Source organism: Micromonospora globbae, assembly GCF_003610785.1.
GTDB classification, from domain to species: Bacteria; Actinomycetota; Actinomycetes; order Mycobacteriales; family Micromonosporaceae; genus Micromonospora; species Micromonospora globbae.
The window spans coordinates 1-56735 of record NZ_RAQQ01000018.1 but is presented as its reverse complement, the minus strand read 5'-3'; the positions used below and the strand labels follow the sequence as shown (position 1 = coordinate 56735).

At 74.2% G+C, this 56735-nt stretch carries 51 protein-coding genes and 2 pseudogenes (1 of these 53 running past the window's edge); 32 read left to right on the top strand and 21 right to left on the bottom strand.

Going from position 1 to position 56735, the window contains the following annotated elements; translation table 11 throughout:
* Positions 1–902 carry the 3' portion of a phosphomethylpyrimidine synthase ThiC gene (gene thiC, locus D7I43_RS22920; RefSeq protein WP_120330624.1) on the top strand. Its footprint begins 691 nt before the window's first position, so 902 of the gene's 1593 nt are visible here — the last part of the coding sequence; its start codon lies beyond the left edge, outside the window; it ends in the stop codon at positions 900–902.
* A 116-nt stretch (positions 903–1018) separates the two neighbouring features.
* On the opposite strand, the gene D7I43_RS22915 is transcribed toward thiC, so the two are convergent.
* The 4 genes from D7I43_RS22915 to D7I43_RS22900 all read right to left on the bottom strand — a co-directional run bounded on the left by D7I43_RS22915 (position 1019) and on the right by D7I43_RS22900 (position 5813).
* Entirely contained in the window at positions 1019–3688 is a 2670-nt protein-coding gene (locus D7I43_RS22915; protein ID WP_120330623.1) for a hypothetical protein, read from the bottom strand.
* A gap of 78 nt (positions 3689–3766) precedes the next feature.
* Positions 3767–4075: a cupin domain-containing protein gene (locus D7I43_RS22910; protein WP_120330622.1), complete on the bottom strand. Its 309-nt coding sequence runs from the start codon at positions 4073–4075 to the stop codon at positions 3767–3769.
* The gene (locus D7I43_RS22905; RefSeq protein WP_120330722.1) at positions 4072–5025 is read right to left on the bottom strand and encodes an LLM class F420-dependent oxidoreductase; all 954 of its coding nucleotides are present in this window, start codon (positions 5023–5025) and stop codon (positions 4072–4074) included. Before D7I43_RS22905 ends, D7I43_RS22910 begins: the two co-directional genes overlap by 4 nt.
* Positions 5026–5027: 2 nt before the next feature.
* Positions 5028–5813: an ABC transporter ATP-binding protein gene (locus D7I43_RS22900; protein ID WP_120330621.1), complete on the bottom strand. Its 786-nt coding sequence runs from the start codon at positions 5811–5813 to the stop codon at positions 5028–5030.
* A 268-nt stretch (positions 5814–6081) separates the two neighbouring features.
* Between D7I43_RS22900 and D7I43_RS22895 the strand changes: the two genes are divergently transcribed.
* Entirely contained in the window at positions 6082–7110 is a 1029-nt protein-coding gene (locus D7I43_RS22895; RefSeq protein ID WP_120330620.1) for an ABC transporter substrate-binding protein, read from the top strand.
* Positions 7111–7204: 94 nt separating this feature from the next.
* Positions 7205–8062 carry an ABC transporter permease gene (locus D7I43_RS22890; RefSeq protein ID WP_120330619.1) on the top strand — a complete coding sequence of 286 codons (858 nt, stop codon included), beginning with the start codon at positions 7205–7207 and terminating at the stop codon, positions 8060–8062.
* Between the two features lie 272 nt (positions 8063–8334).
* Here D7I43_RS22890 and D7I43_RS22885 read toward each other — a convergent pair whose 3' ends face one another.
* Positions 8335–9516: an ABC transporter substrate-binding protein gene (locus tag D7I43_RS22885; protein WP_120330721.1), complete on the bottom strand. Its 1182-nt coding sequence runs from the start codon at positions 9514–9516 to the stop codon at positions 8335–8337.
* A 449-nt stretch (positions 9517–9965) separates the two neighbouring features.
* On the opposite strand from D7I43_RS22885, the gene D7I43_RS22880 reads away from it, so the two are divergent.
* From D7I43_RS22880 to D7I43_RS22865, 4 genes are all read left to right on the top strand, one after another.
* Positions 9966–13115 (top strand): sensor histidine kinase, encoded by a 3150-nt coding sequence (locus D7I43_RS22880; RefSeq protein ID WP_120330618.1) that lies wholly within the window; start codon positions 9966–9968, stop codon positions 13113–13115.
* Entirely contained in the window at positions 13112–13519 is a 408-nt protein-coding gene (locus D7I43_RS22875) for a roadblock/LC7 domain-containing protein (RefSeq protein WP_088976088.1), read from the top strand. Before D7I43_RS22880 ends, D7I43_RS22875 begins: the two co-directional genes overlap by 4 nt.
* An 86-nt stretch (positions 13520–13605) precedes the next feature.
* On the top strand, positions 13606–13968 hold the full coding sequence (locus tag D7I43_RS22870; protein WP_120330617.1) for a DUF742 domain-containing protein: 363 nt from the start codon (positions 13606–13608) through the stop codon (positions 13966–13968).
* On the top strand, positions 13949–14572 hold the full coding sequence (locus D7I43_RS22865; protein WP_120330616.1) for a GTP-binding protein: 624 nt from the start codon (positions 13949–13951) through the stop codon (positions 14570–14572). Before D7I43_RS22870 ends, D7I43_RS22865 begins: the two co-directional genes overlap by 20 nt.
* Before the next feature lie 52 nt (positions 14573–14624).
* Here the strand turns inward: D7I43_RS22865 and D7I43_RS22860 are convergent, their stop codons facing one another.
* On the bottom strand, positions 14625–15707 hold the full coding sequence (locus D7I43_RS22860; RefSeq protein ID WP_120330720.1) for a uroporphyrinogen-III synthase: 1083 nt from the start codon (positions 15705–15707) through the stop codon (positions 14625–14627).
* Between the two features lie 396 nt (positions 15708–16103).
* Here D7I43_RS22860 and D7I43_RS22855 point away from each other — a divergent pair, with 396 nt between their 5' ends.
* From D7I43_RS22855 to glmM, 6 genes are all read left to right on the top strand, one after another.
* Positions 16104–16799 (top strand): class I SAM-dependent methyltransferase, encoded by a 696-nt coding sequence (locus D7I43_RS22855; RefSeq protein WP_120330615.1) that lies wholly within the window; start codon positions 16104–16106, stop codon positions 16797–16799.
* A gap of 129 nt (positions 16800–16928) precedes the next feature.
* Entirely contained in the window at positions 16929–17186 is a 258-nt protein-coding gene (locus D7I43_RS22850; RefSeq protein ID WP_120330614.1) for a DUF6364 family protein, read from the top strand.
* Positions 17176–17469, top strand: coding sequence for a type II toxin-antitoxin system PemK/MazF family toxin (locus D7I43_RS22845; RefSeq protein ID WP_120330613.1), 294 nt, complete (start codon positions 17176–17178; stop codon positions 17467–17469). Before D7I43_RS22850 ends, D7I43_RS22845 begins: the two co-directional genes overlap by 11 nt.
* A 257-nt stretch (positions 17470–17726) precedes the next feature.
* Positions 17727–18170: a 50S ribosomal protein L13 gene (gene rplM / locus D7I43_RS22840; protein ID WP_120330612.1), complete on the top strand. Its 444-nt coding sequence runs from the start codon at positions 17727–17729 to the stop codon at positions 18168–18170.
* A 20-nt stretch (positions 18171–18190) separates the two neighbouring features.
* On the top strand, positions 18191–18655 hold the full coding sequence (gene rpsI / locus D7I43_RS22835) for a 30S ribosomal protein S9 (protein WP_120330611.1): 465 nt from the start codon (positions 18191–18193) through the stop codon (positions 18653–18655).
* A gap of 123 nt (positions 18656–18778) precedes the next feature.
* Positions 18779–20137: a phosphoglucosamine mutase gene (gene glmM, locus D7I43_RS22830; protein ID WP_120330610.1), complete on the top strand. Its 1359-nt coding sequence runs from the start codon at positions 18779–18781 to the stop codon at positions 20135–20137.
* Positions 20138–20222: 85 nt separating this feature from the next.
* Here glmM and D7I43_RS22825 read toward each other — a convergent pair whose 3' ends face one another.
* Both D7I43_RS22825 and D7I43_RS22820 read right to left on the bottom strand, forming a co-directional pair.
* A complete protein-coding gene (locus D7I43_RS22825; protein ID WP_120330609.1) occupies positions 20223–20969 on the bottom strand; it encodes an ABC transporter ATP-binding protein in 747 nt (248 codons plus the stop codon).
* Positions 20970–20972: 3 nt separating this feature from the next.
* The gene (locus D7I43_RS22820; RefSeq protein ID WP_120330608.1) at positions 20973–23807 is read right to left on the bottom strand and encodes an FtsX-like permease family protein; all 2835 of its coding nucleotides are present in this window, start codon (positions 23805–23807) and stop codon (positions 20973–20975) included.
* Between the two features lie 77 nt (positions 23808–23884).
* Here D7I43_RS22820 and D7I43_RS22815 point away from each other — a divergent pair, with 77 nt between their 5' ends.
* Positions 23885–24481 (top strand): PadR family transcriptional regulator, encoded by a 597-nt coding sequence (locus tag D7I43_RS22815; protein WP_158610136.1) that lies wholly within the window; start codon positions 23885–23887, stop codon positions 24479–24481.
* A gap of 88 nt (positions 24482–24569) precedes the next feature.
* Here D7I43_RS22815 and D7I43_RS22810 read toward each other — a convergent pair whose 3' ends face one another.
* Positions 24570–25760, bottom strand: coding sequence for a pyridoxal phosphate-dependent aminotransferase (locus D7I43_RS22810; RefSeq protein WP_275670850.1), 1191 nt, complete (start codon positions 25758–25760; stop codon positions 24570–24572).
* Positions 25761–26073: 313 nt separating this feature from the next.
* Between D7I43_RS22810 and glmS the strand changes: the two genes are divergently transcribed.
* Positions 26074–27987, top strand: a complete 1914-nt coding sequence (gene glmS, locus D7I43_RS22805) for a glutamine--fructose-6-phosphate transaminase (isomerizing) (RefSeq protein ID WP_120330606.1) — start codon at positions 26074–26076, stop codon at positions 27985–27987.
* A 113-nt stretch (positions 27988–28100) separates the two neighbouring features.
* Here the strand turns inward: glmS and D7I43_RS22800 are convergent, their stop codons facing one another.
* On the bottom strand, positions 28101–29693 hold the full coding sequence (locus D7I43_RS22800) for an alpha/beta hydrolase (protein ID WP_120330605.1): 1593 nt from the start codon (positions 29691–29693) through the stop codon (positions 28101–28103).
* Positions 29690–29986: a hypothetical protein gene (locus tag D7I43_RS22795; protein ID WP_120330604.1), complete on the bottom strand. Its 297-nt coding sequence runs from the start codon at positions 29984–29986 to the stop codon at positions 29690–29692. Before D7I43_RS22795 ends, D7I43_RS22800 begins: the two co-directional genes overlap by 4 nt.
* Positions 29987–30280: 294 nt before the next feature.
* Here D7I43_RS22795 and D7I43_RS22790 point away from each other — a divergent pair, with 294 nt between their 5' ends.
* The 6 genes from D7I43_RS22790 to ung all read left to right on the top strand — a co-directional run bounded on the left by D7I43_RS22790 (position 30281) and on the right by ung (position 35844).
* Entirely contained in the window at positions 30281–30649 is a 369-nt protein-coding gene (locus D7I43_RS22790; protein ID WP_120330603.1) for a holo-ACP synthase, read from the top strand.
* Positions 30650–30704: 55 nt separating this feature from the next.
* A complete protein-coding gene (locus tag D7I43_RS22785; protein WP_120330602.1) occupies positions 30705–32174 on the top strand; it encodes an NAD(P)H-hydrate dehydratase in 1470 nt (489 codons plus the stop codon).
* Between the two features lie 105 nt (positions 32175–32279).
* A complete protein-coding gene (gene alr / locus D7I43_RS22780) occupies positions 32280–33398 on the top strand; it encodes an alanine racemase (RefSeq protein WP_120330601.1) in 1119 nt (372 codons plus the stop codon).
* On the top strand, positions 33395–34483 hold the full coding sequence (locus D7I43_RS22775) for an alpha/beta fold hydrolase (protein ID WP_120330600.1): 1089 nt from the start codon (positions 33395–33397) through the stop codon (positions 34481–34483). The genes alr and D7I43_RS22775 overlap by 4 nt, the downstream gene beginning before the upstream one ends.
* A complete protein-coding gene (tsaE, locus tag D7I43_RS22770) occupies positions 34477–34965 on the top strand; it encodes a tRNA (adenosine(37)-N6)-threonylcarbamoyltransferase complex ATPase subunit type 1 TsaE (protein WP_120330599.1) in 489 nt (162 codons plus the stop codon). The genes D7I43_RS22775 and tsaE overlap by 7 nt, the downstream gene beginning before the upstream one ends.
* Before the next feature lie 180 nt (positions 34966–35145).
* Positions 35146–35844 carry a uracil-DNA glycosylase gene (ung, locus tag D7I43_RS22765; RefSeq protein ID WP_120330598.1) on the top strand — a complete coding sequence of 233 codons (699 nt, stop codon included), beginning with the start codon at positions 35146–35148 and terminating at the stop codon, positions 35842–35844.
* A 36-nt stretch (positions 35845–35880) separates the two neighbouring features.
* Here ung and D7I43_RS22760 read toward each other — a convergent pair whose 3' ends face one another.
* A complete protein-coding gene (locus D7I43_RS22760; RefSeq protein WP_120330597.1) occupies positions 35881–36651 on the bottom strand; it encodes a helix-turn-helix domain-containing protein in 771 nt (256 codons plus the stop codon).
* Between the two features lie 178 nt (positions 36652–36829).
* Between D7I43_RS22760 and tsaB the strand changes: the two genes are divergently transcribed.
* The 6 genes from tsaB to D7I43_RS22730 all read left to right on the top strand — a co-directional run bounded on the left by tsaB (position 36830) and on the right by D7I43_RS22730 (position 42923).
* Positions 36830–37507, top strand: coding sequence for a tRNA (adenosine(37)-N6)-threonylcarbamoyltransferase complex dimerization subunit type 1 TsaB (gene tsaB / locus D7I43_RS22755; RefSeq protein ID WP_120330596.1), 678 nt, complete (start codon positions 36830–36832; stop codon positions 37505–37507).
* 2 nt (positions 37508–37509) lie between these two features.
* Entirely contained in the window at positions 37510–37956 is a 447-nt protein-coding gene (gene rimI, locus D7I43_RS22750; RefSeq protein WP_120330595.1) for a ribosomal protein S18-alanine N-acetyltransferase, read from the top strand.
* A 3-nt stretch (positions 37957–37959) separates the two neighbouring features.
* On the top strand, positions 37960–39021 hold the full coding sequence (gene tsaD / locus D7I43_RS22745) for a tRNA (adenosine(37)-N6)-threonylcarbamoyltransferase complex transferase subunit TsaD (RefSeq protein WP_120330594.1): 1062 nt from the start codon (positions 37960–37962) through the stop codon (positions 39019–39021).
* On the top strand, positions 39018–39272 hold the full coding sequence (locus D7I43_RS22740; protein ID WP_120330593.1) for a hypothetical protein: 255 nt from the start codon (positions 39018–39020) through the stop codon (positions 39270–39272). Before tsaD ends, D7I43_RS22740 begins: the two co-directional genes overlap by 4 nt.
* Before the next feature lie 73 nt (positions 39273–39345).
* Positions 39346–41046 carry an ABC transporter ATP-binding protein gene (locus D7I43_RS22735; protein WP_120330592.1) on the top strand — a complete coding sequence of 567 codons (1701 nt, stop codon included), beginning with the start codon at positions 39346–39348 and terminating at the stop codon, positions 41044–41046.
* Positions 41046–42923, top strand: a complete 1878-nt coding sequence (locus D7I43_RS22730; protein ID WP_120330591.1) for an ABC transporter ATP-binding protein — start codon at positions 41046–41048, stop codon at positions 42921–42923. Before D7I43_RS22735 ends, D7I43_RS22730 begins: the two co-directional genes overlap by 1 nt.
* A gap of 155 nt (positions 42924–43078) precedes the next feature.
* Here the strand turns inward: D7I43_RS22730 and D7I43_RS22725 are convergent, their stop codons facing one another.
* Positions 43079–43819, bottom strand: a complete 741-nt coding sequence (locus tag D7I43_RS22725) for a DUF4142 domain-containing protein (RefSeq protein WP_120330590.1) — start codon at positions 43817–43819, stop codon at positions 43079–43081.
* 188 nt (positions 43820–44007) lie between these two features.
* On the opposite strand from D7I43_RS22725, the gene D7I43_RS22720 reads away from it, so the two are divergent.
* Positions 44008–44673: a winged helix-turn-helix domain-containing protein gene (locus D7I43_RS22720; RefSeq protein WP_120330589.1), complete on the top strand. Its 666-nt coding sequence runs from the start codon at positions 44008–44010 to the stop codon at positions 44671–44673.
* 18 nt (positions 44674–44691) lie between these two features.
* On the opposite strand, the gene D7I43_RS22715 is transcribed toward D7I43_RS22720, so the two are convergent.
* The 8 genes from D7I43_RS22715 to D7I43_RS22680 all read right to left on the bottom strand — a co-directional run bounded on the left by D7I43_RS22715 (position 44692) and on the right by D7I43_RS22680 (position 52119).
* The gene (locus D7I43_RS22715; protein ID WP_120330588.1) at positions 44692–45873 is read right to left on the bottom strand and encodes an ROK family transcriptional regulator; all 1182 of its coding nucleotides are present in this window, start codon (positions 45871–45873) and stop codon (positions 44692–44694) included.
* A gap of 62 nt (positions 45874–45935) precedes the next feature.
* Positions 45936–47195, bottom strand: coding sequence for a sugar ABC transporter permease (locus D7I43_RS22710; protein WP_120330587.1), 1260 nt, complete (start codon positions 47193–47195; stop codon positions 45936–45938).
* Positions 47192–48022: an ATP-binding cassette domain-containing protein gene (locus D7I43_RS22705; RefSeq protein WP_120330586.1), complete on the bottom strand. Its 831-nt coding sequence runs from the start codon at positions 48020–48022 to the stop codon at positions 47192–47194. The genes D7I43_RS22710 and D7I43_RS22705 overlap by 4 nt, the downstream gene beginning before the upstream one ends.
* Before the next feature lie 116 nt (positions 48023–48138).
* Entirely contained in the window at positions 48139–49236 is a 1098-nt protein-coding gene (locus D7I43_RS22700) for a sugar ABC transporter substrate-binding protein (protein ID WP_120330585.1), read from the bottom strand.
* Between the two features lie 191 nt (positions 49237–49427).
* On the bottom strand, positions 49428–49907 hold the full coding sequence (gene ybaK, locus D7I43_RS22695; protein WP_120330584.1) for a Cys-tRNA(Pro) deacylase: 480 nt from the start codon (positions 49905–49907) through the stop codon (positions 49428–49430).
* Between the two features lie 10 nt (positions 49908–49917).
* Positions 49918–51105: a THUMP-like domain-containing protein gene (locus tag D7I43_RS22690; protein ID WP_120330583.1), complete on the bottom strand. Its 1188-nt coding sequence runs from the start codon at positions 51103–51105 to the stop codon at positions 49918–49920.
* Positions 51106–51136: 31 nt separating this feature from the next.
* Positions 51137–51328: a DUF397 domain-containing protein gene (locus tag D7I43_RS22685; RefSeq protein ID WP_120330582.1), complete on the bottom strand. Its 192-nt coding sequence runs from the start codon at positions 51326–51328 to the stop codon at positions 51137–51139.
* Entirely contained in the window at positions 51319–52119 is an 801-nt protein-coding gene (locus tag D7I43_RS22680) for a helix-turn-helix domain-containing protein (protein WP_240033103.1), read from the bottom strand. Before D7I43_RS22680 ends, D7I43_RS22685 begins: the two co-directional genes overlap by 10 nt.
* 331 nt (positions 52120–52450) lie before the next feature.
* On the opposite strand from D7I43_RS22680, the gene groES reads away from it, so the two are divergent.
* The 4 genes and pseudogenes from groES to D7I43_RS22660 all read left to right on the top strand — a co-directional run.
* Positions 52451–52765, top strand: a complete 315-nt coding sequence (gene groES, locus D7I43_RS22675) for a co-chaperone GroES (RefSeq protein ID WP_109802944.1) — start codon at positions 52451–52453, stop codon at positions 52763–52765.
* Between the two features lie 69 nt (positions 52766–52834).
* Positions 52835–54481 carry a chaperonin GroEL gene (groL, locus tag D7I43_RS22670; RefSeq protein ID WP_120330580.1) on the top strand — a complete coding sequence of 549 codons (1647 nt, stop codon included), beginning with the start codon at positions 52835–52837 and terminating at the stop codon, positions 54479–54481.
* Positions 54482–54630: 149 nt separating this feature from the next.
* Positions 54631–55108 (top strand): annotated as a pseudogene (locus D7I43_RS22665) (molybdopterin-binding oxidoreductase); the annotation flags it as partial.
* 333 nt (positions 55109–55441) lie between these two features.
* Positions 55442–56509 (top strand): annotated as a pseudogene (locus D7I43_RS22660) (molybdopterin-dependent oxidoreductase); the annotation flags it as partial.
* Between the last annotated feature and the right edge of the window lie 226 nt (positions 56510–56735).

The following is a 56735-nucleotide window of genomic DNA, read 5'->3' as shown; positions in this document are numbered from 1 at the left end:
AGGGCGTCGACTACATGACCGTGCACGCGGGGGTGCGGCTGCCGTACGTGCCGCTGGCCGTGGACCGGGTGACCGGGATCGTGTCGCGGGGTGGCTCGATCATGGCGGCGTGGTGCCTCGCGCACCACGAGGAGAACTTCCTCTACACGCACTTCGCCGAGCTGTGCGAGATCTTCGCGAGGTACGACGTCACCTTCTCCCTGGGCGACGGGCTGCGCCCCGGCTCGATCGCCGACGCCAACGACGAGGCGCAGTTCGCCGAGCTGAGGACGCTCGGCGAGTTGACGAGGGTCGCCTGGGAGCACGACGTCCAGGTGATGATCGAGGGTCCGGGGCACGTGCCCATGCACAAGATCAAGGAGAACGTGGACCGCCAGCAGGAGTGGTGCCACGAGGCGCCCTTCTACACCCTCGGGCCGCTGACCACCGACATCGCGCCGGCGTACGACCACATCACCTCGGCGATCGGCGCCGCGATGATCGGCATGTTCGGCACGGCGATGCTCTGCTACGTGACCCCGAAGGAGCACCTGGGGCTGCCCGACCGGGACGACGTGAAGGCCGGCGTGATCGCGTACAAGATCGCGGCGCACGCGGCCGACCTCGCGAAGGGGCATCCCGGGGCGCAGGCGTGGGACGACGCGCTCTCGAAGGCGCGGTTCGAGTTCCGCTGGGAGGACCAGTTCAACCTCGCGCTCGACCCGGAGACCGCACGGTCGTACCACGACGCCACGTTGCCGGCCGAGCCGGCGAAGACGGCACACTTCTGCTCGATGTGCGGCCCGAAGTTCTGCTCGATGAAGATCACCCAGGATCTCCAGGAGTACGCGGCCCGCGGCATGCGGGACAAGTCGGCGGAGTTCGTGAACGCGGGCGGGCGGGTCTACCTGCCGTTGGCCTGACCGGCGGTGGGCCGCCCACCCTGACCGGGTTGTCCGCCTGGTCGGCGGCGGGCTGTCCACACGGAACGACGCCCGGGGCGAGGGCCCCGGGCGTCGTCGTGGCGGTCAGTCCCGGTTCAGTCCCGGTGGTGGCGGCCGGTGGAGCGCAGCGAGCGCCGGCCGCTCTCCTGCTCGGGCTCGTTGTCGGCCAGTGGCCGGCCCAGCCCCGCCACCCAGTCGACGTACTCCTCGTCCTGCGCCGCCAACGGCTCCGCTTCCTCGGTCTCCGGATTCCGGGAGCGGTTGCGCCGGAACAGCCCGAGCCGGCTGCGTTCACGCCCGTTCGGCTGCGCCGCCTCCGTGGCCGGCGGTGGGGCGTCGTCCTCGCCGTCGTCCGTCGCGGCGCCGTTCACCGGGGTGGTGGGCGTACCGGTCGACACCGGTCCGGCGCGGCGGGCGGTGGCGAGGGCCTCCCAGTTCGCGGCCCGGTGGAGGTCGGGCAGCGGGGCGCGGTGCCGGGCCCGCGGCGTCGCCTCGGACGGCTTCTCCGGTGCGTCCGGGTGGGCCGGTTCGGCCGCCGCGGGCGGTGTGCGCCGGGGGACCGGCCAGGCCGGCGTCAGCCGCCAGGACGACGTGTCCGTGCCCGTCCCGGCCGTCGGGTCGTCGCCGAGCCGCGAGGTGGCCGCCGTCTTCTCGCCCGAGGCCGTGGCGGTGCCGCTCGGGAGCGGCTCGCTCGTCGTGTCGTCGTCACCGGTTGCGCGGTCGTCGGCTGCCGGTGCGGCGGTGACGCGTCCGCCGGTGGGCGGCGTGGTCGCCACCTGGTCGGCGGCGGGTGGGGCGGCGCGGTCGGGTGCCGGTGCCGACGGGCGGGCCGGGGCGTCCGCACCGGGGTGGCCTTCGGGCGCCGCGGCACGTCCGACGCCGTCCGCCGCTACGGCGCCCGCGCTGCCGGCCGTGGCGTCGACGCCGGCGTGCGTGGCCGTGACGTCGACGCTTGCGGCCGTGGCCGCGCTGCCGACGCTTCCAGCCGTGGCCGCGCTGCCGACGCTTCCGGCCGTGGCCGTGCCGGCGGCCGACGGTGCGGCGTCCGCCGTGCCGGTCGTGGGCGCGGTGGCTGCGGACGTGGCGCCGGTCGGGGGTGAGGTCTCCGCAGTGGCGGCCGTGGCGTCCGCGCCGCCGGCCGGCCCGGATGCGCCGGTGGCGGTGGCCGCGGCCGGCGCGTCCGCGCCGGTACGGCTGGTCGAGGACCGGCCCTTGCGGGTGCGGCGCGGTCGCGGCGTCGGTGCGTCCGCGCCGGTCCCCTCGGTCGGCGTCGCCTCGGTGGTGGACGCGGCGGCGCTCGCGGACGGCGACGACGGCGCTGCCGAGGACCCCTCGGCAGCCGACGGCACCTCGGCCGGCGTCGCCGTCCGGCCCGTCGCCTCGGTGACCGAGCCCGTCGGAGCCGGGTCGGCGGGGCCCGACGACGTCCGCTTCCGGGCCGCCGACCTGCGCCGCGCCCCGGCGCCCTCGGCGGCCGAGGGCTCGACGCCGGTGTCCTCGGCGGCGGCCGGAGGCGTGGCGCCCGTGGCGCCGGACGCGGCATCGGGCGCCTCCGAGGCGGTGCCGGCCGGACGGCCCAGCGTCGACTCGACGGTGAGCGGCGCCGAGGCCGGGTCGTCGACGAGCGGCCGCCGGCGGTCGTCCGTCGGCCACGACCGGGTGGCGCTCCCCGTCTCCGGCCAGTCCCAGTGCACGGGGGCGGTGCGGGCGGTCGTCGGTCCGGTGAGGCCCGTGACGGGAAGGGCGTCCGGTGACGTGACCGTGCCGGTCGGGCGTACGGCGAGGTCGGCGCCGGCCGGGTCCGCGTTCTCGTCCGGCTGACCGGGCCGCGTACCGGTCGGCGGCAGCGCCGGACCGGCGGGCAGCGGGGGAAGGACGGCGCTCGGCGTGATGGCGTGCGCGCCCGTGGTCCGGGTGCCGGCCGGCCAGCGCAGCAGGGCCGCGGCGGCCGCGCCGAGGGCTCCGGCGGCCACCGCGATGAGCGCGCCGTAGTACGGCGTCGTCTGGTACCGGTCCACCGCGTCGCCGGGCCCGGCGGTCAGGTAGGCGAAGGCCACCAGCACCGGGCCGGCCACCCCGGTCGCACCGCTGACGAGCGGTACCTGACCCCGCCAGCGGGCCAGCCCGGCGGTGGACGCCCCCGCGAGCAGCGCCACGATCGGCAGCAGGAACAGCGACAGCCGCTGGGCCGCGTCGGCGTCCAGCCAGGTGGGCTCCAGCACGCCGAGCCGGACCGTGCGCAGCGGGCCGCTCGCCCCGAGGGACGGCAGCGCGGAGAGCAGCGCCAGCAGCCAGACGGCGCCGGCCACCGCCGCCACGTTCCAGCCGAGCGGTGGGTTGAGCAGCACGGCGATGGCCGCGCCGGCGCCGACGACCGCGCCGAGGACGGCGCAGATGCCGACCGCGAACACCGGGTCGACGGAGATCAGCTCCGCGGCCCGGGCGGGCTGCATGCACAGCGGCGCGACAGCGGTGGCGCCCAGCGCGGCGGCCGCGCCGACGGCGAGGTGCCGGCCGGTGGTGGCCGGCACCGGACCGCGGCGCGCGAGGCGCCCGGCGAGCACCGCGCCGGCGACGGCGGCGTTCGCCGCGAACCAGGCGACCCACACGAGCTGGGCCGGCCACTGGTTGACGGTCGCCCCGGTGAAGGCGCCGGTGAGCCGTACGATGCCGAAGCCGTACGCGACGCCCAGCTGACCGGCCCCGGCCAGCACGCTCACCCCGAGCGCTGTGAGCAGCAGTTTGCCCCACGTCCGAATGGCCATGTCCGGCACGTTACGCACCTGGTACGCCGGATCGCCACCGGCACGCCGCGCAACGTGACGGCCGCCCGGACGGCCGCCCTAGAGGAGTTCGACCAGCCGGGCCAGATAGGTCGTGGTGCCGACGTTGGTCAGCATGTGCACGGCGCCCGGGTCCCGGTAGACGACGCCGCCGGTCGGCTCGTCGGCGTCGATCCGGGTGCCGTCGATCGTCTGCACGACGTTCTTGGCGCCCTGGACGGCCACCACGAGGTACGGGTGGTCGTGCCGGTGCAGCGGCTGGGACTCACCCGGTTCGAGGCGGATGTGCCAGACCCGCACCCGGTCGTTCTCGTACACGACCTCCTGGCCCACCGGCCCGAGTTCGATGCCGTCGGTCACGTTGCTCATCGGTCCACTCCGTCCAACTGCGGCAGCACGTCGCTGGCGATCAGTTCCAGATGGTCGAGGTCGTCGATCGCGGTGAAGCGCAGGTGCACCCGGGTGGCGCCGATCGCCGCGAACCGGCCGATCCGCTCGACCAGCAGGGCGGGGGAGCCGACCACCGCGTCCTCGGGCGGCAGCGCGCTCGCCACGTGCAGCGGCGCGGCCCGGCGGTGCGCCTCGGCGTCGGTCCGGCCGACGGCCACGACGATCCCGGCGGAGAGCACCAGCGGCGCCCGCCCGGACCCGGCCCGGTCCACCCGGTCGCAGGCCTCGCGCACCCGCTCGTACGCCTCGGCGGTCTTCTCCACCGAGGTGAACGGCATGTTGAACTCGTCGGCGTAACGGGCGGCGAGTTCCGGGGTGCGCTTCGGGCCGCGGCCGCCCAGGATGATCGGGGGCCCGGGCACCTGCACCGGCTTCGGCAGCGCGGGCGCGTCCACCAGCCGGTAGTGGTCGCCGGTGAAGCGGTAGGTCTCGCCCACCGGGGTCCGCCACAGCCCGGTGACCACCTCGAGCTGCTCGGCCAACCGGTCGAAGCGTTCGCCGACGGGCGGGAACGGGATGCCGTACGACGTGTGCTCGCGTTCGTACCAGCCGGCGCCGATGCCCAGCTCGACCCGGCCGCCGCTCATCCGGTCCACCTGGGCCACCATCACGGCGAGCGGCCCGGGCAGCCGGAAGGTGGCCGAGGTGACCAGCGTGCCGAGGCGGATCCGGTCGGTCTCCCGGGCCAGCGCGGCCAGGGTCAGCCAGGCGTCGGTCGGGCCGGGGAGACCGGGGTCGTCCCCCATCGACTGGTAGTGGTCGGCGCGGAAGAAGCCCTCGTACCCGCAGGCCTCGGACGCCCGCGCGAAGCGGAGCTGGTCGTCGTAGGTGGCGCCACGGTGCGGTTCGACGAAGACCGACACCCGCACGGTCATCGTCCCTCCGCGCCGGCGGCCACCGGCTGGTCGCGCTCCATGAGCAGCTCGTGCAGGTCGGCGCTGACCCGGGCGACGTCCGCGAGGTGCGCGTTGCGGCCGAGCGTGCGCGGCCGGGGGATGTCCACGTCCACGATCTTGCGGATCCGGCCGGGTCGGGGGCTGAGCACCACCACCCGGTCGGCGAGCAGCACCGCCTCGTCGATCGAGTGGGTGACGAAGACGATCGTGGCGGCGCTCTCCATGTGGACCCGCTGGAGCTCGCCGGAGAGTTCCTCGCGGGTGAGCGCGTCCAGCGCCGAGAACGGCTCGTCCATGAGCATCACCCGGGGCTCGCCGATCAACGACCGGCAGAGCGACACGCGCTGCTGCATGCCGCCGGAGAGCTCGTGCGGCAGCCGCTTCTCGAAGCCGGCGAGCCCGGCCATGTCGAGCAGCTGCCGGGCACGATCGCGGTACTTGGCCCGGCTCCAGCCGAAGATCTCGACCGGCAGCAGCACGTTGTCGAGGACCGTACGCCAGGGCAACAGGGCGGGCTTCTGGAACAGCATCGCGATGTCCCGCCGGGGCTTGGCGACCGGCGTGCCGGCGACGGTGATCTCGCCGGCCGTCACCGGCAGGAGCCCGGCGACCAGCCGCAGCAGGGTGGACTTCCCGCAGCCGGAACGGCCGAGGACGGCGACGAACTCACCCTCGGCGACGTCGAGGTCGATCCCCCGCAACGCCTCGACGCGGCCCGAACGGCCGTCGAACGTGCGGGACACTCCGGACAGTCGGATCATCTCCGGCGTGCCTTCCCCTGAGTGGGCGGTCAGGAATTCGACACAGGCTAGCCCGCCTGGATCCCGAGTGCACCGTCCGGGGTGGACGTCAGTTTGTTTCCGTTCCGCAACCCGAAACGCCTGGCGTCGCAAAGGTTGGGTTCTCGTACGCTGTGCCCGCGAAGAGTCCCCTCACGACGGTGGTGCCGGCCTGCCCCCTTTCGCCGGCGCCCCGCCACAACCCCTCCGGTGGCCTGCCGGCCCCGGTCGGAAAGGACATGGTGCACTGATGAGAAGGCTGACCCGTACGGTCGCCGCGGCCGCGCTGGCCACCGTCCTCGCCCTCGCCGCGGGTTGCAGCGGCGGCTCGGATTCCTCCGACGACAAGGGCGGCGGCTCGGGCGGACTGGAGAAGGTGACCTACCTCACCTCGTTCGGCAACTTCGGCCGTGACTCGTACGCCTGGGTGGCGAAGGACAAGGGCTTCTTCAAGGAGGCCGGCTTCGACGTCGACATCAAGCCCGGCCAGGGCACCGGCTCCGTCATCCAGACCATCGTGGGCGGCCAGGCCGACTTCGGCCCGATCGACCTGACCGGTGGCCTGCTCCAGCTCGGCAACGGGCAGGCCAAGGACTTCGTGGCGGTGGCCGCGATCCAGCAGCGCACCATGGCCGCCATCGCCACCCTCGAGGGCAAGAGCATCGCCACGCCGAAGGACCTGGAGGGCAAGAAGCTCGCCGACACCCCCGGCTCCGTGGTCCGCAACCTCTTCCCGACGTACGCCCGGATGGCCGGCGTGGACGCCAGCAAGGTGACGTGGGTGAACGGGGACGCGCAGACGCTGATCCAGACGCTGGCCACCGGCCAGGTGGACGGCATCGGCCAGTTCGTCGTCGGCCAGCCCACCATCGAGGGTGTGGCCAAGAAGAAGGCCGTCCTGCTGCCCTACAGCAACGTGATGCAGGACCTCTACGGCAACGTGCTGATCACCTCCTCGAAGATCGCCAAGGAGAAGCCGGAGATGGTGAAGAAGTTCACCGCGGCGCTCATGAAGGGCCTGGAGTACAGCCTGGCGAACCCGCAGGAGGCCGCGGAGATCCTGAAGAAGAACGTCGACGCGACCAACGTCGCCTCGGCCGCAGCCGAGCTTCAGCTGATGGCCGGGTACGTCCGGTCGAGCAACTCCGGCACGGCCCTGGGCACCCTGGACAGCGGCCGGGTGGCCAAGAGCATCGCCATCCTCCAGGGCGCCGGCACCCTGAAGCAGAACATCACCCCCGAGCAGATCATCGACTTCAGCCTCACGCCGAAGGCCTGATCACTCAGTTGACACGGGGTGCGCCCACCGGAGTCCGGTGGGACGCACCCCGTCCGGCGTCCCGGCCCGTGCCGGACGATCCGAAGGAGGAGACATGACGGAGGTCCGGTCGGCGGAGCCGGTGACCGAACCCACGACCGCGGGGACCGAACCGGTGGCACGCGGCGGCGGGGCCGCCCGGGCGCGCGTCGCCGGGGCGGGCGCGGCGCTGCTGCCCGCGGTCGGCCTGCTGATCGCGCTCGCGGTGTGGTGGCTCACCGCCCGGCTGGAGCTGGTCCACCCCGCGGCCCTGCCACCCCCGGCGGACGTGCTGACCGCGTTCGTCGACAAGCCCGCCCGGATGCTCGAACACACCTGGGACAGCACCCTGGAGATCCTCATCGGGTTCGCCCTCTCCGCGGTGGCCGGCGTCCTCATCGGGCTGGCGTTGGCGTCGTCCCGGACGGTGGAGCGGATGTTCACCCCGTTCCTCGTCGCGGTGAACGCGGTGCCCAAGATCACACTGGGGCCGCTGCTCGTGGTGGCGCTCGGCTGGGGCCAGAAGCCGATCCTCACGATGGTGTTCCTGCTGTCGTTCTTCCCGATCGTGCTCGCCACGGCGACCGGCCTGACCACCACGCCGGCCGACCTCGCCGAACTGGTGCTCTCCTGGAACGCGTCCCGCTGGCAGGCGTTCCGCAAGGTGCGCTTCCCGGCCGCGCTGCCGCAGATCTTCGTGGGCCTCAAGGTGGCCATGCCGCTGGCCGCCATCGGCGCGGTGATCGGTGAGTTCCAGGCCGGCGAGGGCGGTCTCGGTTACGTCATCCAGCAGTACGCGGGCATCGGCGACACGGCCACCGCGTGGGCGGCCATCATGCTGGTCGCGCTGGTCAGCATCCTGCTGTACAGCGCCGTCGTGCTGGTCGAGCGCCTCGCCCTGCCCTGGGTCCGCGAAACCACGAGCAGCCGCTGAAAACCACAGCGACCACCGGGCAGCCAGACGACACCGCCAGACGGCATCAGGGTCACCCCGGGAGATCCTCCACAACGGACGCCGGGCCGGCCTTCCCACCGGGAAGACCGGCCCGCGAACGTGCCCGACGCCGAAGCGCCAAGGGTGTGGCCCACCGCGCCCGGCGCAGGGATCAAGCCTGACCGCCCGGAGCCGGGCGTGGTGGGCCACACCCAAAACCCGGCCCGCGACGGAGGCTCACGGCCGGGACACCTACCACCGGCCGGCCCGGGTCAACCCGCCAACCGCCAGCGCCCGTTGCGCGCCACGAGCGTCGTCAGCGCCTGCGGCATCAGCCCCGAGTGGTTGTCCGGGGTCATCCGGATGGGGCCGGAGAGGCCGTCGAGCTGGGACGTCTCCAGCACGTCCCGGATGCCGTTCCGGTTGACCCGGTCGGCGGGGCCGCCGGCGCGCAGGTGCGCGTCGGCGATGAGCTGGAGCGCGTCCGCGGCGAATGAGGAGCCGCCGTTGTAGCCGCCGAACCGGGCGGTGTAGTCCTGGAACCACTGCCGGCGGGCCGCCTTGGCGGGCGTGGTGGCGATGACGTCGTCGATCACCATGGTCTGGGTGAAGATCAGGGTCGCCCGCTCGGTGGCCTTGGCGGACTCGCCGAGGAAGAGGTCACCGGCGGCCCCGGCGTCGAGGTAGAGCGAGCCGGTGAACCCGGCGTCGTGGGCCGCGGTGGCGGCGAGGGCGGCCTGCTCCGGCGAGGTCCAGAGGACCAGCGCCTGGGGCTTGCGCGCGGTGAGCGAGGCGATCTGCTGGTTGACGTCCGTGTCGGTGGGCTTCACCGTGGCCTCGCGGAGCAGCCTGATGCCGGCCTTGTCGAACTCGCCCTGCAGCGCGGTCGCCCCTTCGCGGCCGTAGTCGTCGTCGCTGCGCAGCAGCGCCACCTTGCGGACGTTCTTGCGGATCAGCTCGCTGGCGAGGGCGGAGGCGTTGTCGTCGGCGTTCGGGCCGAGCTTGAAGACGTACCGCCGCTCCGCCACCGGGTTGGCCACCGCGTCGGACGTGGCGAGCGCGATCGTCGGGATCCGCTTCTCGTTGATCGTCCGCACCGCGCCGATCACGCACTCGTTGCAACTGCCCATGATGATCGCGCTGACCTGTGGGTCGCTGCTGAAGTCGCCGATGTTGCGCAGCGACTCGCTGGCGTCGGACCGGTTGTCCTTCACCCGCAGTTCGATCCGCCGCCCGGCCAGCACACCGGAGGCGTTCAGCTGCTCGACCTTCAGCTCCAGGGCGCGTTGGTACGCCTTGCCCATCGGCGCGGCGGAGCCGGAGAGTTCGAGGTCCGCGGCGATCACGATCGGACTCGCCGCCACCTCGTCGTCGCCGAACTGGCAACCGGTGAGTGTGCCGGCGAGCACGACGGATGCGAGCGCGGCGAGGGTCGCGGAGCGGATGGGGCTCAAGTCGTCCTCCAGGTGCGGGGCGCGGGGGCGCTGCCCGGTCACCGCCACTATTCCGTCCTCAGTGGAGCGACGGGAAGGGTGTGCCGTACGGTGTGCGCGAAGCCTGCAAAACCTTGCCAACGGCGGGCGCTGCGGTCAAGCGCGTGCGCGGATGGTCGTTTCGGGACGGCCGTCCCACATGTTGGTGACGTACGGCGTTTGCAAGCGGTCACTTTCCACACACGACCGACCACTCTGTGGTCACATGACCAGTTCAGGGCCTTGCGGAATTGAAGGTAACAGTTGACCGGATCAGGGGTTGCGCGCCGTCCGACCGTTATCTGCCCGGCTGCGGCTTCCCAAACAGGAGCGTCTCTGATGAAATCGCGGCCGTGCCGCGCGTGCCGCCGCCCACCGCGCCCGGCACGGTTCGGCGGTTCAGGCGTGGATGAAACGACGGAGGCGATGTCGTGAGCACCGGACCGACGACTCTGCCCGAGAACCGTGCGAGTGCCCGGCCGGCGCGTCGTCGACTGCCCCGGCTGCGTGACGCCCGGATCCGGTCGAAGCTGGCGCTGATCCTGGTCGTGCCCGTCGCCGCGGTCATCGCGCTGGCCACCGTCCGGCTCATCTCGGTCGGGCAGGGCGCCCTCGACGCCACCCAGGCCCGGTCGCTGACGCAGTTGGCCGTCGACGTCTCCGCGCTGACCCAGGACCTGCACGCCGAGCGGATGGCCGCGGCGGAGTACCTGGCCGCGCCGCAGCAGCAGGCCGACGCCTACAACCTGCGCGTCCGCGAGACCCAGCAGCGCGTCGACGCGTACCGCGAGGAGCGCCGGCGCGTCGGTGACGACGTGCCGGCCGCCCTGCGCGAGCGGCTGGCCGCCATCGACGCCCACCTGGAGACGCTGGACAGCACCCGGCAGGAGGTGCTGGACCGCCGGCAGATGGCGATCGCCGAGGCCGTGCTCCGCTACGGCGTCATCCTCGACGACCTGGTCTCGTACGGCGACGGGCTGGCCCAGCTGCCCGGCAGCGAGCGCCTCGCGGACGCCCGCCGCGCCGTCGCGGCCTTCGCCCGCGCGAAGGCCGCGGTGGCCGAGGAGGAGGCGGTGGCCTTCACCGCGCTCAGCGCCGGCCAGCTCGACGAGGAGCAGTTCTCGTCGTTCGTGGCCACGCTGACCAGCCAGCAGGAGGCGCTGCTCGCCTTCTCGCTGACCGCCGACCCGGCGCAGCAGGCCCTCGTGAACAGCACCGTCTCCGGTGACGCGGTCGGCCTCGCCGACCGGGTCGCCGCGGACATCACCCGCTCGGTCGGCCAGCGCCCGTTCGTCACCGCGGCGGCCGCCACCGCCGCCATCGGCGCGGTCAACGACCTGATGCGCTGGGCCGAGATCCAGTTGCAGGACGCGCTCTTCGCCCAGACCGACCAGGCGCGCTCGGATGTCATCCAGCAGGCGCTCATCGAGTCGGTGCTCGTGCTGCTCACGCTGGTGATCGCCGTGACGCTCGCCGTCGTGCTGGCCCGGTCGCTCAACGACTCGCTGCGCCGGCTCCGCGAGGGCGCCCTCTCGGTGGCCAACCACGACCTGCCCGACGCCGTGCAGCGCCTGCAGAACATGGGCAGCGTCGGCGAGGGCGGCGTGGACGAGATCGTCCGGCAGGTCCGCGACCCGATCAACCTCACCAACCGCGACGAGGTCGGCCAGGTCGCCACCGCCTTCAACGTGGTGCACCGGGAGGCGGTGCGGATCGCCGCCGAGCAGGCCGCCCTGCGTACGAGCGTTTCGGCGATGTTCCTCAACCTGGCCCGGCGGAGCCAGACGCTGGTCGACCGGATGATCGGCGAGCTGGACGCCATCGAGCGCGGCGAGGAGGACCCGAAGCGCCTCGCCCAGCTCTTCGAGCTGGACCACCTGGCCACCCGGATGCGCCGCAACGACGAGAACCTGCTGGTGCTGGCCGGCGCCGACTCGGCCGTGCCGCGGCGCGACGACGCCCTGCTCGTGGACGTGCTGCGCGCCGCGCAGTCCGAGGTCGAGCTCTACAACCGCATCGAGTTCGGCACCGTCGACACCGACATCTCGGTGGCGGCGCACGCCGTCAACGACGTGGTCCGGCTCGTCGCCGAGCTGCTGGACAACGCGACCCGGTTCTCGCCGCCGAACACGATCGTCGTCGCCGACGGCCGGCGCATCCGGGACTACGTGCTCATCCAGATCGAGGACCGCGGGCTCGGCCTCACCGACGAGCAGCTCGACTCGCTGAACCGCCGGCTGGCGGCGCCGCCGACAGTGGACGTCGCGGCGTTCCGGCTGATGGGTCTCGCGGTGGTGAGCCGGCTGGCGGCACGCTACGGCATCCGCGTCGAGCTGCGGCGCAACGTCGAGGGCGGCACCGTCGCGCAGGTGACCCTGCCCAATTCCACGGTGGTGCTGCCGACGCACCGGGGTCGGGAGCAGACGCTCACGAGGCCGCGGCAGCCGATGGCGGTCGAGCAGGCGCCCCACACCCCGGTGGCGCTCGCCGAGCCGCGTACCGGCCTCACCTCGGCCGCCACCCTGACCAGCCAGTGGCGCACGAGCGCGCCGGCGCCGGCACCGTGGCAGTCCCCGATGGACGCCCAGGACGGCGCCCCGGCCGTGTCGGCGGGCGGCCTGACCGCCACGCCGCCGGCCGCGCCACCCGCTCCCGCGACGCCGCCGGCCCGGCCGGCGTACGCCGGTGGGCTCGCCGACAACCCGACGGCCGCCCACCCGACGCTCGCCCCGCTGCCCCGGCGCTCGCCGGCCACCAGCGCCACCGACCTGTCGTCCGCGGCGGGGCTGCCGCTCGGGCCCACCGCGGGGCCGGGCGCCGCCCCGCCCGCCCCGCCCGTGCCGGCGGCTCCGCCGCCCATGCCGGCCGTCCCGCCGGCACCGGTCGCGGCGCGTCCCGAGCCGGCGGCCGAGGCGCCGATCTTCCGGGAGATGGAGGCGGTCTGGTTCCGCTCCCACGGCAACGACGCCACGGCGATCTTCACCCGGCCGCAGTTCGACGAGCCGCCCGCCGGTACGCCGTCCGCCGCCCCGACCACCGCGCCGGTGGCCAGTGCCGCCCCGACCGTCGGCGCCAGCGCCGCCCCGGCGGCCACGGCTCCGGCCGCCCCGGCCCCGCCACTGCCCACCCGTACCCCCGGTGGCAGCGGCGCCGTCCCCCCGCCCCAGCCGCCGCCGTCGTACACTCCGCCGGCGAGCACGGCCGCGACCGCCGCGAGCACGGCCACGACCGCCGCGAGCACGGCCGCGCCCCCCGCGAGCGCGACGCCCGCCGCGAGCACGGCGTCCTCCGCGCCGGACAGTGACGCCGGGGCCTGGCGGACGGCGGCCGACGAGGGCTGGTCGCGCGCCAGCCGGGCGGCCGAGCCGGCCACCGGCGGGACCACCCGGTCCGGTCTGCCCAAGCGCGTGCCGCAGGCCCAGCTCGTCCCCGGCGGTGTCGAGCCGCGCGGCGGCCAGCAGCGCACCCGGCGCAGCCCGGACGACGTACGTGGTCTGTTGTCGGCCTACCACCGCGGCGTGCAACGCGGTCGGTCGGCCGGTACGGACCAGAACCGCACCTCTACCAAGGAGACCCGATGAACAGGCCAGCGGCCATGCAGGACATGGGTTGGCTGCTCACCAACTTCGCCGACAGCGTGGCGGGGATCGCCCACGTCGTGGCGGTGTCCGCCGACGGGCTGCTGCTCGCCTCGTCCCGGGACCTGCCCCCGGACCGGGCGGACCAGCTCGCCGCCATCACGTCCGGCGTGGTGAGCCTGACGGAGGGTGCCGCCCGGATGTTCAGCGCCGGCGGCGTGCTGCAGACCGTCATCGAGATGGACAGCGGCTACCTGTTCCTCATGTCGATCAGCGACGGGTCCTCCATGGCGGTGCTGGCCGCCCGCAGTTGCGACGTGGGTCAGGTCGGTTACGAGATGGCGTTGCTGGTCGAGCGGGTCGGCGCCGCGCTGGTGCCGCTGCCGCGGGACGCGGTGCGCTCGTAGCACACGGGGCGCGCCCGCGCGCCCGCACAGGAACGGGAAGGGGCCGGGGCCGCACGGGCGCCGGCACGGAGAGGAGGTGATCGCGGATGGAACCCCGGCGTGACCCGCGCGGCGCGCTGGTGCGCCCGTACGCGGTCACCCGCGGCCGTACGGAGCCCCGGCAGGACATCGCTCTGGAAGCGGTCCTCATGGCGACGCCCACCCAGGTCGCCGAGTCCCGCTTCGCCGGCCACGACAAGCACCGCATCGCCACCGTCTGCGAGGGACGCGCGCAGTCGCTGGCGGAGATCGCCGCGTACACCCGGATGCCGCTCGGCGTCGCCCGGGTGCTGGTCGCCGACATGGTGGCCGAGGGCCTGCTGACGCTACACGCTGCTGCTCCCGCCGAGGGGTTCGAGGAGCGGATGGAACTGCTGGGAAGGGTGCTAAGTGGACTTCGCAGGCTATGACCCCGCCAGGGGGCAGCAGAGCCGCGGGATCGTCTCCGCCAAGATCGTCATCGCGGGCGGGTTCGGCGTCGGCAAGACCACACTGGTCGGTTCGATCTCCGAGATCACCCCGCTGCGGACCGAGGCGGTGATGACCGCGGCGGGTGTCGGGATCGACGACCCGTCCAAGGTGCCGGGCAAGGAGACCACCACCGTCGCCATGGACTTCGGCCGTATCACGATGGCCGACGACCTGATCCTCTACCTGTTCGGTACGCCGGGTCAGACCCGCTTCTGGTTCATGTGGGACGAGATCATCCGGGGTGCGGTGGGGGCCGCCGTGCTGGTGGACACCCGCCGGATCACCGACGCCTTCGCGCCGCTGGACTACTTCGAGAACCGCAAGCTGCCGTACGTGGTCGCGCTGAACTGCTTCGACGGTGCGCCGCGCTACGAGCTGGAGGAGGTTCGCGAGGCGCTGGCTATCTCGCCCGACGTGCCGCTGATCATGACCGACGCCCGCCGCCGGGACTCGGTGAAGCAGGTGCTGGTCACCGTCGTCGAGCACGCCATGATCCGGCTCCAGGCCGAGCACGGCCGGGGGTACCCGGCGCCCGTCGGCTGACCCGCCGCCGGCGGGGGCCACGCCGCGCCCGAGTGCCCACGGCGCGCGGCGGTCAGTCCACGCGCAGGCGGTAGCCGCGCTTGACGACGGTCTGCACGACGCGGGGAGCGCGCAGGCCGGCACGGAGGCGGGCCACCGCCATCTCCACCGCGTGCTCGTCCGCTCCGCGCGGCAGCGTCCGCAGCAGGGCGGCCCGGGACAGCACCCGCCCGGGCCGCTGCGCGAGCGCCCGGAGGACCGCCATCGGGGCCGGCGCGAGCGGGCGCAGTTCCCCGTCGACCACCGCCGCGTGCCCGCGCAGGGTGAGGACGTGCCCGGCCGCACGGCAACTCACCGTGCGCCGGGGCAGCTCGTCGGCGATGGTGCGGACCAGCGCGTCGATCCGGGCGCGGTCCGGTGTGCGTACCGGCACCCCGCGCCGTCGCAGCGGCTCCGCGGTGACCGGTCCGACGCAGCCGGCCAGCACCTCCGTCCGGAACGCGGCGAGCACCGCCTCGCTGCGGTCCCCGGCGGCCCGCAGCAGGGCCTCCGCCGCCGGTGCGGAGGTGAACGTGACCGCGTCGACCAGCCGGTTGGCGATCAGGTCGACGAGCCGGTGCAGCGGCGCCGGGTCGGTCGGCGGCGCCCACCGGTGGACCGGCACCTCGACGACCGTCGCGCCGGCCGCCTCCAGCGCGAGGGTGCACTCCGGCTGCCAGTCGCCGTGCAGCTGCGTGGCGACCACCCGCCCGGCGATCCCCCTCCGGCGCAGGTGGTCGACCACCTCGTCGCAGTCCTCGGTACGCGGGGACCACCGGTCGCGCAGGCCGGCGGCACGGACGGCGGCGCGCGCCGCGGGGCCGCGGGCCACCACGTACGCCCGGGCCAGCGCCGCGCGCAGCGGCTCGCCCAGACCCCACCCCTCGGCCGCCTCCAGCCAGCCCCGCATGCCGGCGTTCGCCACCAGGACGTCCGGAGGCCGGTCGAGGCAGGCACGGGTCGCCTCGCGGAGCCCGGTGTCGTCGGTCAGCGGCACGATCCGCACCGCCGGGGCGAGCACGACCCGGGCGCCTCGCCGCTCCAGCAGCGCGGCCAGTTCGTCGTGCCGCCGGTGCGCGGTCACTCCGACGGTGAAGCCGGCGAGTTCCTCCCGCATCACCCCTCCTGTCGCGTCCGCACCCGTCCGGCGGCGCGCCCCGTCCGCGGCCACGGCGTCCGCGCCCGGGGCGGCGTCCGGCGGTGCCGCCACGCGGTCCGCCCGCCGCCGGCGAGAGGTCGGGCGGCCTCGGCGGGTGCCGCCCGGGGTCCGTTCGCCGCCGGCGGTCGACGACGGGCCGCCGGCCGTCGTGGTGGTGCGGGCACGGCTCGCCGGGGGCCGCGTGGCCGTCCGCGCACCGTGCGTCATGCGGGCACAGCGTGCCGCCGGGCGGTTTCCGGCCCGGGTCCCTCCTGTTTCGGTCCTGTCACGGCCGGCTCACACCGCCAGACGGTGACCGGCCGCTCTCGGACGTTTAGGATGTGGGACAGGTTTCCTGGATTCTGGGAGGGCGCCATGACCGTCGCCGAGGCGTTCGACGCCGTCGCCGGCACCTACGACGAGGCCCGCCGCCGGCTGGTGCCCTGCTTCGACGCGTTCTACGGCACGGCCGTCGAGGTGGCGGCGCCGCCGCTGCGCGCCGCGCTGGCCGCCGGGCGTACCCCCGAGGTGCTCGACCTGGGCGCCGGCACCGGCCTGCTGTCCCTGCTGGTCGCCGCCGCCGTGCCCGGGGTACGGCTCACCCTGGTCGACGCGGCGCCGGCCATGCTGGCGGTGGCCCGCGACCACCTGCGCGACCGGGACGTGCCGCACCGGACCGTGATCGCCGACCTGGCCGACCCGCTCCCGGCCGGCCGGTACGACGCGGTGGTCAGCGCGCTGGCGATCCACCACCTGGACGACGACGGCAAGCGGGCGCTCTACCGGCGGGCGGCCGACGCGCTGGTGCCGGGCGGGGTGTTCGTCAACGCCGAGCAGGTGGCCGGGCCGACGCCCGCCCTGGACCGCCGGTACGACGAGGTGTGGACGGCGCGGATCACCGAACTCGGCTCGGACGCCGACGAGATCGCGGCGGCACGGGAGCGGATGCGGCACGACCGGCCGGCGCCGGTGGCCGACCAGTGCCGGTGGCTCGCCGATGCCGGCCTCGCCGACGTCGACTGCTTCTTCAAGGAGTGGCGCTTCGCGGTCTTCGGTGGCCGCCGCCCCTGAGCGTCGGCCCGATGCGGCCCGGCCCGGCCTGAGCGCCGCCCGGCCCGGCCGGAAGGCCGTGATGTCCGGTTTGCCGCCCGCCGGTTGCCGGGATGACTGAGAGTCATACCGAGGGGTAGTCTCTCCGGCATGACTGCCAAGGTGACACTGTCGTTCTCCGACGAGACGATCGAGGAGGCCCGGCGGTTCGCCAAGCGCGAGGGGCTGTCGCTCTCGGCGTGGATGGACCAGGCGGCCCGGGAGAAGGCGCTGCGCGAGGTCTTCGCCGCCCACGCCGACGCGGTCGAGCGCGCCGGCATGGATCTCGAGTCGGCCGCGCTCGCCGACGCCCGCGAGGTGGACATGGTCGACGACCTGCTCTTCGGCGGGCGTCCGCGTGCTGCGTAGGGGAGAGGTCTGGCGCATCGAGGGCGCCCGGGAACGGCTCGGGCTGGTGATCAGCTCGGACGTCTACAACTCCACCGCCGTACCCATCGTGATCGTGGCCGAGGTGGTCGAGCAGGAGCTGCTGCGGGACTCACCGCTCGCCGTGCCGATGGGCCGGTACGTGATCATGCCGGACCGCCTCTCCTCACCGATGAAGAAGTGGTTCACCGAGTGCGTGGACGTGGCGGACAGCGGGACCATGCAACGGGTGGGGCGCGCGCTGCGCATCCTCCAGCAGCTCTGAGCCGGGGCGCGGCACCGGGTTGAGCCGGGGCGCGGCACCGGGCCCGGAGCCCGCCGGTCGGGTGTGACATCGACCATGGCGGCCGGGCGGGCGCGCCGGGTGGGGACCCCGTTTTGACCAGCCGACCGGGCGCCGGGTATCGTTGCCTGCTGTTGTACGACATCCAGAGGCGTGCCCCATCAGGTACGCTTGGTCGTTCGTGCGCGCCTGGTGACCCGGCGCGCGACCCCAGACCGACGACGAGACAAGGTAGACCTGTGCGTACGTACAGCCCGAAGCCGGGTGAGATCGAGCGTCAGTGGCACGTCATCGACGCTTCTGATGTCGTGCTGGGCCGCCTGGCCACCCACGCCGCCACGTTGCTGCGTGGCAAGCACAAGCCGACCTTCGCGCCGCACGTCGACACGGGCGACTTTGTCGTCATCGTGAACGCGAGCAAGGTGGCGCTGACCGGCAACAAGCGGCAGCAGAAGATCGCCTACCGCCACTCCGGCTACCCCGGTGGTCTGAAGCAGGTCGGCTACGACGAGCTTCTGACCAAGCGTCCCGAGCGGGCCGTCGAGCTGGCTGTCAAGGGGATGCTCCCGCACAACAAGCTCGGCCGTAAGCTCATCAAGAAGCTGAAGGTCTACGCCGGTGCCGAGCACCCGCACGGCGCCCAGCAGCCGGTGCCGTTCGAGATCAAGCAGATCGCGCAGTGAGCGCGGGCGAAGGAAGCAGCATGACCGACATCACCGTCACCGAGGTCGCCCCCGAGGCCACCGAGGCGCCGGCGCCCGTCGCCCGCGCGCCCCGTGGTGACCGTCCGATCCAGACCGTGGGCCGCCGCAAGGAGGCCATCGTCCGGGTGCGCATCGTGCCGGGCACCGGCAAGATCACCTGCAACGGCCGCGACCTCGAGGCGTACTTCCCGAGCAAGGTCCACCAGCAGCTCATCAAGGACCCGCTGGTGACCGCCGAGAAGGCGGAGTCGTTCGACGTCATCGCCAACCTGCGTGGCGGCGGCATCACCGGCCAGGCCGGTGCGCTGCGGCTCGCCATCGCCCGGGCCCTGATCGCCAACGAGCCGGACGACCGCCCGGCCCTGAAGAAGGCCGGCTTCCTGACCCGGGACGCCCGGGTCAAGGAGAGCAAGAAGTACGGCCTCAAGAAGGCCCGCAAGGCTCCCCAGTACTCGAAGCGCTGATCAACAGCTACACGTTGTACGTGTGACGGACGGCCGGTCCGCCTCCCGCATCGGGAGGTGGGCCGGCCGTTTCGCCTTTCTTCCTCCTTCTTCTTCCAGCCGTGGCAACGGAGGTTCGGCGGTATGGGTCGGTTGTTCGGCACGGACGGCGTCCGCGGGCGGGCGAACGTGGATCTCACGCCCGAGTTGGCGCTCGCGGTCGCGGTGGCCGCGGCGCACACACTCGCCGAGACGGACCGGAGTCATCCGCCGGTGGCGGTGGTCGGCCGGGACACCCGGGCCAGTGGCGAGATGCTGGAGGCCGCCGTCGTGGCCGGGCTGACCAGCGCCGGCGCCACGGTGATCCGGGTCGGCGTCCTGCCCACCCCGGCGGTGGCGTATCTGACCGCCGAGGCCAAGGCCGACCTCGGGGTGATGCTCTCCGCGTCGCACAACCCGATGCCGGACAACGGGATCAAGCTCTTCGCCGCCGGTGGGCACAAGCTGCCCGACGAGATCGAGATGAAGATCGAGGCGGCGATCGAGGCGAACGCCACGACGGCGTGGGACCGTCCGGTGGGCGCCGGCGTCGGTCGGGTGCACGACCTGATCGACGGCGCCGACCACTACGTGCAGCACCTCGTCGGCACCGTGCCGCACCGACTCGACGGGATCAAGGTCGTGGTCGACTGCGCGAACGGCGCGGCGGCGGAGGTCGCCCCGGCGGCCTACCGGGAGGCCGGCGCCGAGGTGATCGCCATCCACGCCGAGCCGGACGGGCTCAACATCAACGACGACTGCGGCTCCAACCACATCGAGGCCCTCCGCGCCGCGGTGGTCGAGCACGGCGCGCACCTGGGCATCGCGCACGACGGCGACGCGGACCGGTGCGTGGCCGTGACCGCCGAGGGTGACGAGGTCGACGGCGACCAGGTCATGGCCATCCTCGCGCTCGCCATGCGGGAGGCCGGCACGCTCACCGACGACACGCTCGTGGCGACCGTGATGAGCAACCTCGGGCTGCGGCTGGCCATGTCCGCCGAGGGCATCCGGCTCGTCGAGACGAAGGTCGGCGACCGGTACGTGCTGGAGGAGCTGCGCGCGTCCGGGCTGGCGCTCGGCGGTGAGCAGAGCGGGCACATCGTCATGCCGGCGTACGCCACGACCGGCGACGGCGTGCTCACCGGCCTGCACCTCATGGCGCGGATGGCGGCCACCGGCCGCAGCCTCGCGGACCTGGCCGCCGTGGTCACCAAGCTTCCGCAGGTGCTCATCAACGTGCCGGTCGGCGACCGTACCGTGGGCGCCGCCGCCCCGGCCGTGCGCGCGGAGGTCGAGCGGGCCGAGGCCGAACTGGGCGGCACCGGGCGGGTGCTGCTGCGCCCGTCGGGCACCGAGCCGCTGGTCCGGGTGATGGTCGAGGCCGCCACCGAGACGACCGCCCGGGAGGTCGCCGAACGGATCGCCGAGCAGGTCCGCAACGCGAGCCCGGTGGGCTCCTGACCGATCCGGCGCCCGCCGGCGGGTTGTCCTGACCGGCCCGCGTCGGCCCGGTGGCCTGCACCGGCCCGCCGACCGTCGCCGCGCTTCACAGCCGCAGGCGGGCGGCCCGGTCGAAGGTGTCCGCCGGGTCCTCGCCCTCGGTGAGGTCGAGGTCCTCGACCACGCGGCCGTCGCCGAGGCGGATCAGCCGGTCGCAGCGGGCGGCGATGGCCCGTTCGTGGGTGGCGAGCACGATCGTCATGCCGTGCCGGTCGCGCAGGCCGAGCAGCAGGTCGAGGATCTGCGCGCCGGTGGTCGAGTCGAGGTTGCCGGTGGGCTCGTCGGCGAGCAGCAGCCCCGGCCGGCCCATCAGCGCGCGGGCGATGGCGACCCGCTGCTGCTGGCCGCCGGAGAGCTGCGCCGGCAGGGCCCGTTCCCGTCCGGCCAGGCCGACGGCCTCGACCAGCTCCCGAGCCTGGGCCACGTGGTCGGCGCGGCCGCGGCGGGGGAGCACGGGCGCGAGAACGTTGTCCAGCACGGTGAGCGCCGGCAGCAGGTGGTAGCGCTGGAAGACGAAGCCGACGCGCTGCCGGTACCGCGCCAGCCCGCCGCGGCGCAGGGCGGTGACGTCCACGCCGTCGACGGTGACGGTCCCCTCGTCGGGCTGCTCGATGGCGCCGATCAGGTGCAGCAGGGTCGACTTGCCCGACCCGCTGGGCCCGGTGAGGGCCACCACCGAGCCGGCGGCGATCGTCAGGGTCACGTCGTCGACCGCGGTCAGGCGCTCCGCGCCGGTGCCGAACCGCCGGACCAGGTGCTCGGTCGACACCGTGCTGCCGATCTGTTCGCTCATGGTCTACTCCTCTGCCAGTAGGCGTGCGGTCCGGAGGCGGTGCAGGAAGGCCGTGGGCACCAGGGCGGCGACCGCCGTCACCAGCACGCCGCCGAGGGCGACCAGCGCGGCGACCAGGATCAGCGGGCCGGGGAGGTCGCCGATCATCCAGGCCGTGCCGGCCAGGCCGACCGCCGCTCCCGTCACCGCGCCGGTAGCGCCCAGCGCCAGTCCCTCGTAGCCGACCAGCCGGGCGAGCGCGGAGTCGGTCCACCCCACGGCGCGCAGCGTGGCCAGCTCGGCGGCCCGGTCCCGGATGTTCAGGTAGAGCACGTCCGCGACGGCCGCCGCACCGAGCAGCACGGTCGCGGCGGCGGCCACGGCGTCCGCGCCGCGCACGCTCAGCGACACCAGGTCGCCGAGCAGGCTGCCGACGATGGCGCCACGGAAGGCGTATGCGGCGGCGGCGACCAGCGTCAGCGCGGCCACCCCGATGGCGAGGGCGCCGGCGCCGAGGAGGGTGCGTCCGGGCGTACGGAGCAGGTTGGTCACGGCCAGCCCGAGCAGGGTGCGCGGCCGGCGCCCCCGGCGGGCGCCGGCGACCAGCGGGCGGAGTGCGGCGGCCGGGTGGGCGCGTGCGGCCCGCAGCGCCGGCACCACGCCCGCCGCCAGCGCGAGCAGCAACGCCACGGGTACGGCCAGCGCCGCCCGCCGCCAGTCCACGTCGACGCCGAGCGCGGAGCCGAGCGGCACCGCGAGGGCCAGCGAGAGCAGGCCGGCCGCGAGGCCGAGCACGGCGACCTCGCCCAGGATCAGCGCCCCGATGCGGCGGACCGGCCAGCCGAGGCAGGCGAGCACCGCCAGCTCCGGCCGGCGGTCCCGGACGGCGGCGCTCACCGCGTTGCCGAGGAAGAGCGCGCACACCACCAGCACCAGACCGAAGAGCACGACGCTCTTGCGGTCCACCGCCTGCGTGATGACCGACGCGACGCCGAGCGCCGACCAGTTCTCGGTCAACCGCAGCAGGGGCCGCCCGAACGAACCCGGCGGCAGCTCGACGGTCTGCGGTGCCGGCGAGGAGCCGAGGGTGATGTCGACGTCCAGGCCGGTCCGCGTGGCGATCTGCTCGGCGATCAGGCGGACCCGCTCGGCCGAGCGTTCGCTGTAGCCGTCCACATCGGAGACCCGTACGCGGATGGCGCTGATCGGGGCCTTGATCTGGGGAGCGCCCCCGCGCTCCAGGAGCTTCGGCACGCTGCCGAGGTTGGTGAGCAGCAGCGGTGGCGCGGAGAGGTAGCCGGCCGGGTTGCCGCTCGGCTCCAGCGGCTGCCCGCCGAGCGCGGCCCGGCTCCGGTCGTCGGCGCCGTCCGCCACGGGCGGCTCGTACGTCTCCAGCGGCACCTGGCCGAGGTCGCTGAACCCGGTCAGCTTCGCCGGATCGAACACGCCGACCGCCCGCCAGGAGCGCCACGGCCGGTTGTAGCCCTCGACGAGCGGCAGCGGCCGCACCTCCCGCGATCCGACGTCGTCGGCGAGCCAGGGGCGGGGCCACGGGTTGAAGGCGCGATTCCCGCCGTACACCTCGCCGGCGCCGGGCGGTTGCGGGCGGGCGCGCAGGCTGCCGTCGGGCAGCCGGTCGTACTGCACGTCGGCTGACTGCACGATGCTCTGCAGTTGGCCGACGCAGCACCCGAACTGGGAGATCCCCTTGTCGAGCAGGGCCCGGTATCCGGTCGCCACGTCGTACCGGCCGGACCCCGCCGGCGTTCCGGCGGCGCCGCCCAGCGTCTTCTCCAGGGCGGTTCCCGGCACCCCGGCCGGGCTGACCCCGGTGAGTCGGGTGAATCGGGCGGTCAGCGTCTCGTCGACGAACGGCCGGTTGGTGACGAGCACCGGCACCTCGTGCCGGGGAACCTTGGGATCGGGAGTCACCCGGACCGTGTCGTCGCCGCGCACGGCGCGGCCCGCCACGACCGCCCCGGCGAGGCCGACGAGCTGGTCCTCAGCCTCCGGGTCCACCGCCGCGAGCAGGAACGGCACCGTGAGGTGGTATGCCAGGACGAGCCGGTCGGAGGTCGACGGTTCGGGATAGTTGTCCGTGTCGGTCACCAGCGAGGTCAGGCTCTCGAACCGGCCGTCCGGCAGCAGGCGGACGGCGTCGACCGACCAGTCGTCGCGCTCGGAGTAGGTGCCGGCCGCCCCCAACAAGCCCTCTCCCGGGTCGCAGATGGCAGCGGTGCGCCCGTCGGGCAGCACCTCCCGTGCGAGCGCGCCACCGCACTCGGGTGGTACCGCGTACGAGCGACCGTCGGAGTACGGCACCGAGTCGGACGCGGATGGCGCGTCCTGTCGCGGGTAGATCAGCGGATGCTTCGTCACGTACACGTAGCGGGGCTTGCCGGGGGCGGTCGAGAGCCCCCGCTCGGCCACGAAGGTCGGGTCCACGCGGATCACCTGGCGGTCCAGCGACCGGTCGACCGCGTCGGTGAGGTCCAGTGGCGTCAGCAGGGGCGTGGTCGAGTAGCCGAGCATCGCGATCGGGGCCGCCACGTCGATGCCGGGAACGGCCTTGACCTGCTCGTACTGCTGCAGGGTGATGCCGCCGAAGAGGCCGGACAGGTAGTTCGGACGGACCAGGCCGCGCTCGGCCTCCAGGGGGGTGCGTGTCCCCTTGGGACGGACCAGGATGTCGTAGGCGGCCCGGGTGTTGCGCTCGACGGTGCCGGTGACGTCCAGCCGGGAGGTGGTGGTGGCACCGGTGAGCACCACGAACCCGGTCGTCGCCACGAGCACGCCGACCAGCAGCGCCACCGACCGTCCCGCACGGCCACGAAGTTGACCCCAGATGAACCGCAGCAATGTCGCGCCTCCCCGTGTGCTGCCTCTCACTGTGCGCGTTACATTGTCACAATGCAAGACCCGAAGGGGAGGGGATCATGGCGATCCAGCACGCCGTCCTCGCGCTGCTCGCTCGTGGGCCCAGCTACGGCTACGAGCTGAAGAGCGAGTTCGAGAGCGCGGTCGGTCCACAGTGGGGACCGCTGAACATCGGGCACCTCTACCAGATCCTGGAGCGGCTGTCCCGGGACGGGCTGGTCGTCGCCCACCGGGAGGCGCAGCCGACGAAGCCGGACCGGGTGGTCTACGAGATCACCGAGGGCGGCCGGGCGGAGCTGGACCGGTGGCTGGGTGAGCCGAGCGCCCGCAGCGGAGGCTTCCGCGACGACTTCTTCCTCAAGGTGACCGCCGCGGCCCGGTCGGGGGACGCCTCGACGGTGCGGACGGTGCTCGGCAACCAACGGGCGCACCTGCTGCGGGAGCTGCGCAACCTCGACGGCCTGCGACGCACGGCCGAGGATCCGGTGGTGGGACTGCTGCTCGCCGCCGCCTGCCGGCACGTGGAGGCGGACCTCGCCTTCATCGACGACGCCGAGTCGGTGCTGCTCACCGACGGCGGATCGCTGCTCGCGAGGCTCGCCGCGGCCCGCCCGGCCCCCGCGAGCCGATCGGGCCCGGCCCGCGCCGCGGGATGACCGGCCGGCGGGCCGGGACCGGCCGCCGGGCGACCGGCGCACCATGTGGCCGGCGAACCGCGCGACCGGCCGCCGCCCGGCCGCGCGGTCAGGCCGACGCGCGCCGCAGCCGGGTGACCGCCTCGGCGATCACCTCCGGTCGCTTGCAGAAGGCGAACCGCACGAGCCGGCGGCCGGCCTCGGCGTCGTCGTAGAAGACCTGCGTCGGCACGGCCACCACCCCGCAGCGCTCCGGCAGCGAGCGGCAGAACTCCACCCCGTCGCGGCCGCCGAGCGGGGTGACGTCGGCCGTGACGAAGTACGTGCCCTCCGGGCTGAGCACCTCGAAGCCGGCGGCGGTGAGGCCGTCGACGAGCTGGTCCCGCCGCGCCTGCAACTCCGCCCGGAACCCGGTGAAGTAGTCGTCGGGCAGGGCCAACGCCACGGCGACCGCGGGCTGTAGCGGCGCCGCGTTGACGAACGTGAGGAACTGCTTCACGCGGAGCACCGCGGAGACGAGCGCGGCCGGCCCGCTCGCCCAGCCGACCTTCCACCCGGTGCAGGAGAACGTCTTGCCGGCCGAGGAGATCCGCAGTGTCCGCTCCCGCATGCCGGGCAGCGTGGCGAGCGGGACGTGCGGGGCGGCCGCGTCGGTGAACACGAGGTGCTCGTACACCTCGTCGGTCACCGCGTACGCGTCGTGCTCCCGGCACAGCTCCGCGACCAGCGCGAGTTCGTCCGGGGTGAACACCTTCCCGGTGGGGTTGTGCGGCGAGTTCAGCAGCACCAGCCGGGTGCGCGGCCCGAACGCCGCGCGCAGCGCGGCCGGGTCGAAGGTGTACCGGCCGTCGCCGGTCGGCCGCAGCGTCACGGGCCGGCGGACCGCGCCGGCCAGGGCGATCGACGCGGCGTACGAGTCGTAGTACGGCTCGAAGCACACCACCTCGTCGCCCGGCTCGCACAGGGCGAGGATCGCGGCGGCGACGGCCTCGGTGGCGCCCGCCGTCACCACGATCTCGCCGTCCGGGTCGTACTCCAGCCCCCAGAACCGGCGCTGGTGGGCCGCGACCGCCGCCCGCAGGGCGGGGACGCCCGGCCCCGGCGGGTACTGGTTCTGCCCCGAGCGCAGCGCCTCGGCCGCGGCGGCGAGCATCTCCGGCGGGCCGTCGGTGTCCGGAAAGCCCTGCCCGAGGTTGACGGCGCCGGTGCAGACGGCGAGCGCGGACATCTCGGCGAAGATGGTCGTCCCGAACGGCCGCATCCGGGCCACGAGGGGATCGACATCGGTGGTCGTCGTCACGCCCGCCAGCCTACGGCCCGCGGCCGCCCGTTCCACCGGCCGGTGACAGCTCGGACATCTGGTGCGCTGGAGTGACGGATCCGGCGGCGGGCCGCCCGTGAGGTGCGCCGACCGGCGAGGTTGCCGCCCGCCCGCCGGTTGCGGCCCCGGATGTACGGGTAGGCGGGGGGCGGCGAGCGACCACGTTGCGGCACGTGCGGGCGGATGTTCGATCCGGACGGGTGCCGGGCGGCAGCCGTTCGCTCAAGCTCGGTGATTGTTTGCCCGGCTTTCGCGCACGCGGGGTGAGCGAAACTAGGTTAGGCTGCGGACCATGTGTGGAATCGTGGGTTACGCCGGCGCGCGGCCGGCGCTCGGCATCGTGCTGGACGGGCTGCGGCGGCTGGAGTACCGCGGCTACGACTCGGCGGGCGTCGCCATCGTCTGCGACGGTGAGCTGCTGACGGAGAAGAAGGCCGGCAAGCTGGCCAACCTGGAGAAGGTGCTCTCCGAGCGTGCCGCCGAGGACCCGTCCTCCTGTGCCTCCAGCCCCATCGGCATCGGTGACGGCACCACCGGCATCGGCCACACCCGTTGGGCCACCCACGGCGGTCCCACCGACCGCAACGCCCACCCGCACGTCTCGCCCGACGGCCGCGTCGCCGTGATCCACAACGGCATCATCGAGAACTTCGCGAAGCTCCGCGCCGAACTGGAGGCCGACGGGGTCCAGTTCACCAGCGACACCGACACCGAGTGCGCCGCCCACCTGCTCGCCGCCGCGCTCGCCGACCTGCGCTCCGCCGGCCACCCGGACGGCCCGCAGCTGCTCGCCGCCGCCATGCGGGTGGTCTGCCAGCGGCTCGAGGGCGCGTTCACCCTGCTCGCCGTCGACGCCACGGTGCCCGGGGCGGTCGTCGGCGCGCGGCGCAACTCGCCGCTCGTGGTCGGGCGCGGGCAGGGCGAGAACTACCTCGCCTCCGACGTGGCGGCGTTCATCGAGCACACCCGGGACGCGGTCGAGCTGGGCCAGGACCAGATCGTCCTCATCACGGGCGACACCATCGAGATCACCGACTTCGACGGGCAGCCGGCCAGCGGCAAGGACTTCCACATCGACTGGGACTCGTCGGCCGCCGAGAAGGGTGGCTACGACTGGTTCATGCTCAAGGAGATCGAGGAGCAGCCCCAGGCGGTGGCCGACACCCTGCTGGGCCGGCTCACCGAGTCGGGCGAGATCGCGCTGGACGAGGTCCGCCTCAGCGACCAGGACCTGCGCGACGTCGACAAGATCTTCATCGTGGCCTGCGGCACCGCGTACCACTCCGGGCTGGTCGCCAAGTACGCGATCGAGCACTGGACCCGCATCCCCTGCGAGGTGGAGCTGGCCAGCGAGTTCCGCTACCGCGACCCGGTGCTCGACCGGTCCACGCTCATCGTGGTGATCTCCCAGTCCGGCGAGACGATGGACACCCTCATGGCGCTGCGGCACGCCAAGGAGCAGAAGGCGCGGGTGCTCGCCATCTGCAACACCAACGGCTCGACCATCCCCCGGGAGTCCGACGCGGTCCTCTACACCCACGGCGGGCCGGAGATCGCCGTCGCGTCCACCAAGGCGTTCCTCACCCAGCTGGTCGCCTGCTACCTGATCGGCCTGCACCTGGCCCAGGTGCGCGGCATCAAGTACGCCGACGAGGTCGCCGCCGTGGTCGCCCAGCTCCAGGAGGTGCCCGCCAAGCTCCGTGAGCTGCTGGACCGCATCGAGCCGGTCCGTGAGCTGGCCCGCGAGCTGAAGTCCGAGCCGACCGTGCTGTTCATCGGCCGGCACGTCGGCTACCCGGTGGCCCTGGAGGGCGCGCTCAAGCTCAAGGAGCTGGCGTACATGCACGCCGAGGGCTTCGCCGCCGGCGAGCTGAAGCACGGCCCCATCGCGCTCATCGACAAGGGCACGCCGGTGGTGTGCGTGGTGCCGTCGCCGGCCGGCCGGGGCGTGCTGCACGACAAGGTCGTCTCCAACATCCAGGAGGTGCGGGCGCGGGGCGCCCGGACCATCGTCATCGCGGAGGAGGGGGACGAGGCGGTCGTCCGGTACGCCGACCACCTCATCTACGTGCCGCGTACGCCCACCCTCCTCTCTCCGCTGGTCACCACCGTGCCGCTCCAGGTCCTCGCGGCCGAGATCGCCGCGGCCCGCGGGCACGACGTCGACCAGCCGCGCAACCTCGCGAAGTCGGTCACCGTCGAGTAGCCCGGCGGCGCGTCCCCGGTCCGGGCCGCCCGCCCGGCGGCCCGTGCCAGGTCCGTCCCACGTCCCGGCCGCCCGTCCCACGTCCCGGCCGCCCGTCCGGCGGCCGGGACCGGTCAGCGGCCGAGGACGATGCGTGCCATGCCGTCCAGCGCCGGGTTGTCCGCGTCCCAGTAGCCGGTGTGACCGTTGCGGCCGCTGGGGAAGACCCGCCCGCCGAAGCGCGCAGTCGACGGGTCCCGCCCGAACCACAGCTCGTGCCCGTCGTGCCCGGGCCACCCCAGCGCCGCCGCGAGCGGCGCGGTGCCGACCAGTGCCCGGCGGGCCAGCTCGTCCGGGGGCCGGGCCAGCCGGATCACGTCGTCCGGCGCGGTGCTCGCCCAGACCTCACCGGCCGGCACCCGCAGCTCGGCGGCGTGCCCGACGCCGACGCCCGGCGAGCCCACGAAGACGAGGGCGTCGGCGGCCAACCCGTGGTCGCGGGCGGCTGTGCCCACCACGAGCGACCCGTAGCTGTGCCCGAGCACCGTCTGCCGGGCCGGTGGGCCGTCGTGGGTGGCCCGCAGCCCCTCCTGGAAGCGGTGCAGCGCCGGGCCCGCGTCCCGGGCCTGGCCCGTGGTGACCGCCTCGTGCAGGAAGTCCGGGGCGTCGTAGTCCAGCCACAGCACCGCCGCGCTCCGCTCGCCCGGTGCCAGGTCGGCGCAGCGGCCCAGCACCCGTCCGGCCCGGCCCAGCTCGCCGGGTGCGTCGTCGAGACCCGAGGTCATTCCCGGCACGTACGTGAACACCCGGTCGGCGTGGTCCGGGTCGCCCAGGGCGACGACCACCCGGCCCTCACCGGCCGGATCCAGACCGAGCAGGTACGCCCGCGGCCCGCCCGGCGCCGCCAGCCGGTCGGTGAGGGCGTCGAGACCGGCGAGGCGGGCGTCGACACCGCGCAGCCGGACGGCGTCGAGCGGGCCGGGCGGCGCACCGGTCGGCCGTCGCCGCCGCTGGGCCAGCAGCGCCGCGCGGTGCGTGCCGAGCAGCAGCCGGTTGGCCTGGTCACGCGCCGCCACCGGCACCCCGTCGAGGCGGCCGATCAGCGCCGGCTCGTGCGCCACCAGCCAGCGCCGCTGCCCCGGGGTCAGCCCCGCCCACCAGGCCCGCACCTGCCGTGGGTCGGCGTCGCGGGCCGGCCGGCCCGGCGGCGGGGGCTCCTGCCAGCCGGTGGCGGCGGACGCCGTCAGCTCGGCCAGCCGGGCCGCCGTCGCCCGGTCGGCGGCGCCGGCCAGGTCCAGTGCACCCCGCAGCGCCGCCGCCACGCGGGCCGCCGCCGGCCCGTCGCGCTCGCCGGGCCGCCCCCGCGCGGGATCGGCGCCGACCCGCCCGTCCCGGTCGATCGACAGCCCGGCCGCGTCGGCGAGGGCCACCGCGTCGGCCAGCCGCCCCTTCGCGGTGGCGAGCCGTGCGGCGTACTCGGCGAGGATCTGGTCGGCCTCGATGAGCGCGGGCGTCACCGAGGCCAGCTCGGCGCGGAGGCCCGTGAGCCGGGTGCCGGCCGCTCCGGCGGCCGTCCCCGACCAGGCGGCGGTCAACCCCGTCCCGCGCTCGCCCAGCTCGGCGGTACGGCGCCCGACGAGAGCCGTGAGCCCACCCCACGCCGCCCCGGCGGCCCGCCACGCACCCGGGTCGGCCGCCCAGAGCTGGGCGTACGCGACGGCGGTCACCGGGGGAGGCCGGCGAGCCGGCGGGCGACCCGGTCGTCGACCGCCTGGTACGCCTCCACGGCCGACCGCACCGCCACGCCCGTCTCGGCCACGCGACCGCCGAGCCGGCCGAGCCAGCCGTGCACCGCCGCCTCCCACCCGGCCAGCGCACCCGCCGCCGACCAGCCGGGGGCCGCCACCGTGAGCCCCGGCACCCCGTCGAGCCCGTGCGCGAGCCCGTACGCGTCGTCGTCCAGATCCCGGGCCAGCGCGCGCAGCGCCTCCGGCCGGACCGTGAACGGGTCCTCCGCCATCCCCACCCCCTGACCGCGGTTCGACCCGGGTCACGCTAGGCGGCCGCCGGCGTCGGGCGGGCGGCCTGTGGACAGCCGGCGGGCGCCGTGCGCCGCGCCTGTCCACAGGCGTTGCCGGGTGCGCTGTCCGGCGGCTAATCTGCGCCGCCTCCGCCGGCTGGTCTGGGCCGCCTTCGCCGGCTGATGCGCCTCGCCTTCGCCGGCTGGTCTGCGCCGCCTTCGCCGGCTGGTCTGGGCCGCCTCCGCCTGCTGCGGCGGCCGATCCGCGCCGGCCTCCGCCGGTAGGGTGAGTTCGTGATCGTCGCCGTCGGCATCGACGTCGTGCTGGTGGACCGGTTCGCCCGGGCCCTGGCGCGGACGCCGCTGCTCGCCGACCGGCTGTTCACCGAGGCCGAGCGCGCCACCCGCTCCGGCAGCCCGCGCTCACCGGAGTCGCTCGCCGCCCGGTTCGCCGCGAAGGAGGCGGTGGCCAAGGCGCTCGGCGCGCCGGCGGGCCTGAACTGGCACGACTGCGAGATCGTCCCGGATCCGGCCGGCCGGCCGTGGCTGGCCGTCTCCGGCACGGTGGCCGACGCGGCGGTCGCGCGCGGGATCAACCGCTGGCACCTCTCGCTGTCGCACGACGGCGGGATCGCGTCGGCGATGGTGGTGGCGGAACACTGATGTCGTCCGGGCCGCCGGAGGGCGCGCCCGGAACGTGGGAACGGGGGCCAGCGGCATGAGACCGGTGTGGCGGGTGGCGGACGTACGCGCGGCGGAGGCCGGCCTGATGGCCACTCTCCCGCCGGGGACGCTCATGCAGCGCGCGGCGGCCGGGCTGGCCCGGCGGTGCGCGCTGCTCCTCGCCGACCGGGGCGGCGTCTACGGCTCCCGGGTGCTGCTGCTCGTCGGCTCGGGCGACAACGGCGGCGACGCCCTGTTCGCCGGCGCGCACCTGGCCCGGCGCGGCGCGGCCGTGTCGGCGTTGCTGCTCACCCCCGGGCGGGCGCACGCCGAGGGACTGGCCGCGCTGCGCGCCGCGGGCGGCCGGGTGGTCGACCGGCCGCCGCCCGTGCTCGACCTGGTACTCGACGGCATCGTCGGGATCGGCGGCACCGGGGGCCTGCGGGAGACCGCCGAGCAGTTGGCCGCGAGCCTGGTCGGTCACTGCGGACGCGACGGCGTACGGGCGACCGTGGTGGCCGTGGACGTGCCGAGCGGGGTCGCGGTGGACACCGGTCACGTGCCGCTCACCGCGTCCGGCCGGCCGAACGCCGTGCACGCCGACGTGACGGTGACCTTCGGCGCGTTGAAGCCGGCCCTCGTGGTGGGTCCGGCCGCGCCGCTCGCCGGCGAGGTCGAGCTGGTCGACATCGGGCTGGGGCCGTGGCTGCGCGGCACCCCGGCGCTGCGGGTCACCGAGTGGTCGGACGTCGAGCGGTGGTGGCCGTCGCTCGGGCCGGCCTCGGAAAAGTACTCCCGGGGCGTCGTCGGGGTGGCGACCGGCTCGGCCACGTACCCGGGGGCGGCCGTGCTCTCGGTCGGCGGGGCGCTGGCCGGGCCGACCGGGATGGTCCGCTACGCCGGCGGCGCCCGGGAGGAGGTGCTGCACCAGCACCCGTCGGTCATCGCCACCGGGCGGGTCGCCGACGCCGGCCGGGTCCAGGCGTGGGTGTGCGGCTCCGGGCTGGGCACCGGCGCGGACGCCGCGGCCGAGCTGCGGGCGGTGCTGGCCGCGCCGGTGCCGGTGGTGCTCGACGCCGACGCGCTCACCCTGCTGGTCGACGGCTCGCTCGCCGACCAACTCCGCGGGCGGGACGCGCCGACCGTCGTCACCCCGCACGACCGGGAGTTCACCCGGCTCTGCGGCGAGGCGCCCGGCGCCGACCGGGTGGCGGCCGCGCTGCGGCTCGCCGCCTGGATGAACGCCGTGGTGCTGCTCAAGGGGGACCGCACGGTGATCGGCACGCCCGACGGCCGGGCGTACGTCAACCCGACCGGCACCCCGGCGCTGGCCACCGGGGGCACCGGCGACGTGCTGGCCGGGCTGCTCGGCTCGCTCCTCGCCGGCGGGGTGTCGCCGGAGAAGGCGGCCGCCGCGGCCGCGTACCTGCACGGGCTGGCCGGCCGGGAGGCGGCCCGGGGTGGCCCGGTGACCGCGCCCGACGTGGCGACCGCGCTCCGCCCGGTCATCGCCCGGCTGGGCTGACCGTCACCACCCGGCCCCGGCTGCCCGGTTCGGGAACGGTCGGGTGGGGGCGGCAGCGGCACCGTCGCGCCGCGCGGTGATCACCGCGGAAAGTAGGCTGGGCGCATGTGGCAGGCCGAGGTGCGCGTCGACCTTGACGCGATCCGTGAGAACGTGAGCCGGATCCGGTCCGGCACCACCGCCGACGTGATGGCCGTGGTGAAGGCCGACGGGTACGGGCACGGGATGATCCCGGCCGCCCGCGCGGCGCTGGACGGCGGCGCGTCCTGGCTCGGTGTCTGCACCCTCGACGAGGCGCTCACGCTGCGTCGGGCCGGGATCACCGTGCCCGTGCTGGCCTGGCTGCTCGCTCCGGGGCTGCCCCTGCACGAGGGGATCAGCGCGGGCGTCGACCTGGCCGCCGCGAGCCTGCCGCAACTGGACGAGATGATCGAGGCGAGCCGCCGGGCGGACCGTCCGGCCCAGCTCCACCTGAAGATCGACACCGGGCTGTCCCGGGGCGGGGCGACCGTCGCGGACTGGCCGGCGCTGCTGGACGCGGCGGCCAAGGCCCAGGCCGACGGGCTCATCGAGGTGGTCGGGGTGTGGAGCCACTTCGTCTACGCCGACATGCCCGGCCACCCGACGACCGACCGGCAGCTGGCCGTCTTCCACGAGGGCCTGGCGATGGTCGAGCGGGCCGGGCTGCGCCCCCGCTACCGGCACCTCGCCAACTCGGCGGCCACCCTGACCCGGCCCGACACCCACTTCGACCTGGTCCGGCCCGGGCTGGCGGTCTACGGCCTGTCCCCGATCGCCGGGGACACCTTCGGGCTGCGTCCGGCCATGACCGCCCGGGCCCGGGTGATGCTGACCAAGCGGGTGCCCGCCGGCACCGGCGTGTCGTACGGGCACACGTACACCACGTCGCGGGACGCGAACCTGGCGGTGGTGCCGCTCGGGTACGCCGACGGGGTGCCGCGCCACGCCTCCAACTGCGGTCCCGTCCAGCTCGGCGGCGTGCGGCGGGTGATCTCCGGCCGGGTGTGCATGGACCAGTTCGTGCTCGACTGCGGCGACGACCCGGTGGCCGCCGGCGACGTGGTGACGCTCTTCGGCAGCGGCGCCGACGGCGAGCCGACCGCCGACGACTGGGCCGACGCCGTCGGCACCATCAACTACGAGATCGTCACCCGGTTCGGGAGCAGTCGGGTGCCGCGCACATACGACGGCGAGAACCCGTGAGTCGGTACCGCATTCCCCGGCCCCGGAGCGCGGTCGGCCGGGTCGCCGGGGTGGTCGGCGCCACGGTGGGCGTGGCGGCCGCCGGCCTCGCGGCGGGCGTCGCCACGGAGCGCGCCCTCGTCCGCCGCCTCAAGGCCGACCCGACCGACCCGTACGCGCACGAGCCGTTCGGCCAGCAGCCGTACGACGAGGCGTTCCGGCTGGAGCTGCCGGACGGCACCGACATCCACGTCGAGGTGGTCGAGCCGAGACACCCGGTGCCGGGCCGGCCCACGGTCGTGCTGGTGCACGGGTTCTGCCTGGACATGGGCACGTTCCACTTCCAGCGCAAGATGCTCACCGAGCGGGGCGAGCACCGGGTGGTGGCGTACGACCAGCCCGGGCACGGCCGGTCGGGCCGGCTGGAGACCGGCGAGTACGACCTCACGGTCCTGGGCCGCACCCTGCGCCGGGTCATCGACCGGACCGCCCCGGAGGGGCCGCTGGTGCTGGTCGGCCACTCGATGGGCGGGATGACCATCATGGCCTTCGCCGAGCTGTTCCCCGAGATGTTCGGCGACCGGGTGGTCGGCACCGTCCTGATGGCCACCTCGGGCGGACTGCTGGCCGAGACGAAGCTGGTGGCGCCGGCCCTGCTGGGCCGGGTCGGCGGGCCGGTGCTGTTCATGATGAGCAACGCCACCCGCTACGGCGGCACGGTCATCGACAAGGCCCGCAAGTCGACGTCGAACGTGGCCTGGCTGCTGACCCGCCGCTACGGCTTCGGCGGCCGGCACCCCAGCCCGGCCCTGGTGTCGTACGTGGAGACGATGAACTCGCGCACCTCGGCGGACACCGTGACCCGGTACCTGCGTACGCTGGCGACGCACTCCCGGTTCCCGGCGTTGGCGGCCCTGGCCGACACGCCGGTGCTGGTCGTGGTCGGCGACAAGGACATGATCACCCCGGTGACACACTCGGAGGAGATCGTCCGCCGGCTGCCGCACGCCGAGTTCGTCAGAATTCCGGACAGCGGACACGTGGTGATGCTGGAACACGCGGACGAGGTCAACGCCGCGCTGGCGAGGTTCCTGGAGGAGTGGTGAACAAGGTCGTCGTGAAGCTGCCCACCGTGGCCGACACGCAGGACTTCGGCCGGCGGCTGGCCGGTGTGCTGCGCGCCGGTGACCTCGTGCTGCTCACCGGCCCGTTGGGTGCCGGGAAGACCGCGCTGACCCAGGGGATCGGCGCGGGGCTCGGGGTGCTCGGGGAGATCACCTCGCCGACGTTCGTGATCGCCCGGGTCCACCGGCCCGATCCGGCCCGGGGCGGGCGGGTGCCGCTCGTGCACGCCGACGCGTACCGGTTGGGGGACGCCGCCGACCCGCGCGCCGAGATCGACGACCTGGACCTGGACGCCTCGGTGGAGGAGTCGGTGACGGTCGTCGAGTGGGGTGAGGGCATGGTCGAGCAGCTGAGCGACGCCCACCTTCGCGTCCGCATCGACCGCCGCGACGACGACACCCGGATCGTCGAGCTCGACCCGGTGGGCGGCGACTGGGCGCAGCGTCTGGCCGGACTGGCCTGACCGACCCGACCACCTGCCTCCGCCGGGGCGCCGCCCCTCGCCCCGTTGATCATGAGGTTGGCGGGGTCCAGGGAGATCGACTCGCCCGCCAACCTCATGATCAACGAGTGCCGGCGTGGGGGCGGGCGGCGATGTCGGTCGCGGCTGGTAGGAAGAGGGCCGATCGACGAAAGGTTGCCGATGGCTGACGTCCCCACCCTCGACCTGCTGGCGCTGCTGCCGGAGGAGTGGCGTGCCGTGCTCACCCCCCACCTCGACCCGGCCCGCACCGCGGCGCTGGCCGACTTCGTCGCGCGGGAGTACGCCACGCAGACCGTCTTCCCGCCGCTGGAGGACCTGTTCTCCGCCTACCGGCTGTGCCCGCCGGCGGCCTGCCGCGTGCTGATCCTCGGGCAGGACCCGTACCACCGGGCGGGGCAGGCGCACGGGCTCAGCTTCAGCGTCCGCGAGGGGGTGAGCGTCCCACCGTCGCTGCGCAACGTCTTCAAGGAGCTCGGCGACGACCTCGGCGTGCCGAAGCCGCCCAGCGGCAACCTCGCCGGGTGGGCGGCCCAGGGCGTGCTGCTGCTCAACTCCGTGCTGACCGTCCGGCAGGGCAGCCCCGGCTCGCACGCCAACCAGGGGTGGGAGGAGTTCACCGACGCCACCATCCGCGCGCTGGACGCGCTGCCCGAGCGGGTGGTCTTCCTGCTCTGGGGCGGCTACGCCCGCCGGAAGGCCGCCCTGGTCGGCAACCCGCAGCACGTGGTGCTGGAGGCGGGGCACCCCAGCCCCATGAACCCGCGCGGCTTCCTCGGCAGCCGCCCGTTCAGCGCGGCCAACAAGGCCCTCGCCGACGCCGGGCGCCCCACGATCGACTGGGAACGCTCCGCCGGCTGAGCTGCGATCGCCGACCCCTGCGCAGGCGCGACGCCGTCATGGGTGCTCGCCTCGGACGTCCGTGCCGGTAGCGGTCCCGCCGCTGGCAGCGGAACCGGCTGCGGCGTCCCGGGCGGTTTGCGCCCGGAGGTCACGGTAGCGGCGCAGCAGCGCGCCGGCGCGGGGATCGGTCACCTCCAGGTCGACGAGCGGGACGACCCGGTAGGACCGGTCGCCGTGCCGGACCTCGACGGAATCCGGCAGCTCGTCGCACATGGTCGCGCGGATCTCCCCGTACCGGGTGTCCCAGCGGTGGGCACCCGGTTCTTCGGGAGACAGTGGCAGGTTGCCGAACTCGCCCCACCGGGCGTTCCACCGCTGCCCGTACGCCTTCTCCAACCACCGCGTGAAGCGGTCGGCGTCGCACCAGCGGATCGCCAGTTCCGGGGCGTCGACCGGCACGGGTGCGCCCTGGAGCAGTGCCGCCGCGGCCCCGGTGATCGTGTACGGCAGGGTGTCGAGGCGGTCGAGGAGGCGGTCCAAACACAGGCCGTCGATCCGCTCGGCCAGAGGCCGGACGGCGAGCTGCGCCATCGCGCTGTCCAGGTGCGCGTCGAGTGGCTCGACCGTGACCGCGAGCTGGACGTCCATGGCCGCGAGCAGGCGTTCCAGGAGGGGGAGGCGGGGCGCGCGGTCACCACGCTCGATGCGGGCCACCGCCGCCTGGCTGACTCCGACCAGGTCCGCGAGCTGGCGCTGGGTGAGCTCGCGCGCCTCACGCTGCTGCCGGACGACCTGGCCGAGGATCCTCACGAGGCGGGTCGACATCCCGGCATCGTGGGGCATGGTTCAGGACTGCGATACCGCAGAGGCATATCCATGACAGAGCGGTATCAGGCTCGCTACGGCAGGCCCTTGCCGAAGACAGGGCCACGGCCACGGCGCGGACGCGGGCCAGGCGGGGCGTCACCGGGCGTGACCGGGCGGGCGGCTAGGCTGGCATACCGTGCTCGTACTCGTGGTGGACAGCTCGACCCCTGCGGTGACCGCGGCGCTGGTCGAGGTCTCGGCGGACGGTGTCGCGTTGCGGTCACACCGGTGCACGGTGGACGCCAGGGCGCACGGCGAACTGCTCGCTCCCGAGGTCGACGCGGTGCTCGCCGACGCGGGCGCCCGCCCCGCCGACCTCACGGCGATCGTCGCCGGCCTCGGCCCCGGCCCGTTCACCGGGCTGCGGGTGGGTCTCGTCACCGCCGCCACGATGGGTCAGGTGCTCGGCATTCCGACGTACGGCGTCTGCTCGCTGGACGGCATCGGTCACCCGGCGGCCGCCGGCGAGCCGGTCCTGGCGGCGAGCGACGCGCGGCGCAGGGAGGTCTACTGGGCCGTCTACGACGGCGCCGGCCAGCGGATCGCCGGGCCGGAGGTGGACGCTCCCGCGGTGGCGGCCGAGCGGGCCCGTGACCTCGCGGTGACGGTGGCGGTGGGCGACGGCGCCCACCGGTACGCCGACGTGCTCGGCCTGCCCGTGCGGGCCGAGCCGCGCTACCCGGACCCGGTCGCGCTGGCCCGGCTCGCCGGTGAGCGGATCCGCGCGGGCGCGCCCGGCGAACGACTCACCCCGCTCTACCTGCGCCGCCCGGACGCTGTGGCGGCGACCGCCCGCAAGCCGGTCCTGCCGTGAGCATGGTCCGGCTCGACCGGTTCCGCTGGTGGCACATCGAGGAGGTGCTGCCCATCGAGGCGGACCTCTTCGGCGTCGAGCAGTGGTCACCCGCCATGTTCTGGAACGAGCTGGCCAACGGGCACCACTACCGGATCGCGACGGACGACGACGGCACGGTGCTCGGCTACGCCGGGCTCACCGTCGTCCCGCCCGACGAGGCGTGGGTGCAGAACATCGCGGTACGACGCGACGCCCAGCGCCGGGGCATCGGCCGGCTCCTGCTGGAGGAGCTGCTCGCCGAGGCGGCCCGGCGCGGCGCCCGCCGGACGCTGCTGGAGGTCGCGGCGGACAACGCCCCCGCCCAGCGGCTCTACGCGGCGTACGGCTTCGAGCCGGTCGGCATCCGACGCGGCTACTACCAACCGAGCAACACGGACGCGCTGGTCATGCAGCGGGACGAGGAATGACCCATGGCTGACGAACCGCTCATCCTCGGAATCGAGACCTCCTGCGACGAGACGGGGGTCGGCATCGTCCGCGGGCACACGCTGCTCGCGGACGCGCTCGCCTCCAGTGTCGAGGAGCACGCCCGCTTCGGCGGTGTGGTGCCCGAGGTGGCGAGCCGGGCCCACCTGGAGGCCATCGTGCCGACCATGGACCGGGCGCTGGCGGAGGCGGGGGTGACGATCGCCGACATCGACGCGATCGCCGTCACCTCCGGTCCGGGGCTGGCCGGCGCGCTGCTGGTCGGCGTGGCCGCCGCCAAGGGGTACGCGCTCGCCGCGGAGAAGCCCGTCTACGGGGTGAACCACCTGGCCGCGCACGTCGCCGTGGACACCCTGGAGCACGGCCCGCTGCCCGAGCCGGCGGTCGCGCTGCTGGTCTCCGGCGGGCACTCGTCGCTGCTGCTCGTCGACGACCTGGCCCGGGGGGTCACCCCGCTCGGCGCCACGATCGACGACGCGGCCGGCGAGGCGTTCGACAAGGTGGCCCGCCTGCTCGGGCTGCCCTTCCCCGGCGGTCCGCCGATCGACCGGGAGGCCCGGGCCGGCGACCCCGCGGCCATCGGCTTCCCGCGCGGGCTGACCGCCGCCAAGGACCTCGCGGCGCACCGGTACGACTTCTCGTTCTCCGGGCTGAAGACGGCCGTGGCCCGGTGGGTGGAGGCGCGGCAGCGGGCCGGTGAGCCGGTGCCCGTGGCCGACGTGGCCGCGTCCTTCCAGGAGGCGGTCTGCGACGTGCTCACGGCCAAGGCGCTGGACGCCTGCCGCGCCCACGGCGTCGACACGCTCGTGATCGGCGGGGGAGTGGCGGCGAACTCGCGGCTGCGCGCCATGGCCGAGCAGCGGGCCGAGAAGCACGGGATCCGGGTGCGGGTGCCCCGGCCGCGGCTGTGCACGGACAACGGCGCGATGGTCGCGGCGCTCGGCTCGCACCTCGTGTCCTCGGGTGTCGCGCCGAGCCGGCTGGACCTGCCCGCCGACTCGGCCATGCCCCTGACCGTCGTCAGCGTCCCCGGGGAAGCGGCGTGATCGTCCGCATGTGGGAGGCGCGCGCGGAGCCGTACGGTTTCGCCGACCTCATCACCTGGGTCTGCGACACGGCGCTGCCCGAGTTCGAGCACGACCCCCGGCACCTCTCCAGCGAGGTCTACTCCTCCACCGACCACCGGGTGGTGGTGATCTCGAAGTGGCGTGGTGACCCGAGGCCGCTGCCCGACCCGCCCCCGATGCTGGTCGCGCGGGCGCCGCACTCCTGGGACTTCACGCAGGTCGACCGCTGACCCGTACGGCGGGAACCGGCTGGAGCTAATTGGTTCGCGCGGGTGACCGCCGGCCCCCTAGCGTCGAGGGGTCATGCGCTTCTCACCGGCCGGTGACCCCGGCGTACCCGATGACCGGTCGGCGACCCGCTACCTGATCTGGCTGGCCGGCCGGCACAAGACGTTCCTCGGCGCGGGCATCCTGCTCGGCGTCGTCTGGATGGTCGCGCAGGCGCTGATGCCCGCCGCCGTCGGCCGGGCGGTCGACGGGCTGAGCCGCCGCGACGAGGGCGCCCTGCTCACCTGGGGCCTCGTGCTGCTCGGGCTGGGGGTGCTCCAGGCCGCCGCCGGCGTCCTGCGCCACCAGTTCGCGGTGCGCAACTGGCTGGCCGCCGCGTACCGGACGGTGCAGCTGACCGTGGCGACCGCCAACCGGCTCGGCGCGGCCCTGCCCCGCCGGGTCGCCACCGGTGAGGTGGTGAGCGTCGGCACCTCCGACATCGACCAGATCGGCAGCGCCATCGACATCACGGCCCGGGGCACCGGAGCCGTGGTCGCCATCGTGACCGTGGCGGTGATCCTGCTCGACGCCTCGGTGCCGCTCGGACTCGTCGTGGTGCTCGGCGTACCGGTGCTGATGGCGGTGGTCGGCTTGCTGATCCGGCCGCTGCACCGGCAGCAGCACGCGTACCGCGACGCGGAAGGCGCGCTGACCACCCGGGCCGGGGACATCGTCTCGGGGCTGCGGGTGCTGCGCGGCGTCGGCGGCGAACCGGTGCTCTCGGCCCGCTACCGGGCCGAGTCGCAGGCGCTGCGCGCGCACGGCGTACGGGTGGCCCGGGTCCAGTCGCTGCTGGAGGCGGCGCAGGTGCTGCTGCCCGGCGCGTTCCTGGTGCTGGTCACCTGGCTGGGGGCGCGGTTCGCGCTGGCCGGGCGGATCAGCCCCGGTGAACTCGTCGCCTTCTACGGCTACACGGCGTTCCTCGTCAGCCCCTTGCGGCAGCTCACCGAGGCGGTGGACAAGCTGACCCGGGGCCACGTGGCCGCCCGCCGGGTGGTGCGGCTGCTGCGGCTCACCCCCGACCTCGTCGACCCGGCCCGGCCCGCGACCGTGCCCGACAATCCCGGCGAACTCGTCGACGTCGAGTCGGGCGTGCGGGTGCCGCCGGGCCGGCTCACGGCGCTGGCCGCCACGGCACCCGAGGACGCGGTCGCGATCGTCGACCGGCTGGGCCGGTACGTCGACTCGGACGCGACGCTGCACGGCGTACCGCTGAGGGAGCTGCCACTGGCCACCGTGCGGGAGCGGATCCTCGTGGCCGACAACGACGCGCACCTGTTCACGGGCCGGCTGCGCACGGAGCTGGACCCGCACGACCGGGCCGACGACGCGACGCTCGACGCGGCCCTGCGGGCGGCGAGCGCCGTCGACATCGTGGAGGCGCTGCCGGACGGGCTCGACAGCCCGGTCGCCGAGCGCGGCCGGGAGTTCTCCGGCGGGCAGCAGCAACGGCTGCGCCTGGCCCGCGCGCTGGTCGCCGACCCGGAGGCCCTGCTGCTCGTGGAGCCGACGAGCGCCGTCGACGCGCACACCGAGGCCCGGATCGCCGCGGGGCTCGCCACCGCCCGGGCCGGCCGCACCACCCTGGTGTGCACCACGAGCCCGCTGCTGCTCGGGCACGCCGACCACGTGATCTTCGTGGAGGACGGGAAGGTGGTGGCCGAGGGCACCCACGCCGAGTTGTTCGACCAGGAGCCGCGCTACCGGGCCGCGGTCAGCCGGGGGGAGGACTGATGTCCACGACGCTGCCCGTCGCCGACGCGGCCCAGGTGCGCCGCTACGCCCGTACGCTCGTCCGCCGGCACCCGCGAGCCCTGGGGGCGGCGCTCGGCCTGCACGCGCTGGCCGCCGCCGCCGGCCTGGTGGCCCCGCGGCTCCTCGGCGACCTCGTCGAGGCGATCTCCCGGGGCACGTCGCGGATGACGGTGGACCGGATCGCCCTGCTGATCGCCGGGTTCGTGGTGGTGCAGGCGGTGCTGACGCGCTTCGCCCACCTCGCCTCGGCGCGGCTCGGCGAGCGGGTGCTGGCCCAGCTCCGCGAGGAGTTCGTGGACCGGGTGCTGGCCCTGCCGCTGGCCACCGTGGAGCGCGCCGGCACGGGTGACCTGCTCACCCGCACCTCCCGGGACGTCTCCGCGCTGTCCCGGACCGTCCGTCTCGCCGTACCCGAGACGCTCGTCGCCATCGTGACCGCCGGGTTCATCATCGGCGCGCTGCTGCTGGTCGGGCCGCTGCTGGCGCTGCCCTGCCTCATCGCGGTGCCCGTGCTGTGGGCGGGCACCCGCTGGTACCTGCGCCGGGCACCCGCCGGCTACCTGCGGGAGAACGCCGCCTACTCGGACATCACCGACGGGATCAGCGAGACGGTCGAGGGGTCGCGGACCACTGAGGCGCTGCGCCAGCAGGCCCGCCGGCGGGCCCGCACCAACGCGGACATCAGGCGGTCGTACGCGGCCGAGCGGTACACCCTGTTCCTCCGCACGGTGTTCTTCCCGGTGGCCGAGATCGGCTACGTCGTGCCGGTGGTGGCAACCCTCGTCATCGGCGGCTGGTTCCACCTCAAGGGGTGGGTGAGCCTGGGTCAGGTCACCGCCGCCACGCTCTACGTGCAGCAGCTCGTCGACCCGGTGGACCGGCTGCTGTCGTGGCTGGACGAGGTGCAGGTCGGCGGCGCCTCGATGGCCCGCCTGCTCGGCGTGGCCGAACCGGACGAGCGGTCGCGGGCCGGGGGTGCCGCGGGCGCTGCGGATGCCGCGGGTGCCGCGCTCGGTGTGGGCGGCGCGGGTGGCGCCGGTGCCGCGCTCGGTGTGGGCGGTGCGGGTGGCGCCGGTGCCGCGCTCGGTGCGGCGCGGCCTGTCGGGGCGGACGATCCCGACGGGGACCGGCGGCTCGTCGCCCGGGACGTGCGGTACGCGTACCGCACCGGCCGGGACGTGCTGCACGAGGTGACCCTGATCCCGGAACCGGGGGAGAAGCTCGCCGTCGTGGGGCCCTCCGGCGCCGGCAAGTCGACCCTCGGCCGGCTGCTCGCCGGGGTGCACGCGCCGCAGGGCGGTTCGGTCACCGTGGCCGGACGCCGGTTGGACACCCTGCCGCTGGCCGAGCTGCGTTCGCACGTCGCGCTGGTCACCCAGGAGCACCACGTCTTCATCGGTACGCTCCGCGAGAACGTGGCGATGGTGAAGCCGTCCGCGACGGACGCCGACGTACGGGCGGCGCTGGCGGCCGTGGCCGCCCTGGACTGGGCCGAGGCGCTGCCGGACGGGCTGGACACGATGGTCGGCTCGGGCGGGCATCCGCTCTCCCCGGCGCAGGCCCAGCAGCTCGCGCTCGCCCGCTTGGTGCTGGCCGACCCGCACACCCTCGTGCTGGACGAGGCGACCTCGCTCATCGACCCGCGCGCTGCGCGGGAGCTGGAGCGGTCGCTGGCCGCCGTCCTCAGGGGACGGACGGTGATCGCCATCGCGCACCGCCTCTTCTCCGCCCACGACGCGGACCGGGTGGCCGTGGTGGAGGACGGCCGGATCACCGAGCTGGGCTCGCACGACGAACTGGTCGCGGCCGGAGGCTCGTACGCCGCCCTCTGGCACTCGTGGCACGGCACCCCCTAACCCTCACCCCACCCCCCCCCCCCCCCCCCCACCCCACCCCACCCCGGCCCGCCCCGTCCCCCTGTCCCCGGTGATCATGAAGTTATTGCCACGACACGCCGGGGCGGACGGCAATAACTTCATGATCACCGGGGCTCGCCCGGGAGGGGGGCGGGTCAGGTGCGGCGGAAGAGGCGGTAGGTGGCCAGGCCGCCGGTGCCCAGGGCTGCGAGGAAGACCAGCCAGACGACGGTGCTGCTCACTCCGACTCCCGGGCCGGTGTTCGCGGCGGCGGCGGCAAGCAGCCCGTCGTCGCCGGGTGCGGGGAGCGCCGCCGGTGGCAGTTCGGGCCAGCGGACAAGGTTGGTGCTCTCCAGCATCTGCATGTGGTGCAGCACGAACCGGTTGGCGTCGTCGCAGAGCTTGCGGACGGTGGCGTCGCGGGTGCTGGCCCGTACGGCGGCGATCACCGGGAAGATCTTGCCGTGCGCGACCCGCAGCCGGGTCACGAAGATCTGGTCGAACCGGGCTCCGGAGGCGTTCTGCATCTCCTTGAGCCAGCCCTTCTGCTCGTCGGTGGGCTCGCTGGGGATGCTGGTACGCAGCTTGTTGGCGGCGTCCACGACGAGTTGGTCGAGTTCCTGGTGTTCGCTGGCGATCCCGGCGCCGATCTCCCGTACCTTGGCGGACTGGCCCTTCTCGGCGGCCATCTGCCCGGCCGGCATCTCCCACAGGCCCGCCAGCCGCACCCCGTTGAGCAGGGTCATGTCGGCGGCGTTGAGCTGTTGTCCGCCGGCGGGCGCGGCGACGGCCACGCCCGGCAGCACGCCGGTTCCGGCCACGATCGCGATGAGCAGCACCGCCGCGCGGCGCAGGCGGTGTGCCGAGCGGCGACGGGCGGATCTGAGGGGTGCCATGTCTGCGGTGCCTCCTCGTGCGGGCTGGACGCGTGGGCTGAGCGCGTGTGAGCTGAGCGCGTGTGGGCGGACGGCCGCCCCGTCGGCCGCCCGTCCGCCCACTGGTACGGGCGTACCGTCCGATCAGTTCACCGCCGACTGTGCAAGACGTATTGCGAAGGCCCCTTTGCAAAGATATCTTTGCGCCCATGGTCGACGTCGCCCGCCCCGATCCCACGGCACTGCGCGGTCTGGCCCACCCGCTGCGCGTACGCCTGCTCGACCTGCTCCGCGAGCACGGCCCGGCCACCGCCACCGGGCTCGCGGCACGGCTCGGTCTGTCCTCCGGCGCGACCAGCTACCACCTGCGGCAACTGGCCCGTTACGGGTTCGTGGTCGAGGAGCCGGACCGGGCGGTCGGGCGGGAGCGCTGGTGGCGGGCCGCACACCGGGGGACCGTCGTCGACAGCGTGGCCGGGCCCGCCGCGCCGGCGGAGGCGGAGGGCTACCTGCGTGCCGTCGCCGCGATGTACGCCGACCGCGTCGACCGGTGGATCGGCGAACTGCCCGCCCTGCCCGCTGACTGGTCGGCCGTCCCGACGATCAGTGACTGGCGGCTGCGGCTCACGCCGGCCGAGGCGGCCGAGTTGCACGACCGGTTGATCGCCCTGGTCGGCGAGTACCGGCTGGACCGCCCCGAGGTGGACGCCCCGCCCGAGGCCGCGCCGGTGGTGCTGCAGGCGCAACTGATGCCGTTCGTCGGCGCCGCCGACGGCGCCTCCGCCGACCGCGCCTCCGCCGACCGCGCCTCCGCCGACGGCGCACCCGCCGACCGCGCCTCCGCCGACCGCGCCTCCGCCGACGAGGACCGGTGACCGTAGCGACCGGGCCGCTCAGCCGACGTCGAGCGGATCGGCCAGCAGCCGCTCGAAGGCCAGTTCGGCGGCGCCGATCAGGGCGGCGTCGTCGCCGAGCTTCGGGGTGCGCAGGCGGACGTGCTCCAGGCAGGCCGGCAGCGCGTTGGCGTTGAGCCGGCTGCGGATCTGGGCGGCGGCGGCCAGGTACAGGTCGCGCATGGTGCCGCCGAAGATGACCATCTCCGGGTTGAAGATGTTGACGAGGTTCGCCACGCCGAAGCCGAGCCAGTCGCCGGCCTGGCGCACGGCGGCGTTCGCCCGCGCGTCGCCCCGGTTCGCGGCGTCGAAGACGGCCAGCAGCGCCTCCCGCCCCCGTGCGTCGCAGCGGCCGGCGTTGCGCAGCAGGCCGTGTTCACCGATCTCGGTCTCCCAGCAGCCCCGCGCACCGCACTCGCAGGGTTGGCCGTCCCGGACGACCTTCATGTGCCCGACCTCGCCGCCGTACCCGCCGTGCCCGGTGAGCCGCCGCCCGCCGGCGATGATGCCGGCGCCGACGCCAACGTCGCCGTAGAGGTAGACGACGTTGTCGCAGCCGGCCGCCACACCCCGGGCGTGCTCCGCGAAGGCGGCCACGTCGGCCACGTTGCCCACGGTGATCGGCGCGTCGAGGCCCAGTTCGGCGCCGAGCGCCGGGCCGATCGGTTCGTCCACCCAGCCGGTCGTGGGGCCGAGCCGGACCAGGCCGTCGTCGCGGCGGACCATGCCGCAGACCGCCACTCCGGTGCCGACGCAGACGGCGCCGGGCGGCACCGCCTGCTGCATCTCCTTGGCGGCGCCGGCCAGCAGCGGCGCGGCCTCCGTCGCCGTGAGGCCGCGGGGCCGGGCCATCTCCCGGCGGTCGAGCACCGCGCCGCCCAGACCGACCCGCGCGGCCCGCAGCCGGTCGACCTCGATGCTGTACGCGTACGCGTAGATGCGGGTCGACTCGGGCCGGACGACCAGCGACGGTCGTCCGGCCCGGCCGGTCTCCTTCGGCGTCCCCTCGCTGACCAGGCCGGCGCTGACGAGGTCGGCCGTCAACGCGCCGATGGTGCTGCGGTTCAGCCCCAGGGCGGTGGTCAGCTCGGCGCGTGAGGTGGCGCCGTGCACGTGCACATGGCGCAGCAGGGCACCGAGGTTCTGCCGACGGATCTCGTCCTGGCTCGGTCCTGGGCGCATGTGGTACTCCGGGGGCGTGGGTCAGGGTGCCGGTCGCCGTCGACCGGAACCCGGGGGTGTGGTCAGCGGGTGCCGATTGCCGTTGACCGGCGGCGCGAGAAGGCGTCGACGGTCGCGGCCAGCGCCAGCACGACGCCCGTGAGCACGTACTTGACTCCCGAGCTGTACTCCATGAGGCCCATGCCGTTGTCGATGACGGCGATCACCGCGCCGCCGAGCACCGCGTCGAGGACGCGGCCCTTGCCGCCGAAGAGGCTGGTGCCGCCGATGACCGCCGCGCCGACGGCGTAGAGCAGGACGCTGCTGCCGCCGGTGTTCGGGTCGACCGAGTTGGCCCGGCTGGCGGCCACGATGCCGCCGACCGCCGCCATCGAGGAGCAGATCACGAAGACCGAGATGCGGATCCGGTCCACGTTGATGCCGGCCCGGCGGGCTGCCTCCCGGTTGCCGCCGACGGCGTAGACGTGCCGGCCGTAGCTGGTGCGCTGGAGGACGAAGGTCCAGAGGATCAGCAGCACGGCGATGACGGGCACCACGATCGGCACGCCCTTGAGGGAGGTGATCAGGACGTTGCGGCTGCGTTCGAGGTTGAGGATGAACACCGCCACGCCGAGGACCAGGGCCAGGCCGCCGATCCGCGCGAAGACCACCGCGATCGGGTCGGTGACGAGTCCCCGCGAGGCGCGCTTGCGGTGCCGCAGGAGCTGCGTCGCCCCGTACCCGGCCACGGTCACGAGCGCGAGCAGCCAGCCGACCAGCGGGGGCAGGTTGCGGTTGGCGATGGCCAGCAGCACCTCGTCGCGGATGGCGATGTTGCTGCCCTCTTCCATGAGCATCAGCGCGATGCCCTGGAAGGCGAGGAAGCCGGCGAGGGTGACCACGAAGGACGGGATGCCGACCTTGGCGACCAGGATGCCGATCGTCGTGCCGATCACCACGCCGGTGGCGATCGCGGCGAGCACCGCGACGTACCAGGGGTAGCCGAGCACCGTCACCACGTTCGCCAGCACGGCCGCGCAGACGCCGCTGGCGAAGCCCGCCGAGAGGTCGATCTCGCCGAGCAGCAGGACGAAGACCAGGCCCATCGCGATGAGGGTGACCGCCGCGCCCTGGGTGAACAGGTTGGCGAAGTTGCCGGCGGTGAGGAACGACGGCCGTGCGATCGAGAAGACCGTGCACAGCACGATCAGCCCGAGGACGGCGGGCAGCGCGCCGATGTCGCCGCCGCGTACGCGGCTCCAGTAGTTGCGCGCGTGGCTGGCGACGGTCGGCGCCGGTGTGACCGACGCCGGGCCCTCCTCCTGCACGACGGTCATGGTCATCGGGCACCTCCCGTGGTCGAGTCGGCCGGCAGCGTGCCGCCGCCGTTGCCGTTGGCGCCCGTGCCCGGCTCGGCGCTGAGTCCGAGGCTGCCGGAACGACCGGCGGTGATCAACTCGACCACCTGGGCGTGGGTGATGTCGGTGGTCTTCACCTGGGCGACCATCTGGCCGAGGTACAGGGCGGCGATCCGGTCGGAGACGGCGAAGACGTCGTTCATGTTGTGCGAGATCAGCACCACGGCGAGGCCGTTGTCGGCGAGCCGGCGGACGAGTTCGAGGACCTGCGCGGTCTGCGCGACGCCGAGCGCGGCGGTCGGTTCGTCCAGGATGACGAGCCGGCTGTTCCAGAGCACCGCCTTGGCGATCGCCACCGTCTGCCGCTGGCCGCCGGAGAGGCTGGAGACGTGCTGGCGCAACGACTTCACGGTGCGTACGGAGAGGCCGGCCAGCGTCTCCGCGGCCATCTGCTCCATGGTGGGCTCGTCGAGGACGAGCCCGTTGCGCTTCTCCCGGCCGAGGAACATGTTTTGCACGATGTCGAGGTTGTCGCAGAGCGCGAGGTCCTGGTAGACGACCTCGATGCCGAGGGCCGCGGCGTCGCGGGGACTGTGGATGGTCACCGGGCGGCCGTCGAAGAGGAACTCGCCCGCGTCGGTCGGGTAGATGCCGCTGATGCACTTGACGAGGGTCGACTTGCCGGCGCCGTTGTCGCCGACGAGCGCGGTCACCTCGCCGGCGTGGGCCGCGAAGGCGACGTCGCGCAGGACCTGGACGGGACCGAAGCTCTTGTCGATCCCGCGCAGCTCCAGCAGGGGTGTTGCGGACACGGGGTGTCTCCTTTGGATGGCGGGCAGGCGTTCCGAGCCCGTCCGGCGTGTGCCGCCCGGCACGGGAGACGGCTCCCGTGCCGGGCGGCGGCTGTCCTCGGCGGATGCGGCGTCGGTCAGCTGATGCCGGCCTCGGTGCACAGCTTGGCGTACGCCTCGGTGCAGACCTCTTCCTTCGTGACGTACCCGTCGGCGATGACGTCCTTGACGTTCTCCTTGTAGATCGCCTTCGGGGTCAGCAGCACGGCCGGGACGTCCCGGCCGCCCTCCGGGTCCTTGACCGTCTGGCCGGTCTCCTTCCGCTGACCCTTGGCCAGCGCGATCGCCAGGTCGGAGGCGGCCTTCGCCTCCTCGCGGACCGCCTTGTAGACGGTCATGCACTGGTCGCCGGCGAGGATGTTCTGCAGGCCCTCCGGGGTGGCGTCCTGGCCGGTGACCGGGACCCTGCCGTTGAGCTTGTTCTTCTTCAGGATGGAGATGGCGGCGTTGCCCAGGCCGTCGTTCGCGGCCAGCACACCGTCGATCTTGCCGCCGGTCTTGGTGAGCTGCTGCTCGAAGATCGTGGCGGCCTGGGCGTTGTCCCAGTCCGGCACGGAGTCGTCGGCGACCTTCGTGTACTCCTTGGCGTCGAACTTCGGCTTGAGCACCGAGTCGTACCCGTTCTTGAACAGGGTCGCGTTGTTGTCGGTGGGCGAGCCGTTGAGGTAGGCGATCGACGGGTTCTTCACGCCCTTGTCGGTGAGGCACTTGACGAGGCCCTCGCCCTGGAGCTTGCCGACGGCCTCGTTGTCGAAGCTCACGTAGTACTCGGCGGAGCCGCCGAGGGTGAGCCGGTCGTAGTCGATGGTGGCGACACCCTGGGACTTCGCCTTGTCGAGCACGGCCTTGCCGGTGCCGGAGTCGAGGTTGACGATCATCAGCACGGTGACGCCGCTGGTGATCATCTGGTCGGCGATCGTCTGGAACTGCGTCTTGTCGTTCTGCGCGTTCTGGATGTCGTACTGGACGCCGGCGGCCTTGAAGGCCTCCTCGAGGAACTTGCGGTCGGCGCCCTCCCAGCGGGCCGAGGACTTGCTGTCGGGGAGGATCACGCCGATCTTCGGCGTCTGCTCGGAGCCGGCCTGGTCGTTCCCGCCGGAGTTGTCGCCACAGGCGGCCATGCTGCCCGTCGCCAGCAGGCCCACGGTGGCGAAGGTGAGGAGCCCCTTACGCATGTGCAGGGTCCTTTCGGGGTGGGGGACGGTGTCGGTACTTTTGTTGTGCCCGGCAACGTATTCGCCTGTGAGTCCCGACACAAGGGCGCGGAGGGGCCGAGTTCGTGGGTGGCAGTAACAATTCAGCAACGCGCCGGACCTCGACGGCGGCTGGCGTGGGAGCGCTTCCCCGCGCCCGGGCCGGCAGCGGGTCAGCGGGCGGCGATCGGTGCGGTACGCGCGTCGGTGAGCGCCACGAGGTCGGCCGGGGCGAGCTGGAGCTGCAGCCCCCGGCGGCCGGCCGAGACGTAGATCGTCGGGAACTCCAGCGCGGACGCGTCGAGCACCGTGGGCAGGCGCTTGCGCTGGCCGAGAGGGCTGATCCCGCCCCGGACGTACCCGGTGGCCCGCTCGGCGACGGCCCGGTCGGCGAGCGCCGCCCGCTTGCCGCCGACGGCCGCGGCGAGCGCCTTCAGGTCCAGCTCGCCGGTGACCGGCACCACCGCCACCGTGAGCGTGCCGTCGACCTCGGTGACCAGCGACTTGAACACCCGCTCCGGCGGTACGCCGAGCGCCGCCGCCACCAGCGCGCCGTAGTTCGGGGCGTCGGGGCTCACGTCGTACGGGTGGGTGCTGTGCGCGATCTTCCGCTTCGTCAGCAGTGCCGTCGCCGGCGTTCCCTGTCCCGCCACGCCCGACAACCTAACCCGCCCGGCACACGAGCACGGTGGGTGCCCCCGCCACGCGCGTGAGCACGAGGCTGGCTGCCGTGTCGCCGGCCAACCGCAGATCCCGCCGGAGCTGCTCGGGGGTGAGCGCCGAGCCGCGCTTGAGGATCTCGACCCGGCCCACGCCCCGCTCCCGCAGCAGCGCGCGCAGCCGCTTCAGCGAGAACGGGAGCACGTCGGTGACCTCCAGGCGCCGGGCGTACGGGCTCTCGACCGGGGTGTCGGCGTACAGGTAGGCGATGTCCGGGTCGGCGAGGGTGGCGCCCAGGTCGTCGGCGAGTTCGGCCACGAGGTGCGCGCGGACCACCGCCGGATCGGGGTCGTACAGGTAGCGGCGCACCGGCCCGACGGCCGCCTCCCGGTCGCCCGCGCCGGTGAGCTGGTGGCGACGCTCCCCGTCCGCGCTCGTCCGGGTGGCCCGGCGGGGGACCTCGGCGAGCCGTCCGCACCAGAGGGTCGCCTCGACGAGGTCGCCGTCGACGCTGACCCACTCGGCCTCGGCGCCGGCCGGGATCAGCCCGTGGTCGATCCCGGGGGCCACCTTCACCACCGTCCGCGGCACCCGCTCGGCGAGCCCCGTCACGAAGTCCCAGGGCGGGGAGTAGGCGGACGGGTCGAAGATCCGGCGCCCGGTGCCGGTGGCCCGCCGGGCCGGGTCGCAGAAGACGGCGTCCACGCGGTCGACGTCGAAGGCGGTCGCGTCGCCACACTCCACCGTGAACAGGTCGGCCAGCCCCGCCGCCTCGGCGTTCGCCGCGGCCATGGCGGCGGTCAGCGGGTCGGCCTCCACCCCGTACACCCGGATGCCGGCGCGGGCCGCGGCGAGCGCGTCGGCGCCCAGCCCGCAGCCCAGGTCGGCCAGGGTCCGCACCCCGGCGGCCCGCAGCCGCTCGGCGCGCCGGGCGGCGACCACGCCGCGGGTCGCCTGTTCGAGGCCGGCGCGGGTGAGGAACATCCCGGCGGCGGCGGGCCCGAACTTGGCCGCCGCCCGGCGACGCAGCTCGACCTGGGTCAGCGCCGCCGCCGCGAGCGCGGCCGGCACCCCGGCGGCGCGCAGGGCGGACGCCGCGGCCAGCGGGTCGCCGTCGGCCACCCGGGCCGCCGCGTCGAGCGCGTTCACCCCCTCGGGCGTACGCAGGGCGGCGAGCTGGTCGAGGTCCACCCGCCCATTCTCCGGGCCGGCCCGGGCGGGGTCAGCGTCGGCCGGGGGTGGCGGCGACGAAGGCCCGCCAGCTCGCCGGGGTGAAGGTGAGGACCGGGCCGGTCCGGTCCTTGCTGTCGCGGACGGCGACCACGCCGGGCAGGTTGTCGGCGACCTCGACGCAGGCGCCGCCGTTGTTGGTGCTGCGAGAGGACTTGCGCCAGGTGGCGCGGCTCAGGTCCATGTCTTCGCCACTTCCTCGATGAGCCGGGCGGACTGCCTGCGTGGCAGCGCCTCACCCGTCACACTCTCCCAGCGCCGCCCCAGGGCGGCAACGTCGTTAGGGGCGTCCACCGTCTGGCCCCGGAGCTGGTTGTCGAGGTACGCCAGCTCCGCGCCGCCGTCGAGCCGGGCCAGGATGAAGGATCCGCCGAGCCCGGTGTGCCAGGGGGAAGCGGCCGGCACGACCCGGACGTGCACGTTCGGCTCGGCGCCGACGGCCAGCAGGTGCGCCATCTGGTCGCGCATGACGCTCCGGTCACCGACCTGCCGGCGCAGCGCCTGCTCCTCCAGCACGGCGACGAGCTGCGGTCGCGGATCGCCGGTGAGCAGGGACTGCCGAGCCAGCCGGGCGACCACCCGCGCCTCGATCTCCTCGGCGGTCAGCTCCCCGCCCACGCCCAGCATCGCCCGGGCGTACCCCTCGGTCTGGAGCAGCCCGGGGACGGCGTTGGCCTCGTACCAGCGCAGCGCGGTGGCCTCCCGCTCGATCTCCTCCCACGGGCGGAACCAGTCCGGCGCGGCGTGGAAGCGGATCAGCTCCAGCATGGCGACGAAGAGACCGCCGGTGTCCAGCGCGGCGTCGACCCGGGCCAGGTAGTCCGGGTTGACCGGGCGGTCGCCCGTCTCGATCGCGCTCACCTGCGACGACGAGTAGTTGATCAGCCTGCCCAGTTCCTCCTGGCTGAGGCCGCGCCCCTGGCGGGCACGGCGGAGCTGGCTCCGCAGGAACGTCACTGTCGGTATCTGGCTCACTCCAACCCCTTCGCGCGGCGGTACGGGGCCGGAACGTAGGCGGTGCGTCACGGTGTGGCGACGGGTCCCCGGCGTGTCGCGGTGACGTGTGGCGGAACTGTGGCGACACGAGGGCCCGGCGCGTTGGCACTCTCCTTGACGGAGTGCTAGCCACGGCATAACCTGCGATTAGCACTCTCAACCCGAGGGTGCCAGCTTCCGGGTCCGCTGACCCGGGCGCTGAACGCCAGGCGGACCGGCACCCGCGACGACGGCCCCGCCCGGTGGCATGTGGCAGATTGACGCTGGTCGGCCCTGCCGGCCGGCACAGAAACCAGTACCCCAGGAGGGTATGCCCGTGACTACCGCGACCAAGGTTGCGATCAAGCCGCTCGAGGACCGGATCCTGGTCCAGGCGAACGAGGCTGAGACCACCACGGCGTCGGGCATCGTGATCCCCGACACCGCCAAGGAGAAGCCGCAGGAGGGCACCGTCCTCGCTGTCGGCCCGGGCCGGATCGACGACAAGGGCAACCGGATCCCGGTTGACGTCAAGGTCGGCGACACCGTCATCTACTCGAAGTACGGCGGCACCGAGGTCAAGTACGCCGGCGAGGAGTACCTGGTGCTCTCCGCCCGCGACGTCCTCGCGGTCATCGAGAAGTAAGCAACCGATCAGTGTCGTTGCCCCGGTCCGGCTCGCCGGGCCGGGGCACCGCCGCTTGAAGGGACATTCATGGCGAAGATCCTGAGCTTCTCGGACGACGCCCGACACCTGCTCGAGCACGGTGTCAACGCCCTCGCGGACGCGGTGAAGGTCACCCTCGGCCCGCGCGGGCGCAACGTCGTCCTGGACAAGAAGTTTGGTGCGCCCACGATCACCAACGATGGTGTGACCATCGCCAAGGAGATCGAGCTCACCAACCCGTACGAGAACCTCGGCGCGCAGCTGGTCAAGGAGGTGGCGACCAAGACCAACGACGTCGCCGGCGACGGGACCACCACCGCCACCGTGCTGGCCCAGGCGATGGTCCGTGAGGGCCTGCGCAACGTGGCGGCCGGCGCCAACCCGACCGGCCTCAAGCGGGGCATCGACGCGGCGGCCGGCAAGGTCTCCGAGGCCCTGCTGGGCCGTGCCGTCGAGGTGGCCGGCCGGGAGTCCATCGCGCACGTCGCGACGGTCTCCGCGCAGGACGCCACCATCGGCGACATGATCGCCGAGGCGATGGAGAAGGTCGGCCGCGACGGCGTCATCACCGTCGAGGAGGGCTCCACCCTCGCCACCGAGCTGGAGGTCACCGAGGGCCTCCAGTTCGACAAGGGCTTCATCTCGCCGAACTTCGTCACCGACGCGGAGGCGCAGGAGGCGGTCCTGGAGGACCCGTACATCCTGATCACCACGCAGAAGATCTCGGCGATCGAGGAGCTGCTGCCGCTGCTGGAGAAGATCCTGCAGAACAGCAAGCCGCTGCTCATCATCGCGGAGGACGTCGAGGGTCAGGCCCTGGCCACCCTGGTGGTCAACTCGCTGCGCAAGACCCTGAAGGTCTGCGCGGTCAAGGCCCCCGGCTTCGGCGACCGCCGCAAGGCGATGCTGCAGGACATGGCGATCCTCACCGGCGCGGAGCTCATCGCTCCCGAGCTGGGCTACAAGCTCGACCAGGTCGGCCTGGAGGTGCTGGGCTCGGCCCGCCGGGTCGTCGTCGACAAGGACACCACGACGATCGTCGACGGCGGCGGCAAGTCCTCCGACGTCGCCGACCGGGTCGCCCAGATCCGCAAGGAGATCGAGGCGTCCGACTCGGAGTGGGACCGGGAGAAGCTCTCCGAGCGGCTCGCGAAGCTCTCCGGCGGTGTCGCGGTCATCAAGGTGGGCGCGGCGACCGAGGTCGAGATGAAGGAGCGCAAGCACCGCATCGAGGACGCCATCGCCGCGACCAAGGCCGCGGTCGAGGAGGGCACGGTGCCCGGTGGCGGCGCCGCGCTGGCGCAGATCCTGCCCGTGCTCGCCGACGACCTCGGCTTCACCGGTGACGAGAAGGTCGGCGTCTCGATCGTGCGCAAGGCGCTGGTCGAGCCGCTGCGCTGGATCGCCCAGAACGCCGGCCACGACGGCTACGTGGTGGTGCAGAAGGTCGTCGACGCCGAGTGGGGCACCGGCCTGAACGCCGCCACCGGCGAGTACGTCGACCTGGCCAAGGCCGGCATCCTGGACCCGGTGAAGGTCACCCGCAACGCGGTCGCCAACGCCGCCTCCATCGCCGGTCTGCTGCTCACCACGGAGAGCCTCGTGGTGGAGAAGCCGTCCGAGCCGGAGCCGGCCGCCGCCGGTGGGCACGGCCACTCGCACGGCCACGGCCACCAGCACGGCCCGGGCTTCTGACCCACGTCGTACGCCCGGTCGGGGCACACCGTCGTCAGGCGGTGTGCCCCGACGCGTTTCCGGGTGTCCACGGAACGCGGGTCGCCGCGGTGCTTACCGAACGCTGACGTCGCTACCGGTCGGCCCGGTCGATCGGAAACACTGGGCCGATGAGCACCACCACCCGCCGGTACGCCGCCCTGGCCGGGATCACCGCCGCGGCGGTGGCCATCGGCGTCGCCGAAGCCGTGGCCGTCCTGACCGGCCCCCGGTCCGCGCCGCTGGTGGCGGTCGGTGGCGTGGTCGTCGACCGGGTCCCGGAGCCGCTCAAGCAGGTCGCCATCGACCTCTTCGGCACGTACGACAAGGCCGCCCTGCTGGTCGGCACCGGCGTGCTGCTGGCCGCCTTCGCGGCGCTGCTCGGCGCCCTGTCCGTACGCCGGCTCGCGGTCGGCCTCGCCGGCATCGCGGGTTTCACAGCGCTCGGGGTGGCCGCCGCCCTGACCCGGGCCGGCGCCGACGTGGCGGACGCGCTGCCGTCCCTGATCGGCGGAGGGCTGGGGGCGGTCGTGCTCTGGGCCTTCGTCGCCGGGCCGCTGGAGCTGGACCCGTGGCCCTGGACCCCGCCCACCCCGCCGCCCTCCTCGGCCGTGTCGACCTCGCCGGCCTCCTCGGCCGTGTCGACCTCGCCGGGCGGCTCCGCCGGGCCGGGCGGGTCGGGCGGCGCCGCCGGGCCGGGGGGGCAGCTCTGGCGTCCCGTCCCCCAGGGTGCCGCAGGTGGACTCCGCGTCCTGTCGAGCTGCCCCAGAAATGGGGCGCCCCATTTCCGGGGCAGCTCGACAGGACGCCACCGACATACCCGAGCCAGGATCGCCGAGCGGCGCCAGGACCGCCCGGCCCGTGACGCCTGCCGGGCCCGCGCCTGCCGGGCCCGCGCCTGGCGGGCCCGCGCCTGCCGGGGTGCCGCTGGAGAGCAGCGACCCGGAGTCCCGGCGGCGCTTCCTGACCGGGGCGGGAGCCCTGCTGGGCACGGCCGCCCTGGCCGGGGTGGGCGGGCGTTGGCTGGCGGGCCGGCGCGGGGTGTCCGCGGCCCGGGAGGCGGTGGTCCTGCCCGCCCCGGCGTCACCCGCGCCCGCGGTGCCGGCCGGGGCCGACCTGTCGCTGACCCAGCTCGCCCCCTACGTCACGTCGAACTTCGGCTTCTACCGGATCGACACGGCCCTCGTGGTGCCGCAGGTCGACCCGGACACCTGGCGGCTGCGCATCCACGGCCGGGTCCGCAACCCCATGACGCTGAGCTTCGCCGACCTGCTCGCCCGGCCGATGGTCGAGCGGTACATCACGCTCGCCTGCGTCTCGAACGAGGTCGGCGGGGATCTCGTCGGCAACGCCCGGTGGCTGGGCGTGCCGATCCGCGACCTGCTGGACGAGGCCGAGCCGGAGGATGGCGCCGACCAGGTGGTCGGGCGGTCGGTCGACGGCTGGACCTGCGGCACGCCGACCGCCGTGCTGCGCGACGGGCGGGACGCGCTGCTCGCGGTCGGGATGAACGGCGAACCGCTGCCGGTCGAGCACGGCTTCCCGGTCCGGATGGTGGTGCCCGGCCTGTACGGCTACGTGTCGGCCTGCAAGTGGGTGACCGAGCTGGAGTTGACGAGCTTCGCGGACTTCGACGCGTACTGGGTGCCGCGGGGGTGGTCGGCGCAGGGGCCGATCAAGACCCAGTCGCGGATCGACGTGCCCCGGGCGCGCAACCGGTTGACCGCCGGCCCCGTGACGGTGGCCGGGGTGGCGTGGGCGCAGCACCGCGGGATCCGCCGCGTCGAGGTACGCGTCGACGACGGACCCTGGCGGGAGGCGGAACTGGCCCCCGCGGTGTCGGTGGACACCTGGGTGCAGTGGTCGTGGCGCTGGGAGGCCACGCCGGGGGAGCACCGGCTCCAGGTGCGGGCCACCGACGCCACCGGCGACACGCAGACCGAGTGGCGGCAGGACGTGGTCCCCGACGGCGCCACCGGCTGGCACGAGGTACGAGTAAAAGTCCGCTGACCCGCCCCGCCCCCCTCCCGTCCGCGCCCCCCGCGCCCGTCCCCCCGCCGTCCCCCCCGGAACATGGGTTGATCATGAGGTTGGCGGGCGATCGGGAGAGGTGGTTTCTAGGCTTCAGTGCAACTGATCTTGGTTGGGTTGGGGGTGCTGGTGGCGAGGCCGGGTGTGTTGACGTTCGGGCATCGGCAGGTGTTGGAGCATCTGTGGGGTTCAGGGCGGACGATCA

Excerpts from the sequence above, each read along its gene's own strand:
- D7I43_RS22915 (WP_120330623.1), bottom strand. The coding sequence starts at position 3,688 with ATGGCCATTCGGACGTGGGGCAAACTGCTGCTCACAGCGCTCGGGGTG.
- D7I43_RS22910 (WP_120330622.1), bottom strand. The coding sequence starts at position 4,075 with ATGAGCAACGTGACCGACGGCATCGAACTCGGGCCGGTGGGCCAGGAG.
- D7I43_RS22900 (WP_120330621.1), bottom strand. The coding sequence starts at position 5,813 with ATGATCCGACTGTCCGGAGTGTCCCGCACGTTCGACGGCCGTTCGGGC.
- D7I43_RS22895 (WP_120330620.1), top strand. The coding sequence starts at position 6,082 with ATGAGAAGGCTGACCCGTACGGTCGCCGCGGCCGCGCTGGCCACCGTC.
- D7I43_RS22890 (WP_120330619.1), top strand. The coding sequence starts at position 7,205 with ATGACGGAGGTCCGGTCGGCGGAGCCGGTGACCGAACCCACGACCGCG.
- D7I43_RS22875 (WP_088976088.1), top strand. The coding sequence starts at position 13,112 with ATGAACAGGCCAGCGGCCATGCAGGACATGGGTTGGCTGCTCACCAAC.
- D7I43_RS22870 (WP_120330617.1), top strand. The coding sequence starts at position 13,606 with ATGGAACCCCGGCGTGACCCGCGCGGCGCGCTGGTGCGCCCGTACGCG.
- D7I43_RS22860 (WP_120330720.1), bottom strand. The coding sequence starts at position 15,707 with ATGCGGGAGGAACTCGCCGGCTTCACCGTCGGAGTGACCGCGCACCGG.
- D7I43_RS22855 (WP_120330615.1), top strand. The coding sequence starts at position 16,104 with ATGACCGTCGCCGAGGCGTTCGACGCCGTCGCCGGCACCTACGACGAG.
- D7I43_RS22850 (WP_120330614.1), top strand. The coding sequence starts at position 16,929 with ATGACTGCCAAGGTGACACTGTCGTTCTCCGACGAGACGATCGAGGAG.
- rpsI (WP_120330611.1), top strand. The coding sequence starts at position 18,191 with ATGACCGACATCACCGTCACCGAGGTCGCCCCCGAGGCCACCGAGGCG.
- glmM (WP_120330610.1), top strand. The coding sequence starts at position 18,779 with ATGGGTCGGTTGTTCGGCACGGACGGCGTCCGCGGGCGGGCGAACGTG.
- D7I43_RS22825 (WP_120330609.1), bottom strand. The coding sequence starts at position 20,969 with ATGAGCGAACAGATCGGCAGCACGGTGTCGACCGAGCACCTGGTCCGG.
- D7I43_RS22815 (WP_158610136.1), top strand. The coding sequence starts at position 23,885 with ATGGCGATCCAGCACGCCGTCCTCGCGCTGCTCGCTCGTGGGCCCAGC.
- glmS (WP_120330606.1), top strand. The coding sequence starts at position 26,074 with ATGTGTGGAATCGTGGGTTACGCCGGCGCGCGGCCGGCGCTCGGCATC.
- D7I43_RS22795 (WP_120330604.1), bottom strand. The coding sequence starts at position 29,986 with ATGGCGGAGGACCCGTTCACGGTCCGGCCGGAGGCGCTGCGCGCGCTG.
- D7I43_RS22785 (WP_120330602.1), top strand. The coding sequence starts at position 30,705 with ATGAGACCGGTGTGGCGGGTGGCGGACGTACGCGCGGCGGAGGCCGGC.
- alr (WP_120330601.1), top strand. The coding sequence starts at position 32,280 with ATGTGGCAGGCCGAGGTGCGCGTCGACCTTGACGCGATCCGTGAGAAC.
- ung (WP_120330598.1), top strand. The coding sequence starts at position 35,146 with ATGGCTGACGTCCCCACCCTCGACCTGCTGGCGCTGCTGCCGGAGGAG.
- D7I43_RS22760 (WP_120330597.1), bottom strand. The coding sequence starts at position 36,651 with ATGTCGACCCGCCTCGTGAGGATCCTCGGCCAGGTCGTCCGGCAGCAG.
- rimI (WP_120330595.1), top strand. The coding sequence starts at position 37,510 with ATGGTCCGGCTCGACCGGTTCCGCTGGTGGCACATCGAGGAGGTGCTG.
- tsaD (WP_120330594.1), top strand. The coding sequence starts at position 37,960 with ATGGCTGACGAACCGCTCATCCTCGGAATCGAGACCTCCTGCGACGAG.
- D7I43_RS22735 (WP_120330592.1), top strand. The coding sequence starts at position 39,346 with ATGCGCTTCTCACCGGCCGGTGACCCCGGCGTACCCGATGACCGGTCG.
- D7I43_RS22730 (WP_120330591.1), top strand. The coding sequence starts at position 41,046 with ATGTCCACGACGCTGCCCGTCGCCGACGCGGCCCAGGTGCGCCGCTAC.
- D7I43_RS22725 (WP_120330590.1), bottom strand. The coding sequence starts at position 43,819 with ATGGCACCCCTCAGATCCGCCCGTCGCCGCTCGGCACACCGCCTGCGC.
- D7I43_RS22720 (WP_120330589.1), top strand. The coding sequence starts at position 44,008 with ATGGTCGACGTCGCCCGCCCCGATCCCACGGCACTGCGCGGTCTGGCC.
- D7I43_RS22715 (WP_120330588.1), bottom strand. The coding sequence starts at position 45,873 with ATGCGCCCAGGACCGAGCCAGGACGAGATCCGTCGGCAGAACCTCGGT.
- D7I43_RS22710 (WP_120330587.1), bottom strand. The coding sequence starts at position 47,195 with ATGACCATGACCGTCGTGCAGGAGGAGGGCCCGGCGTCGGTCACACCG.
- D7I43_RS22700 (WP_120330585.1), bottom strand. The coding sequence starts at position 49,236 with ATGCGTAAGGGGCTCCTCACCTTCGCCACCGTGGGCCTGCTGGCGACG.
- D7I43_RS22685 (WP_120330582.1), bottom strand. The coding sequence starts at position 51,328 with ATGGACCTGAGCCGCGCCACCTGGCGCAAGTCCTCTCGCAGCACCAAC.
- groES (WP_109802944.1), top strand. The coding sequence starts at position 52,451 with ATGCCCGTGACTACCGCGACCAAGGTTGCGATCAAGCCGCTCGAGGAC.
- groL (WP_120330580.1), top strand. The coding sequence starts at position 52,835 with ATGGCGAAGATCCTGAGCTTCTCGGACGACGCCCGACACCTGCTCGAG.